Genomic DNA, 57,671 nt, shown 5'->3' on the forward strand with positions numbered 1-57,671 from the left:
ATCAATAAATGCAATACTGGTAAGGAACTCGAGCTTCTGATAAAAGAATCAATAGAAACATATAATAATGATAGGCCACACTTGAGTCTTCAAATGAAAACGCCTAACTTTATTCATGAAAAAACCTGTGAAGAAAACTCCACAGGTCTATCTAAATTTTTTATTTAAAAACTGTCAACCTATTTTAGGACGACACAGATTTTTGTCCCGCTATAGGAACATTGTAATTCCGGCGGCTAACATGCTCATGTGACCTTTTGGATTGGTGAAACCTGCATCTTTTTCCTGAAGATCCTCATCTTCCAGGCCTTTCAGCATATTATTCAGGCCATACTGATATTGAACCCAAAACTTTACAGATTCGAATCCGCCACTTGCGCCAACTGCAAAATTCACATTAAAAGTTGAGATCTTTTCAATATCAATAGCATTGATGTTGTAATTGGCCAGATACCATAGCTCCTTGTCCTGCCTGGCGTCAAGTTTCCCATTCACCTGTACCACTGGTCCCGTCTCCACACTTAGATAATGTTCGTAAAGTTTATAGCTGGCAAAGAAGTTACCCTGCACTCCTATCATGTTATATTCTATAGCCTGGCTGGGTGATGTCAATTCAAGCTTCTCCCTGCCTTCAATATCCAGTTTAAAATCATAAAAATTGATACCATAGACAAACTGAAAATCATTGTAAAAGGATGCCCTCGTGGTAAAACCCGCCATCCAACTGAGCTTTGGAGTCACAGGAAGATCATTTGTGACAATATTAAAATAGTTGGCACCAGCCTGTAAACCAGGACGGTTGTATTCTCCGTCCCACATACGCCGTTGCGCTTCTGCGGTAAATGAAAAGATTGCGATAAGAGCGAAGAGAAAGATTTTCTTCAAATCCATAAATCCGAATTTAAGAATAATGGCTAAATGTAGGGGTTTAATTTTATATCTTTCGTTAAAATTAAACTTCACAAAATGATCTCCACAATTTTAACTGCTCTTTTAATAGTCTTTGCCTTAGTAGTCCTTTTTTCTGGGATTTTTACAGTAAAACAACAAACTGCTGCAATTTTAGAACGCTTCGGAAAGTTCCAGCGAATTAGCAACAGCGGACTCCATTTTAAAGTTCCGGTAATAGATCAGATCGCCGGGAGGATCAACCTTAAGGTTCAGCAACTGGACGTACTTGTTGAAACGAAGACCAAAGATGATGTTTTCGTAAAATTAAAGATCTCTGTTCAGTTCCAGGTTATTGCGGCACGAGTCTATGACGCCTTTTACAAATTGGAAAACTCACATGACCAGATAACTTCTTACGTCTTTGACGTGGTACGTGCAGAGGTTCCAAAAATGAAACTGGATGATGTATTTGAAAGAAAAGATGATATAGCAATTGCGGTAAAAAGAGAATTGAATGAAGCTATGGAAGAATACGGCTATGACATCATTAAAACTCTGGTGACAGATATAGATCCCGATATACAGGTGAAAGCCGCGATGAACAGGATCAATGCTTCTGAAAGAGAAAAAGTGGCGGCAGAATATGAGGCTGAAGCCGAAAGGATCAAGATCGTCGCAAAAGCCCGTGCAGAAGCCGAAAGTAAACGTCTACAAGGTCAGGGAATTGCCGACCAGCGCCGTGAAATTGCACGTGGGTTAGAAGAAAGTGTGGATGTGCTTAACAATGTAGGCATCAACTCCCAGGAAGCTTCTGCTTTAATTGTGGTTACTCAACATTATGACACCCTTCAATCTCTTGGAGAAGAGACCCAGAGTAACCTCATCCTTTTACCTAATTCCCCACAAACCGGAAGTGATATGCTCAATAATATGATCGCATCCTTTACAGCTTCCAATCAAATTGGGGAAGCCATGAAAAAGGAAAATGCACTAAGAGAGCAAAAAAGAAAGGAAAAATTAGAAAAAAAGAAAAGAGAAACTAGGCAGGAACTGCCAGAAAAAGACGAAAATGAGGATAACCCGGAAGTTTAATTACTTCCACCTGTCCCCAATAAAACCTAATACCGAAGTAGTGCCTTTAAGAATAAGAGCATTCTTAAAAATGCTACCCGCAGCACTTTTGAAGATCCTTTTTGGAGAAAGACTTTCTTTGGCGAGATTATAGCTTAGCACCACCTTTTCCTTATCAATCTCCTTCTGGAGCTTGAGGAGCTTGAGGTCTCTTTCAATTTCGTCAAAGTTCTTATATTCTCTCATTTATTCTTAATAATGATTTCGTCTGTTTCGAAGTCTTTTTGCGGCGTGAATTCCGGATGAGCAGGTTTTGAATCGTTTTCAGGCTCTTCAAAGAACTTTTTTGAAGCAGGTGGTAGCAAAGCACTTGTGAGGACCTTACTGCCAAAGAAAACGAAGAATAAAGCTAAAAGAAGATATATTCCAGCTACGATAAAGAATCCGCTGCTTGGAGCTTCCAGCCAATCGCTAATTGCAACAGCGACTGCTATAGAAATGAACAATAGAGCAAATAAACCAAAAAAAGCTATTGCCACTCCTTTAATCGTGGCAGTAGCTCCTTTCATGGTTTTGTTAAACAAATCCAGTTTATAGTACTCCGCACTGCTTTGAGCGAAGCTTTTGATGTTTTCGTTTAACTCCTGTAAATTATCTGATATTCTTTCGAATGCCATACGTTTATGCTACAGCATTATCTGAGGCACTTCCGGAAGCACCTTTCTTATTTTTTTTTGAGGCTACGCTATCGTCAATATCGTCATTTTTGGAAGATTTGCTCTTTCCAGTACCATTACTTCCACTAGCTACTCTGCTGTCATCGCGATCTTTCTGAAACCGCGCATTCTGACGTTTAAGTTCCTCAAGTTTTGATTCGAGGCTGCTTAAGATATCATCAGCTTTATAACTTGCAGAAGATAAAGTTTCTTCCAGTCTCTGTTCGAAATCAGATTTGGCCTGCCTTGCTTTTTGACTAAGGTTTGAAGAGGTTTCCTTGTAACGCCTGTTGAGATCATCCTGAGTTCTTCTGGCGTTTTCACCCAGTTTTCTCCTGGTTTCCTCCCCACTCTCAGGTGCATATAACATTCCCAGGCCTGCACCTATTGCTGCCCCGGTTAGTAATGCTAAAAATGTACTTCCTGATTTTGCCATGATTTATCGATTGTTAAGATTAATACTACAACCAAATATAGCTCAATGCCGCCTGTGGGGCTGTTAATAACCGGTTAATATCCAAAATCCAATGCTAAAATATTCTTAATTGGAAAAAACCGTGCACCACTCTAATTCTTGCCGGCCCAGGAATCTCTCAGGCTCACTGTACGATTGAATACAAGACGCTCTTCTGTACTTTCTTTATCAACGTTAAAATATCCTAATCTTTGGAATTGGAATTGATCCATGGGCCTGGCATCCTTTAACCCAGGTTCTATAAAAGCATTGATCACTTTTAAAGAATCTGGATTCAGGAATTCCAGAAAATCCTTTTCCTTATCGGCATCTGGAGATTCTACGCTAAAAAGTCGGTCATAAAGCCTTACCTCTGCCTCAACAGCATGTTTAGCTGAAACCCAGTGCAAGGTTCCTTTCACCTTGCGCATAGATTCTTCGGTTCCGCTTCCACTACGGCTTTTGGGATCGTAGGTACAGTGGATCTCTTTTATATTTCCCTGCTCATCCTTTATCACCTCTTCTGCCTTGATGATATAAGCATTTTTAAGCCTTACTTCCTTACCTAAAGTTAACCTGAAAAATTTCCTGTTTGCCTCTTCCTTGAAATCTTCCTGTTCAATGTACAGTTCTCTTGAAAAAGGAATTTCTCTTGACCCTGCATTTTCATCTTCAGGATTGTTTTCTGCTTCCAGCCACTCTTCCCCGTCTTCAGGGTAATTGGTGATTACCAGCTTTACAGGATCCAGCACTGCCATCACCCGAGGGGCGGTCTTATTCAGGTCTTCTCTTATACAGAATTCCAGAAGCGATACATCAATGATATTTTCTCTTTTGGCGATCCCTATAGTTTCCGCAAATTTCCGAATGGATTCCGGAGTATAACCTCTTCTTCTCAAGCCCGAAATTGTGGGCATTCTTGGATCATCCCAGGAATTCACAATCCCTTTTTCAACAAGATGTAAAAGCTTCCTTTTACTCACAATGGTATGGCTAAGATTACGGCGTGCAAATTCCCTTTGTTTAGGCCTGAAATCTTCTTCTGAACTTATTTTTTCAAGGAACCAGTTGTACAATTCCCGGTGTGGCAAAAACTCAAGGGTACAGAACGAATGAGATACAGATTCTATATAATCACTTTGCCCGTGAGCCCAGTCATACAGGGGATAGATCATCCAGTCATTGCCCGTGCGGTGATGCTTGCGGTGCAAGGTTCTGTACATAACTGGATCACGCATGAGCATATTTTTGGAGGCCATATCAATTTTAGCTCGCAACACATGTTCTCCCTCCTGGGTCTCCCCATCTTTCATCTTTCTGAAAAGTTTTAGATTTTCTTCTACGGAACGATCGCGGAATGGACTGTTGGTTCCAGGTTGGGTAGGTGTTCCTTTCTGTTCTGCAATAGCTGCTGAAGGCTGACTGTCAACATATGCATCTCCAGATTCTATGAGCATTACTGCCCAGTCGTATAACTGCTGAAAATAATCTGAGGCATAACATTCCTTGGCCCATTTGAAGCCCAGCCATTCCACATCTCGTTTAATAGCATCAACATACTCCTGCTCCTCCTTTATGGGATTGGTATCGTCAAACCTTAGATTTACTGGTGCCTGGTACTTCTCTCCCAGCCCGAAATTTAGACAAATGGAAGAGGCGTGTCCAATATGTAAATAACCGTTAGGTTCTGGAGGAAACCGGAACTGCAGCTCTTCTTTTTTATAGTCATTCTTGAGATCGTCTTCAATAATTTGCTCAATAAAATTGAGGGATCTTTTTTCTTCAGCCATAATATAAAATTGAAGTGGCAAAATTACAGAAAATAAACATCATTTCCGCCGCTGTACCTATGTCTTCTGAATTGTTCCTATCTTCGCAAAAAATCTGGTTTTGGGAAGTATTAGACTCAGAAATATTAAAATCTTTGCCTATCACGGCTGCCTGGAAGAGGAAGGGCAAATTGGCAGTGACTATCGGGTTGACCTTAAGGTAAAGGGAGACCTTTCTTTATCTGCAAAGACCGATGCGCTTAAAGACACCATTGACTACGTACATCTCAATAAGATCGTCAAGGAAGAAATGGCGATTCGCTCTAAGCTTCTGGAAACCGTAGCCGAAAGAATTCTGAATCGGGTGATGGAGGAGCTGTTAATAGTGCAGAAAGTGACGGTAGATGTTTCTAAGATCAATCCTCCAATTGGTGGAAATGTTGCTATGGTAAGTGTGAGAAGAAGCAAAAGCAGGTAAAATTTTGTTAATTCTCCCAGAGAGGCAAAAGCATGGCCTCAAAAAGAGAAATTTTATTACATTTGCCTTCCGTAAGAATAACGGCATCGTGGCCGAGTGGCTAGGCAGAGCTCTGCAAAAGCTTGTACAGCGGTTCGAATCCGCTCGATGCCTCTCAAAAAGCTCCTTTTTTAAAGGGGCTTTTTTATTTTAAGAACTTTTAGTTCTATTTCAATTTACTTCAGCTAATAAAAACCATATTGATCCTCTCTGGGAATAGAGAAAACCTTTCACGAAGAGATGTCAAAAAAGGCATTTTTGACAGGAATAATTTACTGAATTATTTACTGGAATGATTGAATTTAGACACCGGTGCTTTCAGGCGTGATATTATCGATCTGCTCCTGAATCTGGTTCATTTCCTGCGGCACCAGGCCTTGTGCAATAAGAAAGATTCCGAAGATGACAAGAATAATACTTATTGCCCGTTTCACGTTGTATATACGGCTTGGCGTGAGCTTTTGATTCAGTTTTTTGGCGGCCAGGATCTTGAATATATCAATGATGAAGTAGGTGCCTAGAACAGTGCTGAAAAAGACGATCATCCTGTTGGTTTCCATTTCCATTTGCGGACCAAAAACAATGATCAAACCCAGCCAGAAACCCAATACTCCAATATTGATAAAATTCAGCAAAAACCCCTTTGCTGCAAGGCCCAGGTAATCTCTTTTATTCAGCTTCTGAATCTCGGGAACTTCTTCGTGTTGCAGCACCTTTTTATTCTGGATAAACTGAATAATTCCGTAGGTAACCAGGAGTCCGCCGCCAAAAACAAACAAGGCAGGATCATCCTTAATGCGGTTGAGGAGCTTAGTTGTACTTAAATAAGCGATCAAAAGGAAAATGATATCGGCAAAGATAACGCCCATATCAAAAGAAATTGCTGCTCTAAATCCTTTTATAGCAGCAGTTTCGAGAAGTACGAAAAATACAGGCCCTAATAAAAAAGCAAGAAAAAATCCTAAGGGAATTGCAGCCAGTATATCCTGAAACATCCAGATATTTTAAAAACACAAAGATAGAATTTTACTTTACTTAGAAAATTCTACCTCCAAGGCTGGTTTTAGTATCTACCTCCTTGGGCCTTCCAAAGATCTCCACAGTACCGCCTAAACTTGCAGATGCCTTTACATATTCACTTGCATACACCTCGCCTTTACCGGCAGTACCAGCACTAATTTCTGTATCTTTTGTTTGAAGATCCCTTCCATAGAAGTGACCTCCAGTGTTGATTTCCACCTCCTGCTCAGTAGCTTTCCCGGAGAGTTTTAATTTTCCACCGGTAACTGCTTTAGAGACGATCTTACGGCCTTTTACATGTGCCCCAATATTCGCACCTTCCTGAACTCTAAAAGTGAGCTCTTCTCCTTCCAAATCACCCGTTACTTCAACAACTGAACCTTCATTGGCATCAATGATCTCAATAGACCTTCCAAAAATGGTAATTTTCGTGTTGTCTTTTGACCAGAGATTATTCAACTTTAGCCTTACTTCGAGCCTGTTGCCGTTAATCTCATACTTCACTTCTTCCTTACTATGGCCCGTGATCTCGATCCTGTTCGTACCGGAAGGTATCAACTGTACCTCAAGCCCGTTAAAAACCTTAACCTCGGTGAAATTTCCAAGGTCTTCCTTAACATCCTGCGCCATGGCAGAGACTGAAAAGAGAAATAAAATTACCTGTAAACAGAATTTAAGTTTCATTTTCTACATCTTCTTTTGTTCCTACTAAGTTAAAATCGAGATGCCTCTTTACAAGATCGGCATTCTTTACAGTCACATAAACTTCGTCACCCAACTGGTAAATTTTATTGGTCTTGCGGCCAATGATCGCATATTGCTCAGGATCAAAATCAAAATGATCTTCCCTGATATCCCTAAGTCTCACCATACCTTCACACTTGTTGGCAATAATTTCCACATATATCCCCCATTCGGTCACTCCGGAAATAACGCCTAAAAACTCCTCATCATTGTGATCTTGCATAAATTTAATCTGCATGTATTTTATGGAATCTCTTTCGGCGTTTGTTGCGAGACTTTCCATATTACTGCTGTGCTGGCACTTAGCTTCGTATTCTTCTTCGGCTGCCGATTTTTCGTTGTCCAGGTATTGCTGAAGTAAACGGTGAGCCATGACATCGGGATACCTCCTAATGGGTGATGTAAAATGAGAATAATGGCTAAAAGCCAATCCGTAGTGTCCTATGTTTTCGGTGCTGTAATAGGCTTTACTCATCGTTCGAATGGTAAGCGTATCTATAAGGTTCTGCTCCTTTTTCCCCTGAACATTCTCCAGAAGACTGTTCAAAGATTTACTGATCTGTTTCTGATCCTTCAGATTTAATTTATGACCAAATTTGCTCACCAGAGACTGAAGTGCCGCCAGTTTATCATCATCTGGCTCATCGTGACATCTGTACACGAAGGTCTTTTTTGGCTTTTGTTTTCCAATGAATTCTGCAACCTTTTTATTGGCCAGGAGCATAAATTCCTCAATAAGCTTGTTAGCTTCTTTGGAAGTTTTAAAGAAGACCCCAATAGGATCGTTTTTTTCGTCCAATTCGAATTTGACCTCCACCTTATCAAAAGAAATGGCACCTTCACCCATTCTTTTTTTCCGCATCACTTCGGCGATCTCATTCATCTTAAGTACTGCAGAAACGATCTTGTCATCTACAAGATAAGATTCTCCGGTAAGAGATATCTCTGCCGGAATGTCGCCACCAGTAGTTTCAATAATGTACTGCGCCTCCTCATAAGCAAAACGTGCATCAGAATAGGTTACCGTTCTTCCAAACCACTGCTCTTTCACTTCCCCTTTGGCCGTCATTTCAAAAACAGCCGAAAAGGTATACTTCTCTTCATTGGGTCTCAAAGAACACGCGTTGTTTGAAAGAATTTCGGGAAGCATTGGTACTACCCTGTCAACGAGGTAGACAGAGGTGGCACGATTATATGCTTCTTCATCGAGTATCGTACCAGGTTTTACGTAGTGAGAAACATCGGCAATATGGATTCCTATTTCGAAATTTCCATTCTCCAGTTCCTTAAAACTCAAGGCATCATCAAAATCCTTAGCGTCTTTTGGATCTATAGTAAAAGTAAGGGTCTCCCGCATATCTCTGCGGTTCTTGATCTCTTCTTCCTGAATGCTAGTATCTATGCCCTGGGCAAAGTTCTCAACTTCTGCAGGAAATTCATGTGGTAAACCGTATTGTGCAAGGATCGAATGAATTTCAGTCTGATGTTCACCAGGTCTACCCAGAACCTGTACAACTTTTCCAAAAGGAGAATCAGCCTTTTCTGGCCACTCTTCCATTTCGACGACTACTTTATCACCATCTTTTGCCTCTCCAATCTTGTTTTTCTGAACAAAGATATCGGTGTACATCTTTCCATCGGGAATGGCTACAAATCCGAAATTCTCCTGTAGCTGAAGCACGCCCACGAATCGCGTTTTCTTGCGTTCCAGGATCTTGGTTATTTCTCCTTCAGATTTCTTATTGCGGCGGCTTTTATAAATATAAATTTCAACCTTATCTCCGTCAAAAGCCTTATTAATATTTCCAGAGGGTATAAAAACATCCTCCTCAAGTTCTTCGACCACAACATAACCACTTCCTTTAGCAGTCATGTCGAGAATGCCGTGGAAGTAATCAACCCCTGCATTAAGTCTGAACTTTCCTCTTTCTACTTCTTCAATTTTTTTCTTAGCAGCAAGTTGAGCAAGCGTTCTAATGATCTTATTCCTGCTGGAGGGATCATCCACTCCCATTTTTGCTGCAATCTGCTTGTAATTGAAAATAGCTCCTGCCTCTTTCCTCATAATTCCCAATACATGTTGGGTCACACTTTCAAGGCCAGGAGATTTTCCTTTATTCTTTTTGTTTCTGCTCATTTGATATATTAAGCGCTAAAATTAAGTCTTATTATTAACATCCACTTGAATTTAAACCAATTTCCCTCTTCTCCAATTGTTTTATAGGCAAAATTTAAAATAATGGCAACATTGTTTTAACATAAAATTATAATTACTCTTAAAATTATACTAAATTTGTTCTATAGCTTCCTTAAAGGAAACTCCGGAATTATGAGTAAATCCACAAAAATTACACTCATTTTTATACTGATCTTCTTAGTTGGAGTCCTCAGTTTTGTCACTTCCATCAACTACTCTCTGAATAACCCCAGGAACCTCCCTTCCTCAGACGATATAGATATTTCCTCTTAGCAGAAAAGTAATATCTTTAATAGTAACATAATACTATGAAAGATTTTATAACCCTTGCCGTTTTCACTTATCCTCACGAATACTCGGTACTGAAGCTTTTGCTGGAACAGGAACGTATACGATTCTTTTTCCAGAATGAGACCATGGTTGGGGTTTTCCCTTTCTATTCAAATGCCCTGGGAGGTATTAAACTAAAAGTACATGAGCTGGATAAGGAAAGAGCTCAGCATATCATAGATACCTTTAATGACTTCTCCTCTCCATTAAAGATCGTTTAGTTGTCAACAGTTATATTAAATACTTCTTTTTCTTTCTTTTTTAAAAAATTAAAATGTTGATGTATTATAGGCTGTTGATATGTAGCATAACTTTTTGAACTTTTACTTGCTTTGAAAAGTGAAATCATTCAGAGAACATTTTATGAACAGGATATCCTTGTTTTAAAGCCCTGATTTCTAAAAGAATTTTACTTTTTCTTAACAACTGTTCATAACGAAATGTGAAAGCTCGTTCTTGACAACTTAACATTTTTTTAATGTTTAGAACCTGCTTTTTGTTGCTTAAAACTTCCCAGAAAAAAGGAGAGCTAAAATTTTCATATCTCGCAGTTTCTTTGGTATTGCTAATTCCCGGGACATTACCAAATTTCCTTTTGATTTTTTCGCCTGCTTTTATGAACAAAATTTCTACTTTTATAAAAGCTTAAAAATAAAGGTGTTGTAACATTTAATTAACAATTGGATAAATAGCAGTTGATAAAGGGAATTTTTACCTTTGTATACGCTTTAAAACTACACTTATGAAAATATCAATTGGAAATGACCACGCTGGTACAGGTTATAAAAACGCTGTTTCAGAATTCCTGAAATCCAGAAACATCGAAGTTATTAATCACGGTACAGATAGTGACGCAAGTGTAGATTATCCAGATTTTGTTCATCCCGTCGCCAAAGATGTGGAAGAGAAGAAAGTTGATTTTGGAATCATCATCTGCGGTAGCGGAAATGGAGCTAATATGACTGCCAACAAGCACCAGGCCGTAAGATCGGCATTATGCTGGACAAAGGAGATCGCGGCTTTAGCAAGGGAACACAATGATGCAAATATTCTAAGCATTCCCGCACGATTCACTTCAAAGGAACAGGCTGTAGAAATGGTAGCCATCTTTCTGGACACGGAATTTGCGGGAGGCCGACACAGCCGCCGGGTTGAAAAGATCGCCTGCAGCTAGATATGGAGATAATTGTAAAGAATTTTAAGGAGCTTGATATCCATGAACTATATGAAATTCTACGACTGCGAGCCGAAGTATTTGTTGTAGAACAGGATTGTGTTTACCAGGACATTGATGGAAAGGATCAGAAAGCGCTTCATGTTTTGGGCTTCGAAAATAGCAAGCTGGTCGCGTATACCCGTCTCTTTCCTCCCGGAGTATATTTTGAGGAAGCGGCCATAGGAAGAGTTGTGGTACACGAAAATAGCCGGAAAAAAAATTATGGACATCAAATTCTTGAAGCATCCATAAAAGCCATAAAAGAACACTATCAAACCACATCAATCAAGCTTTCTGCCCAAACCTACCTCATCAGGTTCTATGAAAGCCATGGCTTTGAACAAATAGGAGAAGGATATTTAGAAGATGGCATTCCCCATATAGCAATGCTAAGATTTTAAGCTTTTAATATTTTCTTATAAGCCTGCTGGTCATTAAGGATTTCCTTTGCTTTTATGATCTCAGGATTTTTCTTCACGTAGTATTCGTATAATCCTTCTTTGTAAAAATATCTTTTGATGATCTCTTCAGATAGCAGGCTTCTTATTTCTGACTTCTTTGTAATGAGTGCCTGTTTTTTAGCATCTGAAATTCTCTTCTGAATATTCTTTATTTCTCCTGAAAGCTCCTGTTGATAACCTTCTTCTTCTGCCGCTGTCACTACCTCTTCCATGGCTTTTTCTGTAGAAGTTTTAAATTCAAAATTCCTGGTTTCCAGGTATTTTAAAAAATTGGAATAATCTTCATCTGTAAAATCAAAGGCTTCAGGAGTTTTCAACTCATGTGAATAATAGTACTGAGTAGCAAAGTCAAAAATGGCATTTTCCTGAAGGATTGCATTTGTAATATCACTAAATTCAGAAGTTTCTAACTTAATATCTGGTAAAATTCCGCCGCCATCGTAAACATTTCTGCCATTTCTGGTTTTAAATTCGTTGTAATCTTTTGAGGCAATTCTGCGGGCATTGCCTTCCTTATCACGTTCCCTGTAATCTAAGGCCTGTATACATCGGCCACTGGGAGTATAATAGCGGGAAATGGTCACCTTTAACTGCGTGCCGTACGTAAGCTCCTTAGGACGTTGTACAAGGCCTTTTCCAAAGCTGCGGGCACCAATGATCACGGCACGATCAAGATCCTGTAAAGCGCCTGCAACGATCTCACTCGCAGATGCACTGCGGCCATTTACCAGTACTACCAGCGGAATTTCTGTGTCAACAGGTTTTCTCGTTGTCGAAAATGCCTGATTGTATTTCTCTACTGCCGATTTTGTGCTGGTGATCAATTCATTTTCGGGAACAAAAATATTGGTGACATTTATAGCTTCCGAAAGCAGACCTCCCGGATTGCCACGAAGGTCTAAAATTACCTTTTCTGCACCCTCACTTTTGAGTTCTTTTAAAGCCTTAATAGTTTCTGCAGAAGCATTACGGTTAAATTGTGAAAGTACAATATATGCTGTTTTGTCTTCCAGTAATTTGTAATAAGGAACGGCTTTTATTTCCACTGCCCCACGCGTAAGGGTGGTAGTTTTTAGTTCTCCCCTGCGTTTATAACTTAGCTCCACCTTTGTATTTGGCGCCCCCTTGAGCAGTTCTCCCGCATCTTCTTCAAAATTGGCAACCTCAATATTTCCAATCTTGATGATCTCATCTCCTGCTTTGAGTCCCGCCTTATCTGCAGGATAATCCTTATAGGGTTCTAAAATGACAATTTTATCGGCCTTTATCCCCACAGTAGCACCTATCCCGGTGTATTCACTGGCATTATCGATGCGGGCGGCCTGTACCTCCTGTTCATTCCAGTAATGTGTATAAGGATCAAGATCTTCCAGCATGGCATTGATTGCAGTATCCATGAGCTCTGCTGGATTCGTCTCATCAACATAATTCATATTGAGTTCTTTGAAAAGTGTGGTAAAGATCTCCAGCTGTTTGGCTATTTCAAAGAAATCAGATTTAAAGCCAAGGCTTGTAAAGAACAGCACAGGAATGGCTGCCAAAAATGCTATTTTAGAGTATGTCTTTTTCATTGTCCTTCCCTTTTTCTTGCTGCACAAATTTTTTGAGGAGTTCTTCCGTAGCCTGGAAAATTGTGGAATAATCCATCATTTCCCTGCCAGTGTAAATGATCATTATAGCGTATGAAGCAGCTAATTTATTGGTAACAAGATACTTATTTTTTCTATAGGCCTCTCTCATCAGCCGTTTTAATTTCATCCTGTCAACCGCTTTTTTAAAAGATCTTTTTGGAACAGAGACGGCTATCCTGTTCTTTTCATCTGTTGCTTTTCCCTTCGGAAGATAAACCAGTCGTAAAGGATATTTTTTGACTGACGTTCCTTCTGAAAATAGCTGGTCAATAAGCAGTTTACTTTTAAGTTTTTCTTTTTTTCCGAAGCTTTGATCCATGCAGTAAAATTATTGATAATTCTTTAGCGGAAGTCATTTTTTAAATCGGTTATGATCTGGTCCTGAATAATAAAAAAACCCCTTCCAGAGAAGGGGCTTTAAAATGACATTTTTGGAACCTATTCTTTTTCCTGTTTTGGAAAGACATTATTATCCATATTAGCATCTGCCATCATTCCGCTGGGATCAATAGCTATATTACTTACCTGTGCCTTTGGTTTGTTAAGCGTGAAGGAATAGGTTGGATAGGCCCAGGCCCAGTCTTCCTTAGTCTGCTCTTCGGTAAAACCTGGCTTGTGCTGTCTCATCATTTGCAGAGGGATGTAGATCTCTTCTGAAGTACCATCTGTATAGGTAACAGAAAGCTCAATTGGCATTGGCATCTCCCCTATTCTTTGCAGTACTACACGAGTTTTATCTCCTTCTTCTTCAACAGCCTGTATACCGTAATCTATTTTATTCGTGGTTCTGGTCCAGTCAGTAAGATACCAGTCCAGTTCTGCCCCAGATACTTTTTCGGCAACGCGAATAAAGTCATTAGGTGTAGGATGCTTGAATTTCCATTCGTCATAATACCTCTTAAGCGTTTTCTTCAGGTTTTCTTCTCCAATGACGTACCCTAACTGGGACAGGAATACTGATCCTTTTGAATAGGCTGAAGCTCCATATGCAGCATTGAAAGTGTACCTGTCGGCATGAGTGGTTTGTGGTTGTTCAACTCCTGAATTCGCGAGTCTCATATAGCTGCGGTAAGAGCCGGTAAAAGGATTTTCTTCATTCATGTCCATGACCTCGTTCATCGCCAAATCTGAAATATAGCTGGTGAAGCCTTCATCCATCCATTCATGCTTACTCTCGTTGGTAGCTAAAAGATGCTGAAACCAGGCGTGAGCAAGTTCGTGGGCAGTTACTCCTACTAAGCTTCCAAAGTTCCTTTCTCCGGTGATCAAAGTGAGCATGGCATATTCCATTCCGCCATCACCGCCTTGAATTACGCTGTACTGTGGCCATGGATACGGACCAATATTTTCGTTAAAGAAAAGAAGTAATTCTTCGGTTTTAGGCTGAAGATTCTTCCAATTCTCCTTGATCTCTGGTTTGTTTTTATACAAAAAGTGCAGCACGGTACCATCACTGGCAGTACGCTTGTCGTGAATATATTCAGGATCTGCTGCCCAGGCAAAGTCCAGCACATCTTCGGCTACAAAATGCCAGGTGAGTTTATCGCCTTTCTTACGCTTTACTTGCACCCCTTCATCTTCATAACCGTGACCAATTTCGTTTGGATTCTGTAGAACTCCCGAGGCTCCAAGTACATAATTTTTGTCGATAGCTATCTTTACATCATAATCGCCCCATACGCCATGCCATTCCCGGCCTATATATGGATCGGCATGCCAGCCTTCAAAATCGTATTCAGCCATTTTTGGAAACCACTGGGTCATGGAAAGCGCAACACCTTCACTGCTGTTTCTTCCAGATCTTCGAATTTGCTCAGGGACCTGTCCTGCAAATTTCATCGAAAAATTCACTTTTTGACCAGGTAGGATGGGGGTATCAAGCTCTACCTCCAGCACTGTTCCCACCTCTTCAAATTGAAGGGGTTTTCCGTTTTTGGTAAGTGTATTTACCTTCAGGAATCCTTGTTGTGCAGGCGTAAGTTTTGAGATCCTGTCACCAACCCGGGGGTCTGCATCGGCAATGGTACGGGAGCGAACATCCATCTCACTTCCGGGTTGAAAAGCATTAAAAAAGAGGTGATAAAATACCCTTTTTAAGGTATCTGGTGAATTGTTTGTGTATTCCAGTTCCTGCTCACCGGTGTACTGGAAGTTTTTCACATTCATGTCAACGTTCATCTTGTAATTTGCCTCCTGCTGCCAGTAGGAAGTATTGTTCTGAGCGTTAACTCCAAGGCATGCTAAAAATGCCAGTGCTATTATTCCTTTCTTCATATTTATTAATTTGAAATTTTATCTGCCATAATTAAGGCGTTGTAAAGATTTGCCATTTTTCCCGATGTAGATAGTTCAGAGAATCTTTTAGTGTTAGAAGGTTCACCGCCAATAATCACAGTTGCGTTAGTGGATAAACCGCTTTCCATGATCACTCGTTTCACTTCATAATCAGAAAGTTTTGGGAAGTAAGACCTAATCATTGCTGCAATCCCTGCTACAGCAGGTGCTGCCATAGATGTTCCCTGCAGGTATTCATACTCGTTATTTGGTGTAGTTGACCAGATCTTGGTACCTGGAGCAAAGACATCAACATTTGTTTTTCCGAAGTTCGAAAATCCTGCGATCAAACCTGATCCATATTTATAATTCAAAGCACCAACAGTCAAGAAATTTTCTGATATTTCCTGTGGGTTCTTTGGATCCTGATCATTAGGATATACCGCATTCTGGTCAAGGTTGATCCCCTCGTTTCCGGCAGCATTTACTATAAGCACGTCATTCTTATCGGCGTACTTAATAGCATCTCTTACCCACTCTGGATGTGTAGAGAAATACTTTCCGAAGCTGGTGTTGATAATGCTCGCGCCATTATCTACTGCATAGCGAATGGCAAGGGCGATGTCCTTGTCATACTCATCCCCATCGGGTACTGCTCTTAGCACCATGATCTCTACATTGTTGGCGACACCGTCAATTCCGGTATTATTATTTCTTTCCGCAGCAATGATCCCGGCAACGTGGGTACCGTGTTTCAGATCTTCCTTATCTGGGGTTGGGCCCATAACATTGTTGTTTCCATAGTTGGTATCGGTAATATCGTCCACGTCGTCACCAACAACAGCCCGGCCATCAAGATCAAGATTGAAATGTGTAGCAAGTCTTCCGTCAAAATAGGAAATAGCTTCCTGCAACTGTGTAATTGCTTCAGGAATTGTTCCTTCCACATTGCTCATTACCTGAATAAGAAAACCTTTGTACTGCTGCATTTCTTCGGTAGTTGCCTGCATTTCGCGAAGCTCATCCACCGTATAGTTCTCTTTTCCCAGTTGTTTTGAAACTGCTTCATGAGATACTTTTAACTGCTGAACAATGCCCTCATATTGGTTCTTAAGGCCCATAGCCTCGTTGTACTCTTTGTCATACTCGGCCTTAGCTCTTTGATAAAGTTCAAATTCCTGCTGATCTTCGGGCTTAACAGCTCCGGCGGGTACTCCATTGAATTTTGGTCTTAGTTTTTTAAGGATTCGGGTGTATTCCAGATTCTCTTTTACGGCATCGCCCAAAAAGTTCCAGCCATGCATATCATCTACATACCCATTTTTATCGTCATCAATCCCATTATTAGGTCTTTCATTGGGATTGGTCCAGATCACTCCGTCCAGATCTTCGTGTTCTATATCTACACCACTGTCTATAACAGCTACAATGACCTTTTTACCTTTATTGTTTTTAATGATCTCATTGTAGGCTTTTTTCACGCTCATTCCAGGAATGGTATCGCTAATAAGATCGGCCCCGCCCCAGCCCTGAAGCTGCACATCTGTAAGTTCTGAGACCTTTAATGGGATTTCATCAATATTCTCAATTGGGGTTGAAACTATCGCAGGGGCAGAACTACCACAGCCTGCCATTGCAGCTGCCAGACCGGCAACCAGCAAGGGTCTGTAAATTGGTATTTTCATATTTTTTCTAGTTAAAAAGTTCATCGAATTTATATATTTCATTTAATCGTATTCCTTTCTCTGTTTCCTTGACACTAATCACTTTGTTGTGAGCATCGTGTTCCAGGAATAACAGGTAATCTTCACGGGCAGCTCTTTCCAGAAATGCTTGTTTTTCGGGCAAGGTCAATAAGGGGCGGGTATCATATCCCATAACAAAAGGCAAAGGCAAATGGCCGGCAGTCGGTAGCAGGTCTGCCATAAAAACCAAAGTACGACCCTGATATTTAATATGCGGGATCATCTGCTTGTCTGTATGGCCATCTACAAAAAGAATTCCGAAATCGAGCTCAGACGACTCCTGGAAAGCTCCTCCCTGTCTTTTGATGAAATTCAGTTGTCCGCTTTCCTGCATCGGCAGGATATTTTCTTTTAAAAAGGAGGCTTTTTCCCGGGCATTAGGTTTGGTTGCCCATTCCCAGTGTTCTTCATTGCTCCAGAACCTGGCATTTTTAAAGGCAGGCTCATATCCGGTACGGTCCTTATTCCATTTGACGCTTCCTCCACAATGATCAAAGTGAAGATGCGTCATAAAAACATCGGTAATGTCATCTCGGGTAAAGCCATATTTCTGAAGAGATCTATCGAGATTATCATTTCCCCACAAATAGTAATAGCCAAAGAATTTTTCACTTTGCTTATCGCCCATACCCGTATCTACGAGAATGAGACGCTCCCCATCCTCAATAAGCAGGCAGGTAGCAGCTATATCTATCATGTTGTTCTCGTCTGCCGGATTGGTTTTATTCCATAGAGACTTCGGGACTACGCCAAACATAGCGCCTCCATCCAGTTTAAAATTTCCGGCTTCAATAGGATATAATTTCATTTACGATAAAATGCTTTGTTATACTTTCGGATTAATTCACCGTAAATATATTATTTTTTCACCGGGGCTAATGGTGTCGTGAAAATGGAATGGCCTTTTGCGCCCTTCGGGATTCACGATCAAAAGTGGAAGAATCTCTTTTTCATCCTGCTTTTGTTGTTTAATCCACTGCCTTGTCGACATTTCCTCTTCGATTTCCTCTTCGACTTCCTGCACCTGCCGCTGACTGATCTTATAGCTCCAGGGTTCCAGTTTGGTCTTGGTTGCGAACATTGATGAGGCATCAATTCTATCCAACATATCTACTCCCGCGCCCGATTCCTTCGGATCCATAAGCACGATCTTCTTCGGAATATAAAAGGAATTATTGGCCAGTTGTGCAGCTAATAAATTGATCTCGCTGTTTGCTGTTAACGCCAGGAAACTACCCTTGTCAATAGCGCCGGCCTGCTCCATAGTTTCTTCCTTGAGTATATTTCCCATAACACAATCTAGTCCTTCTCGTTTTGCAATTTCAACCATGTCCCTGTTAGCATCAACAATAGTGACCTCATCCTGTTCCTGCAAATGTTTAGCGAGGTAAATTCCCAATGGATTTGCCCCCAGAATAAGAAATCCTTTCCGAGATTCCTGGTGAATAAGTTCGCCTCTTTTTTTGAGCCATTTTGTGGTCCAGGTGAGAAAAACAGGAACTGTCAAAGTCGTGAAAATGGCCATAAACACAAGAATGGAAAAGATCTCTGGTGAAATGATCCCCATCTCCAGGCCTATTCCTGCAATGATGATCTCCACAGCTCCTCTTCCGTTCATTCCCGTGCCTACTGTTATTCCTTCGCGCCAACCGTAACCGCTGGGAAGGTAAAACAACGCTGTTCCCCCTATTTTCCCTACCATGGCTACCAATGTCACTGCAATTAACATCAGTAAATCGGTCTGGAAAATGTCTAAGGTGACGTTAAAACCCGCCGAAACAAAGAAAATTGGCGCAAGAAAACCTATGGAAACATCATGGAATATATCATTGATCTCCTTTGAGATCTGTCGGTTGAAAACTCCATCCCTGATGAACAATCCCGCCATAAAGGCACCAAGAATACTGTGCAGCCCTGCCAGTTCTGCGAGTTCAGCAAAACCAAAGACAATAATCAGAATGAGAGTGAAGTGAAGGGTGCGATCTTTGATCTTTGCCCGGCTTAGCGCTTTTCCCAGCAGCGGGAGAAGGTAGATACCAGCCAAGGCAGTGAGTATAAAAAAGAGAATGGCTTTTCCTGCTACCCATATAATACCAAGGGTGTCAATATTCCCGGCATCTACAAAGCTCATCATTCCTGCAAAGATGATAAGCGCCAGCGTATCGGATATTAAAGCCCCTGCCATCAAGACATAGGCGATCCTAGTATTGAGCAATTTAAGGTCTACGAGGATCCTGCTCTTTGTTGCCAAAGATGTAACCCCTACAGCTATAGCCACGAAAACAGCAGCCATTTGGGTGCCGCCAAAATAAATGATGGTATAATAACCAAGCGCAAAAGGCACAATAAAGCCTCCAATTGCTGCCAGTAGTCCGGGCCACGACGCTTTTCCGAGATCCCGGAAATTTATTTCCATCCCTATGTAGACCATCAGCAGGATGATGCCTACTTCAGCGAGAACACTGATCATTTCTGAAGTCTCCAGCACTCCCAGTAAGGCAGGCCCAAGAATGATCCCTATAACAAGTTCTCCTAAAATGGCAGGATAACCCATTCTTTTTGCCGCAGCACCTCCTACCCAGGCTCCGGCCAGTATAATGAGTAAGTTGAGAATGTTGAATTCTTCCATAACAGAGGGTTTAATGCAATGCAGACCAAGTGAATATTTGCTTGTGAACCGCTACTTTTTTAAAGGGGGAAAGAAAATAGAGAATTTTTATAAAAGAAGACGTGTCTCGATTTTCATATTTTCCTAAAAATCCCTTAAAAATAACATTTTTGGGAAGTATTTAGTTTTTTAGGTCGCAATATCTACTATTTTTAATTTTTATTAACACAACATTTAATGAATGAATTTCTCGAGATCGTAAAGCATGAATTTGAGCTGCCACTAAGTAATCCGGTGTTGGTATTCTCTCTCATTCTTTTGATCATCCTTATTTCTCCTGTTGTGTTGAAACGGCTGAATATTCCGGGAATAATCATTCTTATCCTTTCCGGAATTCTCATAGGTCCTTTTGGAACCGGAATTTTAGAACAGAATTCGGCAGTAGACCTCTTCTCCACGATAGGTCTTCTTTACATCATGTTCATAGCGGGTCTGGAACTGGATATGAACCAGTTCAAGGCCAATAGGAACAAGAGTTTTCTGTTTGGGTTCTTCACATTTATTATTCCCCTGGGAATTGGATTTCCGGTTTGTTATTATCTGCTCAACTATGATTTCAATGCCAGCTTTTTAACGGCCAGTATGTTTGCAACTCACACCTTGCTCGCTTATCCCATTGTGAGTAAGCTCAAAGTATCCAAGAACGAGGCAGTAGCTATCACGGTGGGCGGAACTATACTTACAGATACAGCGGTGCTTATAGTTCTTGCTGTGATAATGGGAAATCATGAGGGCACTCTTGATGCTGCTTTTTGGCAGAGACTGGGAATTTCTCTAAGTGTGTTTGCAGCCATTTTGTTCCTGCTCGTCCCCAGGATTGCCAAATGGTTCTTTACAAAAATGGAAAACGAGAAGCATTCGCATTACATTTTTGTGCTTACTGTAGTCTTTATCGCTGCTTTTTTAGCTGAACTTGCAGGAGTAGAGCCCATAATCGGGGCCTTTCTTGCGGGGCTCGCCTTAAACAGGCTCATTCCCCATTCTTCGGCCTTGATGAATCGTATAGAATTCATTGGAAACGCCCTTTTTATCCCATTTTTCCTTATAAGTGTAGGTATGCTGGTAGACATAAGCGTGATCTTCAGCGGGCCCACAGCCTTGATCGTTGCCGGTACTTTGAGCGTGGTCGCAATTCTGGGAAAATGGCTGGCATCGTTTTTTACACAGGTAGTTTTTAAGTACACTGCAGCGCAACGCAAGGTAATTTTTGGACTAAGTAGTGGTCATGCCGCGGCAACGCTTGCCGTAATTATTGTGGGATTTAATGCCGGCATCATTGATGAAAACATCCTTAATGGTACCATTATTCTCATTCTTGTAACTTCTATTGTTGCAACTCTGGCCACGCAAATGGCTGCAACGAAACTGAAAGCTGAAATGGAAAAGAATATTTCCGCAGAAGTGAGGAAAACTGAAGCTTTTCAAAATGAAACCATTCTTCTGCCAATTGCTAACATCCTGAATTTCGATAAGCTGCTGGAGTTTGCCATTCTCATAAAGGATAAATCCTCACCCAATCCCATTTCCATCCTCTCTGTAGTACCTAATAATGCTGAGGCAGAGATCAACATTGCCCGGGCAACCAGTAAACTGGAAGATTTTGTTGCCCAGGCTTCGGCAGCAGAGGCTGAAGTGACCATACATACTACCATAGATCAAAATGTGGCCCAGGGGATCGCTCGAAAATCAAAGGAAATCATTGCCGATTTGATCATTTTTGGATGGCCATCAGACAAAGGTCTTATGGATAAGCTCATTGGGAAGAAAATGGAGCGCATCATTGCTGCCAATACTAAAACTTCATTTATCACACATTTTGGCAGGCCCCTGGCAACCCATAAAAGGATCTTTGTCATTGCTCCTGCTCTCGCCGAATTGGAACCCGGCTTCCTTCTTTGGCTTAAAAAGGTAGATATATTATCGAAAGAACTCAGCGTTCCGGTGGTGATGAACTGCACCGAAGCCACCCGAAAGGCTATTGCAGCTCGGTTAAAAGAACTTAAAACAGACACGCCGCTGCATTACAAGATCTTTTCTGAATGGAATGATTTCCTTATCCTGGGCAGGGATATGCAGGAGGAAGATATTGTGATCCTCATCTCGGCTCGAAAAGGGTCGAATTCCTATCAAAATGTCCTTTCTACAATTCCGGCGAAACTTGAAAAATACTTTTTTGACAAAAGCAGGATCATAGTTTATCCTTAAAAAAGGCAATTTCAAAGTTTCTTCCATTAGTTTTTACTATTTTATCCCACTTTTGAACAGCAGGAGAAGCTAATGTTCGAAAATTTGATTCTCTAAAACAAAATACAAATGGTTGAATTAGCCGGTCTGGTGATATTAGGAATTCTGGCCCAGTGGGTTGCATGGAAAACAAAAACTCCAGCAATTTTGCCTCTTATTTTAATAGGATTACTAGTGGGTCCTTTATCCACTTTATTTACAGACGATGGTTCCAAATGGCTGGAGCCAATCTGGAACGGGGAAGTCGGTATTTTTCCGGGGGAAAGTCTCTTTTATTTTGTTTCCCTTGCTATTGCCATTATCCTTTTCGAAGGAGGTTTGACGCTGCGCAAGAGTGAGATTGGGAATATCGGTCCGGTAATCATAAAACTTATAAGCGTGGGCGTGGTCGTGACCTTCTTTGGGGCAGGACTGGCAGCGCATTTTATCTATGGCTTTTCCTGGCAGATCTCCTTTCTGTTCTCCTCTCTTATCATTGTAACGGGTCCCACAGTAATTTCGCCAATTCTTAGAAATATCCCTTTAAAAAAACATGTTTCTTCCATTTTAAAATGGGAGGGAATTCTTATTGATCCTATAGGTGCATTGATCGCGGTATTGATGTATGAGTTCATTATGGTGGAAGGCGGTCAGGATTTCACGCGTACAGCCTTGACAGAATTCGGAAAGATCCTGCTGTTCGGGTTCACTTTCGGATTCACCTTTGCTCATATCCTGGCCCAGCTCATCAAACGCAATATCATTCCGCATTACCTGCTCAACGTGTTCACGCTGGCCACGGTATTGGGAGTCTTTGTCCTGGCCGATATTTTCGCCCATGAAAGCGGACTGCTTGCAGTGGTGGTAATGGGGATGGTCATGGGAAATCAAAACCTTCCAAACATCAAGGAGTTGCTTTATTTCAAGGAATCTCTAAGTGTACTGTTGATCTCCATCCTTTTCATTCTGCTGGCAGCAAACATAGAATACAGCGAATTAATGTTGATCTATAACTGGAAGGCCCTGTTATTGTTTGGAGTAGTGATGCTCATTGTGCGGCCGCTGGGAGTGTGGCTTAGTTCCATTAATTCCGGCCTTAGATGGAATGAGAAGATCTTTATAAGCTGGGTAGGGCCGCGGGGTATCGTTGCCGCTGGTATCGCCTCGCTCTTCGGATTGAAACTGGTGAGAGAAGGAGTGGAGGGTGCCGAATTCATAACGCCTCTGGTCTTTATGATCGTATTATTCTCTGTTCTGCTGAATGCTACCACAGCGAGAATCTTTGCGAGGCTGGTAGGAGTATTTATAAAAAATGCGGAAGGAATTCTCATTATTGGAGCCTCTTCCAGCTCGCGCTTAATAGCAAAATACCTTCACGATAACGGAAGGCATGTAGTGCTCGTAGATAATAATGCCGACAATGTCTACAAGGCCAAAGACCTTGGCCTGGAAGCGATCGAAGGCAGTGTATACCAGGATGACCTTCTCAACAATATTGAGCTCAATGATGTAGGGTACTTAATGGCCATGACCGGGAACAGCGATATTAATAAGACGGCAATCAATAAATTTCAGAAGCAGTTTGGGGAAAAAGGTGCGTTTCGGCTTATTTCTTCAGATGAAATGAACGATCCTGAAGTCAATCCTTCCGAAGGTTTATTTTCCCATACAGATGATTATATCAAGCTTACTGAAGTAGCCCGGAAGTTTGCCGATATTCATGAGACCAGGTTGAACAGCAAGGAACATTACCAGGGTCTCCTGGAGATCTCTAAGAGTGATGCTGAAATCATTCCGCTGTTTGTAAAGTCACCAGATGGCAATCTTCGCATCATCCCTTCTCACAGCGCTGAAGTGCAGATCTCTGAAGGTTCTAAGCTGGTGTATCTTGGAAAAAAGATCACGAAGGAGATCAATAGAGAAGAGACCAAAGAAAGTTACAATGAAGCTGTAGACGACCTGGAAACTGAAAGAGAAAAGCAAAACCACTAATAAATTTGAGGGCATTCACCCGAAGTGTGGCTGCTCCAAAAATTTACCAAAAAAGAAAGTGCTTCAAAAATGACATTTTTGAAGCACTTTCTTTTTTGACCTTCAGGTCTAGTCGTTGAGCTTAAGAACTGCCATGAAAGCTTCCTGCGGAATCTCCACATTTCCTACCTGGCGCATTCTTTTCTTTCCTTTTTTCTGCTTTTCAAGAAGTTTTCTCTTTCTAGAAATATCTCCACCATAACATTTGGCTGTTACGTCCTTTCGCAGTGCCTTAACGGTTTCACGTGCGATGATCTTCGCGCCAATAGCTGCCTGGATCGGAATATCAAACTGTTGTCTCGGGATGAGTTCTTTCAGCTTCTCACACATTTTCTTTCCAATGTCGTAGGCGTTATCTACGTGTAACAAGGCAGAAAGTGCATCTACTACGTTTCCATTCAGCAGCACGTCTACTTTTACAAGCTTTGAAGCGCGCATTCCAATAGGAGAATAATCAAAGGAAGCGTAGCCTTTGGAAACTGTTTTTAAACGGTCGTAGAAATCGAATACGATCTCGGCGAGTGGCATATCAAAAGACAGCTCCACCCTGTCTGTAGTGAGGTAGGTTTGATTTGTGATCTGGCCACGTTTTTCTATACAAAGTGACATTACCGGCCCTACAAAATCAGATTTCGTAATAATGGTAGCCTTGATAAAAGGTTCCTCCACCCGGTCAAGGCTCGAAGGCTCTGGCAAGTCGGTAGGGTTATTAACAAGGATCACTTGATCTCTGTTCTTATGCGTATAAGCGTGGTAAGACACGTTAGGTACCGTGGTGATCACGGTCATATCAAACTCGCGCTCCAAACGCTCCTGAATGATCTCTAAATGCAGCATACCCAGGAATCCACATCGGAAACCAAAGCCCAGTGCCGCCGAACTTTCTGGGACGAAGACCAGGGAAGCATCATTTAGCTGCAGTTTCTCCATGGAGGCTCGCAGATCTTCATAGTCTTCGGTATCTACAGGATAGATCCCTGCAAAAACCATGGGTTTTACGTCTTCAAATCCTGGAACAGCCTCGGTAGTTGGATGTTTTGCATCGGTAATGGTATCTCCAACTTTTACTTCTTTTGCTTCTTTTATTCCGGTGATGAGGTATCCCACATCTCCGGTTTTGATCTCCTCTCTTGGAAACTGCTTTAATCTCAGCGTTCCAACTTCATCGGCAAAATAATTTTTATTGGTAGCCACAAATTTGATATTCTGGCCTTTTTTGATGGAACCGTTAATGACCCGGAAATAAGTTTCCACCCCTCGGAAGGGATTATATACAGAATCAAAGATCAATGCTCTTAAAGGAGCATCAACCTTACCTGATGGTGGCGGAATACGTTCAATGATGGCCGCAAGGATTTCTTCAATTCCCAGACCGGTCTTTGCACTCGCCGGAATTACATCTGAAGCATCGCATCCCAGCAGGTCCACGATGTCATCTGTTACTTCTTCTGGATTTGCACTTGGCAGGTCCACTTTGTTGAGTACCGGAATGATCTCAAGGTCATTTTCCAGAGCGAGATACAGATTGGAAATGGTCTGTGCCTGTATACTCTGGGCTGCATCAACAACCAGAAGAGCACCTTCACAGGCTGCAATAGATCGTGAAACTTCGTAAGAGAAATCCACGTGCCCGGGAGTATCAATTAAATTCAGAATATATTGCTCTCCCTTATAGGTATAGTCCATTTGTATAGCGTGGCTTTTAATGGTAATACCTCTTTCCCGCTCCAAATCCATACTGTCCAGGAGTTGTTCCTGCTTCTCACGGTCGGTCACAGATCCTGTGGCGTCGAGCAGCCTGTCGGCAAGCGTACTCTTTCCGTGGTCAATATGGGCAATGATGCAAAAATTCCGAATGTTCTTCATGTGTCAGTTTCAGGCTTAAATTTCCTTCTCAATTAAAGGATACAAATATAGTCTTTTTTAATGCCCTCTAAAGAAAACTTCATTTTGTGAAAAAGGTGTCAAAAATGGCTTTTAATCGCTCTTCTTCAGGAACTTCCATAAAGTAAATAAAGCTGAAATTATTCTTTTCCTCTTTAAGCTTTATTTAGGAATTGTATATCTTGGTGGCTTAATCTTTAACCTTAATCCTCCCCCCGGGTATATGGAAAAATCTGCTTCTACCACAGGATCTGGAACCAACAGGTCCATCATTATTATTGGCGCTCTCTTTTTTATCTTCGGTTTCGTCACCTGGCTCAACTCGGTATTGATCCCTTATCTCAAGATCGCCTGCGAACTGAATAATTTTCAGTCTTATTTTGTGGTAACGGCATTTTACATCTCCTACCTGGTGATGGCATTACCATCTGCCTGGGTACTGCAAAAGACCGGCTACAAAAAAGGAATGTCCCTTGGGCTTTTCGTCATGGCTGTGGGCGCTTTGATTTTTATTCCTGCTGCCAACGCCCGTACGTACGAGTTGTTCCTGCTGGGCCTTTTTGTGCAGGGAACAGGTCTTGCGCTCTTGCAAACTGCCGCCAATTCTTATGTGGTGGTGTTAGGCCCTGTAGAAAGTGCTGCAAAAAGAATAAGTATTATGGGGATTTGTAACAAAGTTGCCGGTGTACTTGCACCCATTGTTCTGGGCGCCATTCTTTTCACTTCGGGAGATAATTTATTAGAGACTGTAGATGCTTTAGGTGGCGCAGAAAAAGCTGCTGCTCTTGATGAACTGGCACAACGGGTGATCAATCCATACCTGGTGATGATGGGAATCTTAATTCTTCTAGGTATATGGGTGTATTTTTCTTCCTTGCCGGAGGTCGATGCCGATGCCGAAGATGAAGAACTGGCAAAGACCAATCTTTCCAAAAAGAGCATTTTTCAGTTCCCCCATGTTTTTCTTGGCACTCTCGCGTTGTTCCTGTACGTAGGAGTAGAGGTGATCGCGGGAGACACTATTATCAACTATGCAAATGAATCTCATGGCATTCCGCTGGATGAGGCGAAATTCTTCGCCAGCTTCACATTAGGTGCCATGATCGTGGGATATATCATCGGTATCTTTACCATTCCGAAGTTTATTAGTCAGGAGAATGCCCTGAAGATCTCTGCTATTCTCGGGATCATCTTTGGAGTGGTCGCTATTTTTGCTGACGGATTTACATCGGTCATGGCCATTGCCTTACTGGGTATAGCCAACGCTTTGGTGTGGCCGGCAATATGGCCTATGGCCCTTGCAGGACTTGGCCGCTTTACCAAAATAGGCTCTTCCTTTCTCATCATGGCTATTGCAGGTGGCGCGGTAATTCCGCCTGTTTACGGTTTACTGGCAGATTCCTGGGATCCTCAACAGGCCTACTGGATCCTTATTCCATGTTACCTTTATATCCTGTTTTTTGCGACCAAAGGCTACAAGATCAAATCTTTTTAAAAACCTATGAATAACAGAACTACAGAACAAGCTTCTCTCTACGATCACCTGGAAAAGATGAGTACGGGCGAGCTGCTGAAAAATATAAATAACGAAGACAAAAAAGTACCTCTCGCGGTTGAAAAAGCCCTTCCGCAGATCGAAATAGTGGTAGACAAGGTTGTAGAGAAGATCTCAAAGCACAACGGTCGGCTCTTCTACATTGGTGCTGGTACCAGCGGCCGGCTGGGTGTACTGGATGCGTCTGAATGTCCGCCCACATTTGGTGTTTCTCACAACCTGGTGATAGGTCTAATTGCCGGGGGCGACAAAGCCCTGAGGAAAGCAGTTGAAAACGCCGAAGATGATACTGAACAGGCATGGAAAGACCTGCAGGAATTCAGCATCTCCAAAAATGATGTTTTAGTGGGCATTGCTGCTTCAGGAACAACGCCTTATGTTATAGGCGGGATCAAGGCAGCGCGCGAGAACGGATTGATCACGGGCTGCATTACCAACAACGCGGGTTCACCTTTGAGCGAAGCTTCAGAATTTCCTATCGAGGTAGTCGTTGGGCCAGAATTTGTCACCGGCAGTACCCGCATGAAATCGGGAACGGCTCAAAAACTAGTGCTCAACATGTTGTCCACAGCGGTGATGATAAAACTTGGCCGCATAAAAGGCAATAAAATGGTCGATATGCAGCTTTCCAACAAGAAGCTTGTAGGCAGAGGAGAGCTTATGTTAATGGAAGAACTTAAGATCTCTCAACATATGGCTTCTACCTTGCTCGAGGAGTATAAGAGCGTGCGCAAGGTGCTGGAAATATTTAAGAATAAACCTGAAAAATAACATTTTACAAACACTAATTTTACCGGCTCAAGGTTATATAACCTGGATAACTTAACCTGTATTTAAAAAGATCTATGCTGAAGAAAAAGCTATTCCTAACCGGACTTCTTGCCGTTTTTCTGAATTTAAGCGGATGCACCACCTCCAAACCTGTTGTTGCCACAAAGAAAAAACCGCGAACAGAGAAACCTGTTGAAAAAACCGTAGAGCCAACCCCAGAAGTTTCACCTGAAGAAATAGCCGAAGAAATTCCTGCTACGCCCGAAGCTGCAAAAGAACTTCCAAAGGAGAAGGCTTTCAGGAAATCTCCATTTGTGATGCGGGAATTCCGCGCGGCATGGATCGCAACCGTAGCCAACATCAACTGGCCCAGTAAATCTGGCTTGTCAACGGCCGAGCAGCAACGGGAAGCCATTGCGCTGCTCGACTTTTTAAAGGAGCACAACTATAATGCGGTGATCTTTCAGGTGAGGCCACAGGCCGATGCGCTGTATAAAAGTGAGCTTGAGCCATGGTCATTTTTCCTTTCGGGAGTTCAGGGACAAGCGCCAAATCCTTATTATGATCCATTACAATTCTGGCTGGATGCGGCTCACGATCGAGGTCTGGAGCTGCATGTTTGGCTAAACCCTTATCGCGCCCATCATTCAACTGGTGGGAAAGTGACCGAAGCCTCTGCAGTGAAAAAATATCCCGAGCTTATGGTAGAGCTCAAGAACGGGATGTGGTGGATGGATCCTGCCAAAAAAGCTACTCAGGACCATACCTCGGCAGTGGTAATGGATATTGTGAAGCGTTACGACATTGACGGCGTGCATTTCGATGATTATTTCTATCCCTATGCTTCCTATAACAAAGGGGAAGATTTTCCCGATGCTGCAAATTATGCTGCCTATCAGAGAACAGGCGGAAAACTTTCCCGGGCCGACTGGCGCAGGGATAACGTTAACCGGTTTGTAGAGCGTATTTACAAAGAGATCAAAGCTGAAAAACCTGAAGTCAAGTTCGGAATAAGTCCCTTCGGAATATACCGTCCCGGGTATCCTCGTTCCATTACCGGAATGGACCAGTACAGCGAGCTTTATGCAGATGCTAGATTATGGCTTAATGAAGGCTGGGTAGACTATTATTCGCCACAGCTATACTGGAAAATAAGTCAGACGGCACAGAGTTTTCCGGTGTTGCTGGGATGGTGGGAGCAGGAAAATCATAAGAACAGGCACTTGTGGCCCGGCATCAATATAGATTTCGGAGGAGATGATCCCAATATTATAGAAACTGTGAGCCAGATCATGATCACCAGGGGTATGCTTCCGGAAAGCAAAGGAACCATTCACTGGAGCATTGCGCCATTACTAAAATACCGGAATCTTTCCGCAGCTATAAAAGAGAACGCTTATAAAAAGCAGGCGCTCATCCCCGAATCGCCCTGGTTGAGCAATAATGTTCCCGCTACGCCCCGGGTGGCTTTTACTGCAGCAGGTAACGAGGTTAAGATTGAATGGGAAACAGCCTCAGAAAAAGACATTTTTCAATGGGTAGTACATTACATGTACAATGGCGTGTGGAATTACAAGATCTTCAGCAAAAATGAGCGCAGCCTAGTCCTGCCAAAACAGGTGAACGGGCACCCGCTCACGCATATTGGCGTGACGGCGGTAGACAGAACAGGAAATCAAAGCGAATTTGCCGAAAAGCAAGTTATTTATAATTTACCATAGATCTCTGTTGAAAATCTGTATTTTCCAGAGTAAAGAATGACAATAAAAAATATCCGAAAATGACATTGTTGAACCGTAATATTTTAGCCCTTTCCTTTCTTGGAATCTTGACCGCTTGTAACCATTCAGAAAAAGAACCTGCTCCCGAAGAAAATTCAGCAGCAGCTTATATTGAACAGGTGCAGGGGGAATATGTGCCCGATCGCAGGGTGGAGCGTTTTGATGTAGAAAGCGAGGCCTATGACGGGAAATTCGTGCTGCGCGGGGAAACCACAAATCCCAAGGCCCTTGCGAGCCTTAAGCAACGGCTGGATTCGGCAAACATCACCTATGTAGACAGCGTACAGGTTTATCCCTTTAAGGATCTTCATGGGAAGACCAATGCTCTGGTAAGGATCTCTGTAGCTAACTTGCGGTCTGACCCAAAACATTCGGCAGAGCTGGCAACACAGGCCACTTTGGGAACTCCGCTTCAAGTTTTGAAGAAGGAAGGGGAGTGGTACCTGGTGCAAACGCCAGATAAATATTTGTCCTGGGTGGATCACGGCGGAATAAGTTTATATTCTGATGAGGAGCTGGCCGAATGGAAGGCTTCAGAAAAACTCATTTTCACAGCAGCTTTTGGACAGGTGTATTCAAATGCTTCTGAAGGTTCGGAAGTGGTATCAGATGCGGTGGCAGGAAATATCTTCGAATTAAGAGGTGTCAAAAATGGCTTTTTTGAGGTGGAATATCCCGATGCGCGTATCGGGTATATCAAAACTTCAGCAGCCAAAAAATATAATGCCTGGCTTTCCGGCCTTGAAGCTTCCGAAGAAAATCTCGTGCAGACGTCCCGAAAGTTCATGGGTCTCCCATATCTGTGGGGTGGCACCTCGGCCAAAGGAGTAGATTGCAGCGGTTACACGAAGACCATCTTTTTCATGAATGGCGTAGTGATTCCGCGGGATGCTTCCCAGCAGGTACATACAGGAAGTCTTGTAGATTCTACCGGAAATTTCGAAAACCTGCGCAAAGGAGACCTGCTGTTCTTCGGCACTCCGGCGACAGATACGACCAAAGAAAGAGTGGTACATGTGGGGATGTGGATAGGAAACAATGAGTTCATTCACTCCTCTGGACGCGTGCACCTTAGTAGCATGGATTCTACCGCAACAAATTTTGATGAATTCAACCGGAATCGTTATTTGAGAACGAAAAGACTGCTTGGGCAGGAGGAAGATCCCAACCTGCTATTGCTGAAGAAAAAGGATTTGTTCACCAACATTTCTGCTGTCGAATAAACTGAATTGCCTCCCATGAAAAAGTCCCGGATTTTAAGCTTTTTGACACTGCTGATTTTCTCTGTTCAGGGAAGTTTGGCCCAGACCGTGACCCCCGAATTTCTGCAATATCGCAACAGTAAATGGGTTGATTCTGTAATGAACACCCTTAATCTCGAGGAGAAAATAGGTCAGTTGATCATGGTGGCAGCCTGGTCAAATAAGGGCGAAAAGCATAAAAAAGAGATCCTGAAACTGGTAGAAGAGCAAAAAATTGGCGGCCTTATCTTCTTTCAGGGAGACGCAGCATCACAAGTCAATTTAATGAACGACTATCAGGAGGTGTCAAAAGTGCCATTATTGGGAGCTATTGATGCAGAATGGGGCCTGGGAATGAGACTGGATAATACTATTAGCTATCCTTTTCAAATGGCGCTTGGAGCGATCCAGGATGAGGAGCTTATCTATGACCTGGGAAAAGAAGTGGCCCGACAAATAAAGTTGAGCGGACTTCATGTTAACTTTGCGCCTGTTGTTGATGTCAACAACAACGCGGCCAATCCCGTGATCAACTTTAGAAGTTTTGGCGAAGATAAGCAAAATGTCGCCGTTAAATCTATAGCCTATATGAAAGGCATGCAGGATCATATGGTGTTCACCACTGCAAAACACTTTCCCGGGCACGGCGATACAGACACAGATTCTCATTACGCCCTGCCGCAGATCAACCATCCCGTTGAGCGGCTGGATTCCCTGGAACTCTATCCTTTCAAACGGCTCATTGAAGCCGGCGTGGGAGGGGTGATGGTGGCGCATCTCAATATCCCGGCGCTGGATGCCTCGGGGGTGCCTTCTACTTTATCAAGAGCTATTATCACCGATCTTCTCAAGGAGCGAATGAATTTCAATGGTCTTATCGTAACCGATGCCATGAACATGAAAGGCGTCACTAACGGAAATCTGCCGGGGGTGGTAGACAAGGACGCGATCCTCGCCGGAAATGACCTGCTTGAATTTACTGAAGATGTACCAAAGGCAATTTCGGAGATCAAAAATGCTGTAGCCTTGAAGTTGATCTCTCAAGCTGAAATCGATGAAAAGGTGAGAAAGATCCTGGCTGTTAAACAATGGGTAGGGCTTAATAATTATGCGCCAATAAAGAAAAAGCAGGTAGAGAAAAATATAAATTCCCCTCACGCGGCCCAGCTTTATGAGCAACTGGTAGAAGCCTCCCTTACGGTACTCAAAAATGACAATAATGTTTTGCCTTTAAAGGAGCTCGAAGTATTAAAGATCGCATCTGTCGCTGTTGGAGCAAAAAAGAAGACGGTTTTTCAAAAGTCCCTTTCGCTTTATACCGAGGTAGAGCACTTCCAGTTACCTGCCGACGCCGATTCTTCAGCTATAAAGCAGCTACAGGAAGATCTTAAAAAATACAACCTCGTTATTGCAGGGATCCATGACGATAGCAAATTTCCACGCAATACCATGAAATTCTCTGATGCCGTTGCGGATTTTATTGCGGATGTTTCCGCAGCTCCAAATAGTATCATCAGCTTTTTCAAGAATCCATATGTGATCGACAAGCTGGAAGGGGTGGAGCATGCCTCGGCTTTGTTGCTCACTTACCAGGATTCAGAAATGACCCAACGAAAGGCTGCAGAGCTCATTTTTGGAGGGATAGGCGCTCATGGAAGGCTGCCGGTGAGCATTGGAGAAAAGTTCAGGGCAGGGGAAGGACTGGATGTGAATGGAGGTATTCGTCTTAGTTATTCTGTGCCCGAGGCTGTGGGAATGAATTCTGAAGTTTTAGAAAGAGGCATAGATTCCCTGATGCAGCAGGCGATGCAGATGAAAGCCACACCCGGCGGACAAGTCCTGGTAGCAAAGGATCAAAAAATAGTCTTTTTTAAGGCTTATGGAGCACATGTCTATCACGATACAACAGTTGTTGAGCGAACAGATCTATATGACCTGGCTTCAGTAACCAAGATCGCTGCGACCATGCCTGCTTTAATGAAGTTATACGACGAGGAGAAATTTCGTCTTGACCAGACCCTGGCAGATCACCTGAAGGATTTCAGAAGGTCAAATAAGGAGGATATTCCTTATCGCGACATACTTACACACCAGGCGGGTTTCCAGCCCTGGATCCCGTTCTGGAAGGAGATGTACCGAAACAACGGAAGTTTGAAATGGTGGACCATACAACAGGATTCTTCTGCGCGCTATCCGGTAAAGATCGCAGAAAACATGTACCTGCACCGCAACTACCACAAGAAAATTAGGAAAGCGATCAAGCGATCTGAGCTGCGTGGGAAAAAGGAGTATGTCTATTCCGATTTCTTTTTCATTCTTGCTCCCTGGATCGTGGAAAATATTACCGACCAGGATTTTGAAAAATATCTGCAACGGGAATTTTATGAACCGCTGGGAGCCACAACCCTCGTCTTTAATCCTTCGCAATCATTTTCTCCCGCCGATATAGTGCCTACAGAAAATGATTTTTTTTTCAGAAATAAATTGATCCACGGCAGTGTACATGATGAAGGTGCCATTTTGCTGGGAGGAATTTCGGGTCATGCTGGACTTTTTTCTAATGCTAACGACCTGGCTAAACTTATGCAAATGTACCTCAACGGGGGAACCTATGGAGGCAGGCGCTATTTGACGCAGGAAACGATGAAGGAATTCACCCGCACTCAATTTCCTGAGAATGGCAACAGGCGGGCCTTGGGTTTTGATAAACCCAACCTGGTATTCAAAGGTGTAAGTAATAATACAGCCAAAGGAGCTACTGCGACCAGTTTTGGCCATACCGGCTTCACCGGCACCATGGTATGGATGGATCCGGAACATAAATTGCTCTACATTTTTCTTTCTAATCGAGTTTCTCCAAGCCGCGAAAACAACCGACTTTCAAGCCTCAACACTCGCACACAGGTACAGCAGGTGCTGTATGACGCGCTCTTGCTTCCTGCCGAGGAATAACGATAAAGCATCTGCAGCAGCAGAGGTTAAAATCTTTTGTTATCAGGTCATAAATGCTATATTTGTTTGATTTAGTTATTCTTATCAAGCACTAACCAACCATTTTGCATGACCAAATTATACAGCCCCCCACTGTTCCTGTTGTTCTTTTTTTGTTCTTTTTCAGGTTTTAGCCAGCACTCGATCCAGGGAAAAGTAGTGGATTCCGGAAAGCAGCCTGTTGCCTTTGCAAACCTCATTTTGTTGAACGCCCAGGATTCTACGAGCGTGTACAGAGGTGCAGTTTCTTCGGAAGAGGGCGAATTCAAATTCACAGATATTGAGGAAAATGAATATCTCCTGAAGGTGAGTTTTGTAGGATTTCAGGATAGACTTCAAAAGGTCCAGGTCTCTGGAGATAAAAAATTAGGTAACCTTGTCTTAAAGGAAGATACCGCCACCCTTGACGAAGTTTCCATTAATTATAAAAATCCTTCTGTAAAACGTGAAATAGACCGCCTGGTATTTAGTGTTGAAAACACGACCCTCTCTACGGGAAGTTCCTGGGATATTTTAAAAAAGACGCCTGGAGTAATTCTTTCGGGTGAGAACCTTACAGTAAGAAACCAGGGGGTACAGGTATATATCAATGACCGGAAGGTGCAGTTGACGGCTTCAGAACTACAGACGCTACTGGAGAATTATTCCGCAGAAAACATCAAGTCTGTTGAGGTGATCACCACGCCACCGGCTCGTTATGATGCCGAAGGAGGAGCGGTGCTTAACATTGTTACCTCCAAAAGCATCGCCCCCGGGTATAAAGGAAATATTAATGCTGCCTGGACGCAGGCGATTTTTCCGAAGTACCAGATTGGAACCAGTCATTATTACAAAACCGAGAAGCTTAATCTCTTTGGAAATTATGCCTATTCTCCACGGAAGGAATTTAAGGAGGATGTGAGTTACATCAATTTTATGAATAATTCGGGCGAAGTTTTTAGTCGGTGGAATTCAGATTTTGAACGCACCACAAGATCTGAAGGACATAATGCAAATGTAATGCTCGATTATGAACTTGACGACCGGAATGTGCTGAGCTTCACCAGTGGCCTCACGTACTCTCCAGACAAGAGTTCCAGGAACCGGGCTGAAACCAGGGTAGATAACGGCCCGGCGGTAGATGGGCTTTCAAATATCCAGACCGCGAGCCAGCTCGAAGAAGATCTCTACAACCTGGCCTTTGACCTGGAATACAGGCACCAGCTAAAATCTGAAGGGCAATTTTCAGCAAAAGCGCATCTTACCCAATTCTCACAGCAAAAGCGACAGGATGTGAATACCCTTATCATGATGGCTTTTGGAGAAACTTCAGAAAATGATTTTTTCACTCATGCAGATCAGGATATCAGCATTTTCACAGGCCAGGCAGATTATGAAAGGCCACTGGGCAGCATTAATTTTGAGACGGGACTCAAGGCTTCAGTAATAGATTCTGAAAGCAGGATCGACAATTTTGGAGATTATCCGGGGGGAGAGGAAGGAACGCTGCAATGGGATAATTTTCTCTATGATGAGAGGATCTACGCCGCTTACTTCAGCCTTGCAAAAGATTGGACCAAATGGAGTGCAAAGGCAGGCTTAAGAGGAGAGTATACAGATCGTGCAGGAGATTCCCGCTCCATGGAGCAGGTAGATGAAAGAAATTACCTGGAGCTCTTTCCAACATTTTACCTGCAGCACAATATTAATGATAACCACAGCCTTACATTTGATTACAGCCGTAGAATCCAGCGACCACGTTATGAAAGCCTGAACCCTTTTAGATATTACCTGAATGAGTTCGACTATAACGCCGGAAATCCTGATCTTGAGGCGGCTATTATTAACAGCTACTCACTTAGCTATGCCCTCAAAAATGCCTATTTCATTGATCTTTTTTATACCGATAGTGGGAATACGCCCGAGACGCTGAGCTTTCAGGATAACCAGGAGATGCTCATAAGAAGAGTGAGTCTCAATTTGGAAGAAAGCTCAAGCTATGGAATTCAGTTTAGCCATGGGAGGTCCTTGTTCAACTGGTGGTACACCTATGTTTATTTTAATGCCTTTAATGAAAAAAGAACTTTTCGCGGCATTGAAAGTGGAAATGTTCCCGTGGATATTGAGATCGACGGATTTTTTGGAAGTCTTTACAACAACTTCATCATCTCCAAAGATGGTACTTTTACAGGAGAGCTCACCTTTACTCATGTTTCAAAATATCTAAGTGGCTCATACATCATGGACCCATTTACCACCTTGTCTATTGGGTTTAGAAAGACCTTGTGGAACAACAGGGCAGAGCTTAGCGTTAACTTCGAAGATGTGCTGGATGAAACGAACACATGGCTGAGGTCGGAATATCTCAACCAGGATAACGGATTTTTTGCACAGCCCGAATCTCAATACGTGCGACTCGGGTTCAAATATAACTTCGGTAATTTTAGATTAAACGATAACCAGAGGGCCATTGAAGCGGCAGAAAGAGACAGACTATAACCAAATTACAAGCTCCAAATTCCGGAATAGATCCACGATCTTCCCTTAGTGAAAGGTCCTTCTGGAAATTCGTTTTAAAGGAGATCTCTTCTGAAAATCAAAACTCAAGTAAATTTTTGATTGCAATACCGTCTATTCACTAAAGACTACCAACTAAATAAATTTCATTATTTTTGCAGCCTGAAAAACAGATGCTTTGGCGAAAATAGGAAACATAGATGTAGGAGAATTTCCATTGTTGTTAGCACCAATGGAAGATGTGAGTGATCCGCCGTTTCGAGCTTTGTGCAAGGAGCAGGGAGCCGATGTGGTGTATACCGAATTCATTTCTTCAGAAGGATTGATACGTGACGCCGCAAAAAGCGTCATGAAGCTCGATATTTACGAAAAAGAAAGGCCGGTTGGGATCCAGATCTTTGGTGCCAATCTCGATTCCATGCTTCAATCTGTAGAGATCGTTGAGAAATCGGGTCCCGATATTATTGACATCAACTTTGGTTGCCCCGTGAAAAAGGTAGTTTCCAAAGGTGCCGGTGCAGGTATATTAAAGGATATTCCTCTCATGGTCTCTCTTACCGAGGCCATGGTGAAACACACCAAACTTCCCATTACTGTTAAGACCCGCCTGGGCTGGGACCAGGATTCCATTAAAATTGTTGAGGTTGCGGAAAGGCTTCAGGATGTTGGCGCGAGTGCTATTTCCATTCACGGCCGTACAAGAGTGCAGATGTATAAGGGAGAAGCCGACTGGAGGCCAATATCAGAGGTGAAGAACAATCCAAGAATGCACATTCCTATCTTCGGGAATGGAGACGTTGACAGCCCGGAGCGTGCAATGGAGATGAGAGATAAGTATGGCCTTGATGGGGCGATGATTGGACGTGCCAGTATAGGTTATCCCTGGTTCTTTCGTGAGGTAAAGCATTTCTTTAGAACAGGAGAGCATGCGGCACCACCTACTTTAGAAGAGCGTATAGATGCAGCCAGGCGCCACCTGCAAATGTCTATAGACTGGAAAGGGGAGAAGCTGGGAGTCTTTGAAACCCGCCGTCATTACACCAATTATTTTAAAGGAATTCCGCATTTTAAGGAGTACCGGCAAAAGATGGTGACCAGTGATGATGCGGCCGATGTTTTTGCTGCCTTTGACGAGGTGGAAAGAGATTTTGCAGGATACGAATTCGCTTAAGCAGGATAAAATTCCGCTGCCAGAGGCCGAAAATCATTCATAGATTTTTTTCAGAAATAAACAGGTTAGAATTCCGCATTTTTGAGACCTCAGCTTTTCCAAAGTTGACACTTAAAATAGTAGCGTTGCAGGAATACAACTATTTCTTACTGAGGAACTGCTGCCTAAACTAGCGCTTTTTTACTACGGCTGGCGGCGATCCAGGAGGCGATCATGCCCAGAGAAGTAATGGTGATCATGACCACCACAATATTTTTCCAGGTGATAGCAACAGGGTAAGGCAGACTGGGGGTGATCATTACCAACTCATATTCCATTTGAAGGTATACTACCGCTATTGAGGAAAGCAGGCCAATGCTTCCGCCAAGCAGCGTCATAAAAACGCCCTGGGTAAAAAATATGTTCTTGATCTGGTTCGGGCTTGCACCCATGCTGTGCAGCGTTTTGATGTTCTCTCTTTTATCGAGTATCACCATGATTATTGATCCAACGACGTTGAAGAGCGCAATGATCAACACCAGAGTAAATATGAGGTATACAGCGAGATTTTCGGTATTGAGCATCTTATAAAGTGCATCATTAAGTTGCGCCCGGTTCTTGATCTCTACCGGCTCCTGCAGGCTGGCCTCGATTTCAGACTTAATTGCTTCAGGATCTGAACCAGGAAGAAGCTTTATTTCAATACCGGTAACTTCCTGCGAACCAAGATTAAGCAGGTCTCGGGTGAATTGGAGGGAGGCAAACACATATTTATCGTCCAACTCCTCATTTATACTGTAGATGCCCGAAACCACCACTCTTTCAGAATTAAAGGCTCGGGTAGGATCCAGAACCTGTCCTGTTCCCGGCCTCGGAACCAGGATTTCCAGGAGGCTCATATAATCAAAGATGCCAAGATTGAGCTCTCTTGAAATATTTGCTCCAATGACTACCTGTGACTCTCCCGGGTGAAACCAGGTGCCGCGAATAAGAGCGCTGTCCAGTTGATTCACCTTCAGGAAGTCATCGTCAACGCCTTTAATAAATGTGGTCTTGTTCTTTGACCTGAAAGTGAGAAAGACCCGTTCTTCAATTACCTCTGAAAAAGAGGAAATTCCACCGATATTTCTAAGGCGCTCCTTTTCTTCCGAAGAGAAGCTGAAGGTTTTTCCGCTTGCTGGCATAACCTTTAGGTCGGGGTCGTATTTGTTTGAAAAAGAAAGGCTGAAACCCTTGAGGCCCGTAAAGCCCGAAAGCACTATAAAAAGCGCAAATGCCCCCGCAAAAACTCCTACAGCCGCAATGATGGTTATAATGTTTATAGCGTTGTTACTGCTCCTGGAGAACAAGTACCTGCGGGCTATGTAAAAGGGGAATTTCAAGGACTATGATTTTTTCCTTCGAGACAACAGGTCGGGCTGATCAATTGGGTTTTCGTCCCCCTTGATTGATTTTTCGATGTTCTCGATATAGTCCAGGGAATCATCAATAAAGAATTCCAAATTCGGCATTCTTCGCAGCTGGTGTTTAGTGCGCTGGGCTACCTCATGTTTAATTTGTGGCTTGAGCTGATTGAGCTCTTCCAGGATCTCCTTGGAATTCTTTGCCGGGAAAATGCTGAGGTAAGCCTTAGCCTGAGAAAGATCTGTAGTTACTTTAACCTTAGAAACAGAGATCAAAATTCCTGTTTTACCTGCATCTCTCAAATGGGACTGGAGAATATCGGCCAAATCCCGCTGTATCACTCCGCCTATTTTTTTCTGTCTGTTTGTTTCCATGCTACAAAAGTAGAACATTTACGGCTCAATTCTTAAAATCTACGTTAATAGCTTTGGGTTTTGCTTCCAAAGTCAGCCTACTTTTTATCTTTAGGTCTGGAAATACAGCAGGAAGGCTTCCTGCTTTGGATTCATTGGTTTAGAAAAAAATTGAATTACTTAGAAATGAAGAAAATAGAACACATAGGGATTGCAGTTAAGGATTTGGCGGCGGCTAATGAGATCTACGCTAAACTGCTGCAAACCGAAAGCTATAAAACTGGAAAAGTAAAAAGTGAGGGTGTAGAGACCTCTTTCTTTAAGGTGGGAGAGAGCAAGATCGAATTACTTGCAGCAACCTCGGGCGATAGTCCTATTGCTAAATTCCTAGAAAAGCGGGGGGAAGGTGTGCATCATATTGCCTACGAAGTCGATGATATAAAAGCTGAGATGAAGCGGTTAAAGGAGGAAGGCTTTGAACTAATTTCAAAGCGTCCAAAAAAAGGTGCAGACAATAAACTTGTCGCTTTTCTGCATCCCAAATCGGCTGCGGGTGTTCTTGTTGAATTGTGCGAGGAGATCAGGGACGAAGAGCAATCTTTGCCTATTGGAGATGAGGTGTGGGAAGATTTATAGGCGGGAGAAAAATATATATTTGAAATGTTTGTTAAGTAAGGTGCAAAGTTTTAAATTTGCGCCCTCTTAAGCTCATTGAGCCGGTCCTATAGCTCAGTTGGTTAGAGCACCTGACTCATAATCAGGTGGTCCCTGGTTCGAGCCCAGGTGGGACCACAGAATTTCATCCTCGCCAATGGCGGGGATTTTTTGTTTTTACACCTGGGCGAGAAGCCTGTCCCGAGCGTAGCCTTTTTATGCGGAGTCGAGGGAAGCCCAGGTGGGACCACAGAAAGTAGCCGTAATACTACTGAAAATTAGTAGTTTACCGCTTTTTTGTTTTTTAATTTGTACGGTGATTGTATGGTTAGTTGGAGGCTTGTGGGAAAAACAAATAATAATTGTAGAAAAATTAGAACATAAAGGAACAGGTTCTATTTGCAATATTTAAAAATCTCCAAAAGGTACTGCTCTGCTTTGTGCGCTTCAGCTGCTTGCACTTTGTAAGTCGTATACCGTGCATAACGGGAACGATCATCAAGCCATTTATATTTTATGCTGATTTGCTGATCTGCTTTGTCTTCTATAAGTTTTGCCCTTGCCATGTGTCTACCTTTAAGATTATAGGCTTTCCTAACATGAGCAATGTTAGTACACTTAATTTCCTTAATTTCAGTGGGGAGAAATTTATCTTCTAAGAGATGTATAGAGGAATAGAAGGCAGTAGTGACTACCCAGTCATAGTAGATTTTGTTTTTTAAGAGGTCTTGGCAAAGATCTTTGTTTCTTTCACCATGGACGAATTGACTACTCTTCATTCTTGTTGAAATCCTCAGAATATTCGAAGCCATCTGCTTTAAGGGCTTCAACATCTATTTCAGCTGCTCCCATAATTCCCATATCTAAGGCGCAATCAAATAGATCATTGAAAATTCTTTTCATTTCAAAAACTTTGGAGTAGGCCTGAGTTACAAAATCATCATTAATAAGAAGATCATTATCAACAGCGATAACGACTTGGGGGTTGTCATGAAAAATATTAATATAAAATGAGTCTACTGCATGTCCTTTTTGCTTGATGAAGCTTATGACCCGATTTGTGAGGATATAAACCTGATTAGCCTTTTGAGTTAGCTCCTCTACTCTGCTCTTAATCAATTTATTTACAAATTCCTTTTTACCAGATTTTTCACCAGCAGAAAATCCTTCATTAAAAGCTTCAGCAACAACATCAACATGATAATAGTTGTTCGCAGCAGTGCTTCTGACGTCATCTTTATGATTCCTCAAATAAGACTGAAAAAGTTCTGTTCCAGTTTTGTTCATTTGCGAAATAGACATAATTGTTGAGTTTAACCTGTTAGTTTAAAAGGGGGTGCAAAATTAAGAAATATATTCTCAATTGTTGAGACATAACTGAATTAAGAGTTTTAAAATTACACTATTTTTCCGAATGACCAACTTTTGCTTTCCTTTTTATAACACTTTTAACCCGCTCTCAGAGCTTAACGTAAAATATTTGTGGCAAAATTTTCGCCAAATTTTTTTTTGCATACCCGCTTAGGAAAATTAATATCCTCTTTTACCCCAGGGAGAGAGGGGATATATTGAGATTGATTTCAGAAAAGCTGTTTCGGAATTGTGATTTTTTGGCGGAAGAGAAGAAGATGTTCTTTTGCTATCTGTATGGATTCATAATATTCCCTGTTTGCCTATTGACGTCCCCCCGTGCAGCTTCAACCTACCCCGTTGAATTTTCAGGTATTTTCTCAGTCTTTAGAGCTTCCTCTATTAAAGAGATTTTGTGTTCAATAAGGGCTATTGCATCTTTCGGTTTGGCTTCTCCATCAGTAAATCCATGAATGTCATGATGACAGCGGGAGCAATAGGTTATATCTATATTGTTGGCCTTACCGCATTCACATACCCAGACCTCCTTTTCTTTAGGAGAAAGTAGTTGTTTTTTAGTACTGTGAGTCCCTCTTTCGGGGAAAGCCGAATTAATCAGTTGACATAATTCCTCATAAGCCTTAACGTCCTCTTCGCTGTAGTAAGGCCGATCGCAAGTACTCAGGATCATTCCCCTTTTCCTAACAGCTAAATTGTCATCTTCAAGTAGATCTTTATTTCGTCCAAAGTCGAGAAGTAATTGCTCTTTGATTAGATTATGTAGATACTTCTCAACTTCCCCAGCTGTATCTTTATCCTTTAAAGTATTATAAACAACGTTCACCTGATCTTCAGGGGCTAAATTGCTTAAAAAGGTAGTTGTATTATTTTTGAATGTTTCTACTGTTTCTGATGTATAACTATCCAAATGGGTGAGGAGCGTTGTGAGTTTACTGATGATTGTAGGGAAAAATTCTTTCACCTTGTTTTGAATAATGAACTCCCAAACATCTTGAGTAAAATCTAATTTGTTATCCCTGGCTTTTTCCTCCAACACTTTCAACTGCCGTAGAAATCTTATTTGATCATTATCTACTCTATCCGAAAGATTCGAAAAATTTTCTTTTGATAAATTGGACTGGGTATTTTCACTGGCCTTGATAATTACCGCAGTTCCTATAGCCGTAATCATAAACATTGATTTTCCGCCACCAGAAACTTCGTCAATATCAATCTTTAAACCCACTACACCGTTTGCTCCTATACGCTTTGCCTCTTGTTTGATTCGCTCTATAGCTTCAGAATAGATGGAAGACAATTGCTTTTTATAACTCCCTGAGCGTCCTCCGAAGATATCAGACATTCAAGCGAAGAAGTCACTAAATAAATTTGTTCCAGCGACCACATGTGCTGTAACGGGTTGTAAATGTCTTACAATTTTACCCTCGGATGGACTATCTGTTGTGATGACCAATACTTCTTTCTTAGAAATCATTAGTATTCTTTTTTAGGATTTTTCAGAAAGCTGTAGGGTAACTTCTGATGATTTTTAAAACTACAAAAAAGTAAGAAAAATGGAATCTTTCCTTCTATTCAAATAATTCATTTTAATCTTTAAGAATGGCTGTTCCCTATGATACTTGACCTCAAATTCTTTTAATACAGCATTTAACCTCTTAAATTGATCTTTGAATTCCATTGTAGTGGAAAAAGTCTGTGTAAAGCTCTGAAACACACTTAGAGCAGTTCCAAACCTGACACTTAAACTTTACCTCATCCTTTTGTCTGCCGTGCTGCTATCCAGAAAAATAATGCCCAAAATTCCCAGCAACAACCGAGGTTTATTAATTAATTTCCTGCTTGCAGCAGCTTTTTTTGAAAATTCTCAACTGTTTTTAGAGAGCGAATAATAAATTATTATAACTTTGAAACGCAAAGTACTTTTCTATGAAGACAGAACAAGAGTATATAAAAGATCTTAGTGAGATACGTGCCATGATGGAGCGAACAAGCAAGTTTATGTCGCTTTCTGGTTTGTCGGGCATCATGGCCGGGGTTTATGCTTTGGTTGGCGCCTATGTGGTTTACAGGTTGTCTTATTCTACAGAAGAGGGACTGGAAAACACTCTTAATGGCAAAATACTTTTTGGTGATGCTGCCGAGATACTGCTCCTGGCCCTTGCGGTTCTGGTGCTTGCACTTGGAACTGCTGTGCTGCTCTCCTGGCAAAAGTCCAGGAAGAGTGGAGAGAAACTTTGGAACTCGGCGGCGAGGAGACTCGCTTTTAATATGGCCATTCCATTGCTGGCGGGAGGGATTATTATGTTCATCTTTTTCTTTAGGGGGCTCGAAGAATTTATAGCTCCGGTGACTCTCGTATTTTATGGAATGGCACTTTTCAATGCGAGTAAATTTACCTTTGCTGAATTGCGTTCCCTGGCGCTCCTGGAGATCGTACTCGGCTTGATCTCCTTTTATTTTACAGATTACGGTCTATTGCTTTGGGCTCTTGGCTTTGGCCTCTTGCATATTCTTTACGGAATTTACATGCACCTGAAGTACGAGAAATGAAAAAGTTCATAGAGGGCTTACATAAGGCTTTTGAAAGCAGAGTGCGCTTAGGCATCATGTCGGCTCTTGCTGTCAATGACATGCTCGACTTTACATCCCTCAAGGAATATCTCGATGTGACCGATGGAAACCTTGCCAGTCATCTCAAAGCCTTGGAAAAAGAAGGCTTTATTGGTGTGAAAAAAACATTTGTAGAACGCAAACCCAATACCAGGTATTCGATGACCAGAGTGGGAAAGACAGCTTTTGAGGCTCATTTGGAGGCACTTGAGGCTCTTATAAGATCACAGAAGTAGAAAATATTTTTTTATTCATTTACTTTGAAATGCAAAGTACTTTATAAAACTTCAGCAATGACACTTTCAGAAAAGCTCGATAAGATACATTTAGAAGCCCGAAAGAACAGGTGGCTGCGGGTATTTAGCATTTTTAACAGGTGTGTCCTTGCCCTTGGCTTTTTTCCTTCGGGTTTTGTGAAAGTCAGCGGGGAGCGATTTACCGCCCTTGCAACTACACACCCTATGGGAAGTTACCTTGAAGCTTTTTTCCACACGGGCTTCTATTATCCTTTTGTAGGAGTGATGCAAATCTTAGCGGCCTTCCTGTTGCTGATTCCCAGAACAACTACGCTTGGAGCTTTGATCTATTTCCCAATCATTCTCAATATTTGCCTGCTGTCTATTGCTGTAAGATTTGAAGGTTCCTTACTTACTTCCCCGCTTATGTTGCTCGCATGTCTGTACCTGCTTTGCTGGGACTGGCATAAATTGAAATTCATATTTTTCCCCTCGGCGCCAAAAACATTGCTTCCTTCAAGGCAGGACATGTCCAGTAGATTTCCGGTCAAGTTCTTTTTTGGTTCTGCCATCACTGTGATCGCAGTCGTCGCCATGGTCGTCCTAATGAACATTCATCTCTTTATGCCGCAACTTGAAATCTCTGAATGCAAGCAGCAATGTTCAGATGAAGAAGATCCGCAGGCCTGTCTAAACCTGTGTGACTGTATTCATACTACCAGAACCTACAACTTCTGCATGGAGGAATATGACAATAGTAGCGCTAAGAACATTCATTCTCAATCATAATTAAAAAATAATCAACTCTTAAAATCATCAGTCATGAAAGAACAAATTTCCCACTATCTCAACGACCCCGTACAACTGGAAAAGTTGTATCGCACCAACAAAAGCAGCTTTAAAAAGAATTTTAATATGCTTTACCCGTCTATACAGGGGAGTTCCCTTGCCGATTTCTGGAATACCAGGCTCAACTATGAAGCAGATGAAATAAACTGGGGTTCGAAAAAGGACTTTTTATTCGTTCTTTCCATCGCATTCCTTGCGGGGCTAATTGCCAAACTGCCGCACATTTTTTCTATAAGTGAAGAGTTCTTCTATCCCCGGAATATTGGTTTTATCGTTTTCCCTATTCTGGCAAGTTATTTTGCGTGGAAACATAAGTTAGCCTTAAAGAAGGTCATCCTTCTTGCGGTTACTACCATCGCGGCTGCCGTTTTCATCAACGTTCTACCTCATTTTCCTGAAAGCGATACTTTGATCCTGTCATGCATTCATTTGCTTATTGTTCTATGGACTGTGCTGGGATTTGCTTATACAGCAGGGGAATTTAAAGCCTATAACAAACGCCTCCAATTCCTGAAATATAATGGTGATCTTCTGGTCTTATCGGGTTTGATCTGTATAGCCGGCGGACTCATGACAGCAATTACCATTGGTCTCTTTACCCTGATCGATGTTTATATAGAAGCTTTTTACTTCGGCTACGTGGTGATCTTTGGCCTTCCTGCAGTTCCGGTCCTCGCGACTTATCTTATTGAGAAGAATCCGCACCTGGTAGGAAAGATCTCTCCTGTCATTGCCCGTATATTTAGTCCGCTGGTGCTGGTAATGCTTATTAGCTATCTCGCTGCAATGATCTTCTCCGGAAAAGATCCATATAATGACCGGGAGTTTTTGCTCATATTCAATGTCCTTCTGGTTGGAGTAATGGCCATTATCTTCTTCTCGGTTGCAGGGGCTTCAGAATCAAAAAAGAGCAAACCTGAAGTTGTGATCCTCATCCTGCTTTCAATTGTTACCATAATTGTTAATGGCATAGCGCTTTCAGCCATTCTTTTCAGAATTTCTGAATGGGGAATTACTCCAAATCGGCTTGCGGTGCTGGGCGCCAATCTGCTTATTCTTGTGAATCTTGTTATGGTAACCGCAAAATTGCTGAAGGTGACTTCCAAAAAAGCCGCACTTGAGGATGTGGGAGAGACGATCACCAGGTATTTGCCCGTTTATGTAATATGGGCAGTGATCGTCACCTTTAGTTTTCCTTTAATCTTTGGAGTGCAATGATCTTGAAAGTTTAAAATTTGAAGAAATGATAATGAAATCAAACTCGATAGTAACTCGTTTTTCTCCGCTCTTCACCTTCCTTAACTGGGGGTTCGGGCTGGCGGTGATCGCAGCTGGCTTTATCAATACCTTCTGGGGAAATGATCCCGGCTTCGGAATTTTTCTGCTCCTGCTTTCGGTTTTTTATTTTCCTCCTTTCCTGAAGATGCTCAGACAGAAATGGAATATTAAAATTCACCTGATCCTGAAGATCCTTCTCAGCATCTTTATTATCATGGCTGTTTTGGGAGTGGGGGAATTATTTTATAAGATCGAATTAATGCGAAGCAGTTTTTAAAAAAGATCTCTCAAAAATGTCATTTTTGAGCAGGTAGAGAAAATGATCTTTATAAGGAAAGTGCGCAACTTTAGAAAATGGAATATTTTGTAGATAAGGATTCAATAGTGCGGCAAATATGGGGAAAAGCCGACAGCATTCTCTTTATTTTTGCGGGAGCTGCGGCAGAATTCGCTTTGAATAAAGCGGTCGACTGGCTGTACTTTACGGGAAGGTTGCCCGAAGATCCCCTGGGAAGACTTTTTTCCACCGTCGCTTATGCCCGCACTATTGTTTTTGCTGAAAAGGAAGCAGCGCACCGGGCCATAGATCAAATTACCGCTATACATATGGCGGTGGAAGAGAAACGAGGCGCCAAAATTCCCGACTGGGCCTACCGGGACGTGCTTTTTATGCTGATCGATTACTCTATCAGATCCTTTGAACTGCTGGAACGAAAACTTTCAGCAGCAGAAAAGGAAGAGGTTTTCAGGGTTTTTGAAAGAGTAGGAAGCAGGATGCAACTTCCGGGCCTGCCAAAGAGTTTCGATGAATGGGAGATTATGCGGAAAGAACATATAGAGCATGATCTTGCTGCAGGAGATTATACCCGGGATCTTTACCGACGGTACAAGCTGCACCTGGGAATATTGCGCTATAAATTGCTCCTGGAAGTGCAGAAACTCTTAGTGCCCAATAAGGTGAAATTTCTGCTGAATTTTCGGAGGAATTCTACGCTTGGTCCGCTGCTGAAGTTGTACAAATGGAGCAGGAAAATAAAGCTGGACTGGATTTTCAAAGCGCTCCTGCTGCCATCAAACTATATGTCGGAGATCAATGCTCTGGACCAGGTGTAGCACTCAGCATTATCTATTAAATAGAAATAAACATGAACCTGACCTTTAACAGAGCCTATTTCTTTACTGCTTTTATTCTTCTTTTGCTGGAAATCTTTATCGCCCTTTATGTTCGGGATTCTTTCTTCAGGCCCTATGGTGGAGATTTCTTTGCCTTAGTTCTCCTTTATTGCCTGCTCAAAAGCTTCTGGAAAATACCTTTCAAAAATGCCATTTTTGGAGCCCTTCTTTTTCTCATCTTTATTGAGTGGCTTCAGTATGTCAAGGTTCTTGAATTCCTGCAAATACATAAAAACAGGTTTCTGGCTACGGTCTTAGGTAATTATTTTGAATGGCTGGATATAGCCATTTATTGCCTGGCAGCCTTAAGTATCTATGGATTTGAGCGGCTAAGGCACCGGGAGACTTCCGAAGTTAAAACACCTGGTTCTTTATAAATAATAAGGGTCTGGAACTTTAAATCTGCCTTAAGTTGAGCCTTTTCGTGTTATTTCTATGCTAAATAGTGTTTCAATTATGAAAAGCTTGACATTTTTCATTTAGTGTTTTTTTATCTTCAGAAGAAATTCAGTTGAATCACCCCAAAACTAGAGGATTATGCACCACACTATATGTTATGTAAGTACGGCTACACGAGAATTTTCTGGTTCAGAGATCAATGAACTTCTTGCTCTTTGGAAAGAGAAAAACGAGGAGCAGGATATTAAGGGCATCCTCCTTTATTCTGAAGGGCATTTTTTTCAGGTCCTGGAAGGGGAAAGGTCAGCGGTGCTTGCCTTGTTTAGTGAGATCAATAATGATAAAAGACATTCGGGAATTATCCAGGTACTGGGTAAGGACATTGAACGCGGTTCTCTTGATGGTTATCGCACAGAACATCTCTCTTCACCCAATTTTTCGCGGCCCGATCTCATAAGGAATTACTGCGAGAGCGTGGAAGGCATGGACAGCCATACCCAGGGACAAATAAAGACTGTTCTTAATTCCTTCTTAGATACTCGGGTGCTGTAGATCCTTCACTTCTTCTGCATCGCTAATAAAAAACCCCCTTTACGCAAAGTAAAAGGGGCTCTTTAATTTGACGGAAATCAACCGTACTTATGGCTTAACAGCCTGTAATTCTACTTCTTCACCTTGTTTGTCAATAAGTTTGACTTCATCAAATCCCATTTCCTTGAACTGGTCGAATTGTGTAGCAGCATCCCCAACAACAAGATAAGCCATTTTGGACTCATCAAGATATTTCTGAGCCAGTTCTTGGTGTTGTTCAAGCGTCATGTTACGAATGATCTGTTCTTCTTTTTCAATATAATCTACCGGTAGATCATAAGCGCTCATTTCCTGCAGCATTCCAAGTAACGAACCCTGAGTCTCAAACCTGCGGGCATTAGACTTTATGAGTGCGTTTTTCGTGAATTCCAGATCGTCCTGAGAGATCCCGTCTTTGTATTCGGCAATCTCATCCCTGAAGATCCCCACAGATTCTCCCGTAGTATTGGTTCGAACACTTGAAGACGCGGTAAAGGTCCCCGGAATTTTTGATCCGCTAAATCCAGATCGGGCGCCGTAGGTATATCCTTTTTCTTCTCTAAGAATAAGATTCACATTTCCTGAGAACGAACCTCCAAGCTTGTAATTCATCACCTCTGCCGGAAAGAATTCCTTACTGGTGCGCGGCAGTGCGATGTATCCAATATTGATCACCGATTGCTTAGCGCCGGGAACATCTACAAAATATAGAGATGCTTTATCCCTGTTAGTTACAATTTCGAACTCCGGAATTTTAACCTCTTTCGCCATCCAGTTCTTCTCTATACCTTCCAGAGCAGAGAGTGCCTGTGCCTGTGTAACATCTCCCACTACGTGGAACCGGCTCACACTAGGAGAAAAGTTCTTTTGATAAAACTTTTTAAGATCCTCCATACTTATCGCCTCTACAGAAGCTTCTGTGCCTAAAGTAGGATGCGCAAATGGATGATTCTCTCCATACAACAACTTGTTGTAGACGTTGTTTGCGATCACATTTGGATTTGCCTCGTTCCTTTTGATGCTGTTAATGGTACTTGTCTTAACTCGGGCAAATTCCTCCTCATCCCACCGCGGTTGTAACAGGATTTCCTGAACCAGGTCCATAGTCTTTTTAAAATTGCGTTTCAGGGTATTTCCACGAATGACTATTGACTCATTCGTAGTGTACATGTTGATGTTAGCTCCCAGCATATCGATAGCTTCTTCCAACTCGGCAGGAGTTTTGTTTGCGGTGCCTTCCATCAACATATCACTCATGAGGTTGGCAACACCATTCTTGGAAAGATCGTCCAGAAGATGACCTCCCTCAATAACAAGACTGAAATTAACCAGCGGTAGTTCTGTTTGCTCAATTCCATATACTTCCAGTTGATTCTCCAGGTTGACATTCCAGGACGAAGGAACATTTAGGGAAGGAGTTTCTCCCACTTCTGGTTGCGTGGAACGGTCGATCTTTGACGGAGTCTTTTGAACTGGCTGAGTAGCTTCAGCAACTTCTGTCTGCACATTTTCAGTGATCTTTTCCTCTACTACCTCAGCTTTTTCTGAATTCTCTGTAATGAGTTCAAGCTGTCCTTTTGGTACAAAGCTCGTCATGACATAGGGCTTATTCTTGATGTATTCGTTGTAGACCCTCATCACATCTTCTTTGGTGACCTTCTTGATATTCTCGATATCTTTTTCAATATAACCGGGATCGCCGGTAAAAACATCGTACTGTGCGAGCTGGAAAGATTTACCTAAAACGCTGCTGATTCCATTGTAGAAATCTGTCTCAAGACCGGCTTTGATTCTCTCAATATCCTTTTCGGTTACTCCTTCTTTTTCAAACCTTGCAAAAGCTTCTTTGATTCCTGCTTCCACCTGGTCAAGATCAACCCCGGAATTTGCGGTTACCATAATTCGGAATTTCCCGGCAATTTGATCGGCGCTGTTAAAGGCTCTTGGCTGGGACGCCAGTTCCTTTTCTTTTACAAGTACCTCATACAGGGGAGCTTCTTTTCCGTCGGAAAGTATTTCGCCTAAAAAATCGAGGGCATATGCATCTTTTGTGTATTGTTCTACAGCAGGCCATACCATGTTTAACTGTGGTGCGGTTGCAAAATTATCTTCATGAAAGAGCCTTTTTGACTCTTGTAACTGTACATTCTGCACTTCAAGTGGTGCTACTTCCTGTCGTTTCTTGATCTCTCCAAAGTATTTCTCTACCAGAGCTTTTGCTTCGTCCTTTTCAAAATCTCCGGCAATAACCAGCGTAGCGTTATTGGGCCCGTAGAACTTATCATAAAATTCCTTCACATCATCTACAGTAGCATTTTGAAGGTCTTCAAGCTCACCTATGACCTGCCAGCTGTATGGATGACCATCGGGGAAAAGATTTTTATCTATAACCCAGCCTGTATGGCCATAAGGATTATTATCTACGCGTTGCCGCTTTTCATTCTGAACTACTTCCTGCTGGTTTGCAAAAGCAGATGCTGTAACCGTGTTGATGAAATAACCCATGCGATCGGACTCCAGCCACATGACCATCTCCAAAGCATTTTTGGGTACTACTTCGTAATAAATCGTTCCATCCTGCCAGGTTCCTCCATTAAGGGTTCCTCCCACATCCTGTATCTTCTTAAAAAACTGGTCTTGAGGAACATTTTCTGATTCCTGGAACAACATATGTTCAAAGAGATGGGCAAAACCGGTACGGCCTTTCTTTTCCCTGTTTGAACCCACTCCATACTGAATAGCGACAGATACAATAGGATCTGACTTATCCTGGTGGAGCACGACATTAAGACCATTATCCAGCTCATATTTTTCAAATTCAATAGACAATCCCTGTTCCTGGATGGCCTCTGCCTCGTTTCCTCTGAGTTTTTCACAGGAATAGGTGGTAATTAGCAGCGGCATAACCAAAGCCGCTGTGAGGAACCTCATTTTTCTCATATTATTCGTTTTAGTTAATTGATTGATAAATATAATAATAATGGTTTAGGAGTGTAAATTATTTTCAATCAGCAGGCTAGACCTTAGATGAGGTACTAACGCGGCAGTTGATTTCCTAAAGGCGTTTATTTATATTCTCTTATCAGGTTGATCCATTCCATACTTTTTAAGCTGCCAATCAAAATAGGATCTATGGAATCGAGGAGTGGAGAGTCTTTTGGGAAAGTGTAGCTGTAATAGTCCTTTTTGAGGGATTTTTCGAGCACTTCCAATTCATCCTCCAGATTTTTCTGTTCAATAATGTAGTTAAGAATAGGCTGATCGTAGACCAGAACCTCGGTCTTGTTCTCGAGCAGAGCTTCAATACCTGCTTCAGCATTTAAGACCGCTTCTGAAGAGATCTTGTACTGGTCGAGCAACTCCTGTGCACTGGAACTCTGTACAGTTGTTACTCCAAATTTCTCCAGATCCTGAATGTCTGATATTTCATCCTGCATATTCTGAACAGTTAGAGAAGAGGCGATTCCCGCAGTTAGGGTGGAGATCATGATAATAGCCATGAACATCCAGATAAGACCTATAAACCTGCCTCCAAAGGTACGCGGAGATTTATCACCATAACCTACTGTTGTCATTGTTACGGCACTCCACCAGAATCCCTGGAGAATACCTCTGCCCCCGCTGCCAAATTCTTCCGGATTCTTTTTACGTTCAAAAAGCCACACTAGAAATCCAAAAATGAAAATTACACCTACCAGAATGAGGATGGCCGAGAGGAAGTTCCAACTAAAAATGTTTGAAATGTAGGTCCAGAAGGCCGAACCACTTTTACGGGCCATCCCGGTATAGGAAATAAAATAAGGCTGCGTAAAATCCATGCGCTCCATTCTTTGATCTGTAACGGTGATTGGGTTGATACTAAAATCTACCTCGCCATGCTCAACAGCGCTCAATAATTGCTCAAGACTGGGATAGCTTTTAAAGCTGAAGTCTGAATCCAGGCTTCTGTTGACAAGACGCCACGAATCAATACTGAGACCAGAAAATTGGTTGCCTTCCTTTACAACAAATGGCGGTGCTTCTGTAAGACCTATAACAAGTTTTGTGGGTTTAGGCAGGGAATCCTGAGCTATAGAAAACGGGCTAACCAGAATAAGGAGAATCAAAAAAATGCTTAATCGTATCATGAATATATCTATTTCAGCAGGCAATTTATTAAATTCATAGCTGGAAGTGCAATTTGCTTACTGCAGCGGGAACATTTAGGTCGTAGAAAATCCTTTTCCTCTTATATTTTTCTGTCAGCTTTAAATGCAAGGGTTTATTTTATATTTTTGAAGATTAGAGAAATAGGTTTTAAGCTGCTTTAACTTCTTAGATTCTTATATTGCTCCAAATATCAAGGAATGTTGTTGGCTATGGGTAAAGGTTTTAAATACTGGATATTAATATTCGCTATTGCAGGTTTTACCTTTGCTGTTTATAGCCAGGGGCCTAAGCAGGGTCCGCCGGAACCTCAGACCTCTGCAAACCAGAGTAACGGAAACGGACGGGGACCGTGTGGCCGACTTCCCAATCCTGACAACCCGGGTAGAGGGCCTGGAATTCCACCTCCTGTTGGGCTTTGCCTGCCTATCAATGATTATCTCCTGCCTCTCTTTCTCAGCGGAATACTGTTTGGAGGTTACATGATGTGGCGGATTGAAAAAAGGGTGGAAAACTCTTAGATTCTGTCCCTAAAAATCGATCAAAGGTGTTAAAAATTCGATAAAGAGCACAAAGACTATGGATAGATAAAAATATCGTTCTATTTTTCCGACATGGAAAGAGAAGTCCGATATCTTATTCTATTGGCTGCTTTACTGGGAAATTTCCATTTGGCGATCGCACAGGAGCTCTCTACTCCACCCCCAGAACCAATGATGACTACAGAAGGCCCCTCAAGAACTGGTTGTGGTGAAGGAGGTACTTCGCCGCCGCCGCCGGTAGGCTTGTGTCTTCCAATAAATGATTACCTGTTGCCCTTATTTGCTTCGGGCGTTCTGCTCGGAGGGATTTCTCTGCTTAAATTGAACAGAAAGGAAGCGCCTAAGAGTTCAGTGTTGTGAGTCGCTTCACGTATTTTCCTATAACATCAAATTCCAGGTTCACGCTCATACCTTTTTGAAGGCTGTTAAAATTTGTGTTTTCAAAAGTATAAGGGATAATTGCGACGCTGAAGCTGTTCTTTTCAGAATTTACAACCGTTAGACTTACACCGTTTATAGTTATTGATCCTTTTTCAATAGTGACATTATTCAATATGGGATCATACTCAAATGAAAATTCCCAGCTCCCGCTCTTTTCAATCACAGCTGTGCATATAGCCGTCTGGTCAACATGACCCTGCACAATATGGCCATCCAGCCTGTCGCCAATCTTCATGCCGCGCTCCAGGTTGACCTTATCTCCTTGTCTTAGTTCCTTAAGATTTGTTTTTTCCAGTGTTTCCTGAATGGCAGTTACGGTATATTCAAAATTATCGATTTTCACAACAGTCAGGCACACGCCATTATGCGCTACACTTTGATCGATCTTAAGCTGGGGAGTCATTGCTGCACTTATTGTGATGTGCAGATTTTCTTCACGTTTTTCTAAAGCCGAAACTACTCCCAGCTCTTCAATGATACCTGTAAACATTCCTTATTTATTAATTACCTTTGTGGGTATAAAATTAGAATAAATACAGGGAACCTTTATGAAATCAGCCGATAAAATAAGAGTGGGAATTAGTATAGGAGATCTCAATGGAATTGGGAGTGAGATCGTGCTGAAGACCTTCGAGGATGCCCGTATGCTGGAGCTGTGTACTCCTGTGGTATTTGCCTCGGCCAAAACCATCACTTTTATAAAGAAAAAGCTGGATCTTGACATTAGCTTTCAGGGGGTTGAGGAAGCCTCTCAGGCTTTAGATAATAAGCTGAATGTTGTCAACGTATGGAAAGAGAATGTGGAGATCCACTTCGGAAAAGAATCTCCCGAAGCTGGGAAGTATGCATTTCTATCCTTGCAGGCTGCTACAGAGGCATTGAAGAATGGTGACATAGACCTTCTGGTGACCGCACCTATAAATAAGCACAACATTCAGAGCGAAGAGTTTAAATTTCCGGGTCACACAGATTACCTGGCAAAGGAGCTTAATGGGGAAAGCCTTATGCTCATGATCACAGACAGCTTAAAAGTTGGGTTGCTCACAGATCATGTGGCAGTTAAAGATGTTGCTGCGTCGATCACACCAGGTTTGGTAGAGAAAAAGATCAATATTATCTACAAGACCCTACAACAGGATTTTAAGATCTCTCAACCCAAAATTGCAGTGCTGGGCATTAATCCGCATAGCGGGGACAATGGAGTAATAGGAAATGAGGACGAGGAGGTGATGAAACCTACCCTCGAAAAAATGAGAAATTCGGGCAAGCTGGTATTTGGTCCATATCCTGCAGATAGCTTCTTCGGAAGTGGAAATTACAGGAATTTTGATGCCATTATTGCAGCTTATCATGACCAGGGACTAATTCCCTTTAAAACTTTGTCTTTTGGTACAGGAGTAAACTTTACTGCGGGATTGAATAAGGTAAGAACTTCACCAGATCATGGCACTGCCTATGAGATCGCAGGAAAAAATGAGGCCGATTTTCAGTCTTTTAAAGAGGCTGTTTTTAAGGGGATTGATATCTTCAGAAATCGCCAGGAATATGAGGAGCTTACAGAAAATGTTCTGAAAAAACAGAGCAAAAAGATATAAACAAAAATTTGTTTATAAAGAATAGTCAATTCATTAATTTTTATATCTTTGCACCCGCCTTATCCTGAGGGGTAGGCACTTGAAACTGATGATGAAATGAGGAAACTAAAGGAGTTTACGATCCCTTTTGTGGGTCTTAAACAGGGCAAACACCAGTTCGAGTACAACATTGACAATAAGTTCTTTGAACATTTTGACTATGATGAATTTAACAGCGCCAACATTCATGTGGACCTCGAGTTAGAGAAAAAGTCTACGATGATGGAGCTAAGTTTTAAAGCATCGGGAACAGTTAATGTATTCTGCGACCTTACCAATGAACCCTACGATCAGCCTATTGATTCTGAGCTGATGTTAGTGATCAAATTTGGACAGGAATACAACGACGAAAACGAGGATCTACTTATTCTGCCGCATGGAGAATATGAGGTCAATATCCAGCAGTACGTATATGAAATGCTGGTACTCGCAGTTCCGTCAAAAAGAGTTCATCCGGGCGTTCTTGACGGCACGCTTAAGTCAGATGTACTTGAAAAGCTGGACGAGTTAAGTCCGCGGGAAAAGGAAATAAAGGCAGAGGAAGATATAGATCCTCGCTGGAACAAATTAAAAAATTTATTAAACGATAAATAATACGCAGCCATGGCACATCCTAAGAGAAAGACCTCAAAAACGAGGAGAGATAAAAGAAGAACGCATTACAAAGCTTCTGTACCACAAATTGCAACAGATCCTACAACAGGAGAAGCGCATTTGTATCACAGAGCTCACTGGCATGAAGGTAAACTATATTACCGTGGTCAGGTTTTGATCGACAACACTGAAGAAGTAGAAGCTTAATCTTAAAAGAGCTTTGAACATCATACAAAACTCTCACATTGTGAGAGTTTTTTGTTTTAAGTTGATAAAGTGCTAAAAACACCTTAATTTGCACCGCTGTATTTTGAAGATTTAGTAATTTACTGTTTTTCAGGATGCTAGGCTTCATGCAGAGGCATTAAATGCTATTTTATGAATAAAAGAACAGCAGCGATTACAGCTGTAGGCGCATATGTACCAGAATTTGTACTGTCCAACAAGCTCCTTGAGACCATGGTGGATACAAATGATGAATGGATCACTTCAAGAACCGGAATTAAAGAGCGCCGCATCCTTAAGGACAATGATAAAGGAACTTCTTACCTGGCCATAAAAGCCGCACAGAATCTTATCGACAAATCGGGGATAGATCCTGCAGAGATTGACCTTCTTATCATGGCTACTGCTACGCCCGATCTTCCGGTAGCAGCTACAGGAGTTTATGTGGCATCAGAAATAGGCGCGGTAAATGCATTTTCTTACGATCTACAGGCGGCATGTTCAAGCTTCCTTTACGGAATGTCTACTGCAGCGGCCTATATTGAGTCTGGAAGATATAAAAAGGTCCTTGTGATTGGAGCCGATAAGATGTCCTCAATAATAGATTATACAGACAGGACGACCTGCATTATTTTTGGAGATGGTGCTGGTGCAGCACTTTTTGAACCTAATGAAGAAGGATTGGGACTGCAGGATGAAATTCTTAAAAGCGATGGCGCCGGAAGAGATTTCCTAAAGATCTCTGCCGGAGGTTCCCTTATACCCCCAACGGCACAAACCGTTGCCGATAAACAGCATTACGTTTTCCAGGATGGAAAAACCGTATTTAAATTTGCTGTTACCAACATGGCCGATGTAAGTGCGAAGATCATGGAGCGCAATAACCTCACAAATGAAGATGTTGACTGGCTGGTGCCCCATCAGGCCAATCGTCGAATTATCGATGCTACTTCGGGGCGTATGGGACTGGATGACTCCAAAGTACTTATGAACATTCAGCGGTATGGTAATACAACTTCCGCTACCTTGCCATTATTATTGAGTGACTTTGAAAAACAATTTAAAAAAGGAGATAATCTTATTTTTGCCTCATTTGGAGGAGGGTTCACCTGGGGCTCTGTCTATCTAAAATGGGCTTACAATTCTTAAAAACACCCAACATTTAATATTATGGATTTAAAAGAAATTCAGAATCTGATCAAGTTCGTGGCCAAATCTGGAGCCAGTGAAGTAAAGCTGGAAATGGATGATGTAAAGATCACCATCAAAACCGGATCTGACGAAAGAGAAACCACGATCCTGCAACAAGTGCCAATGCAGGCGGCACCTCAAATGCAGCAACCAGTACAGCAGCAACAGGCTCCT

Annotated in this window: 54 protein-coding genes and 2 tRNA genes (1 of these 56 running past the window's edge); 32 read left to right on the forward strand and 24 right to left on the reverse strand. The window is 42.1% G+C overall.

The features are described 5' to 3' along the window. Positions 1–168, forward strand: a 168-nt coding sequence (locus HC175_RS12740; RefSeq protein WP_168138890.1) for an integrase core domain-containing protein, incomplete at its 5' end; no start/stop codon positions are given. 42 nt (positions 169–210) lie between these two features. Here the strand turns inward: HC175_RS12740 and HC175_RS12745 are convergent. Continuing rightward, entirely contained in the window at positions 211–891 is a 681-nt protein-coding gene (locus HC175_RS12745) for a hypothetical protein (RefSeq protein WP_168138891.1), read from the reverse strand. 75 nt (positions 892–966) lie between these two features. On the opposite strand from HC175_RS12745, the gene HC175_RS12750 reads away from it, so the two are divergent. After that, on the forward strand, positions 967–1,983 hold the full coding sequence (locus HC175_RS12750) for an SPFH domain-containing protein (RefSeq protein WP_168138892.1): 1,017 nt from the start codon (positions 967–969) through the stop codon (positions 1,981–1,983). Here the strand turns inward: HC175_RS12750 and HC175_RS12755 are convergent, their stop codons facing one another. The 4 genes from HC175_RS12755 to HC175_RS12770 all read right to left on the reverse strand — a co-directional run bounded on the left by HC175_RS12755 (position 1,984) and on the right by HC175_RS12770 (position 4,922). After that, positions 1,984–2,208 (reverse strand): DUF6327 family protein, encoded by a 225-nt coding sequence (locus HC175_RS12755; protein WP_168138893.1) that lies wholly within the window; start codon positions 2,206–2,208, stop codon positions 1,984–1,986. Continuing rightward, the gene (locus tag HC175_RS12760) at positions 2,205–2,639 is read right to left on the reverse strand and encodes a phage holin family protein (protein WP_168138894.1); all 435 of its coding nucleotides are present in this window, start codon (positions 2,637–2,639) and stop codon (positions 2,205–2,207) included. Before HC175_RS12760 ends, HC175_RS12755 begins: the two co-directional genes overlap by 4 nt. 4 nt (positions 2,640–2,643) lie before the next feature. Continuing rightward, the gene (locus tag HC175_RS12765; RefSeq protein ID WP_168138895.1) at positions 2,644–3,114 is read right to left on the reverse strand and encodes a YtxH domain-containing protein; all 471 of its coding nucleotides are present in this window, start codon (positions 3,112–3,114) and stop codon (positions 2,644–2,646) included. A gap of 131 nt (positions 3,115–3,245) precedes the next feature. Continuing rightward, entirely contained in the window at positions 3,246–4,922 is a 1,677-nt protein-coding gene (locus HC175_RS12770; RefSeq protein WP_168138896.1) for a glutamine--tRNA ligase/YqeY domain fusion protein, read from the reverse strand. 100 nt (positions 4,923–5,022) lie between these two features. On the opposite strand from HC175_RS12770, the gene folB reads away from it, so the two are divergent. Both folB and HC175_RS12780 read left to right on the forward strand, forming a co-directional pair. Then, positions 5,023–5,379 (forward strand): dihydroneopterin aldolase, encoded by a 357-nt coding sequence (gene folB, locus HC175_RS12775; protein ID WP_168138897.1) that lies wholly within the window; start codon positions 5,023–5,025, stop codon positions 5,377–5,379. A gap of 82 nt (positions 5,380–5,461) precedes the next feature. After that, positions 5,462–5,532, forward strand: a tRNA-Cys gene (locus HC175_RS12780). Between the two features lie 188 nt (positions 5,533–5,720). On the opposite strand, the gene HC175_RS12785 is transcribed toward HC175_RS12780, so the two are convergent. From HC175_RS12785 to rnr, 3 genes are read right to left on the reverse strand one after another with little or no spacing between them, the layout of a single operon-like run. Continuing rightward, a complete protein-coding gene (locus HC175_RS12785) occupies positions 5,721–6,413 on the reverse strand; it encodes a LysE family translocator (RefSeq protein ID WP_168138898.1) in 693 nt (230 codons plus the stop codon). 40 nt (positions 6,414–6,453) lie between these two features. Then, the gene (locus HC175_RS12790; protein WP_168138899.1) at positions 6,454–7,122 is read right to left on the reverse strand and encodes a head GIN domain-containing protein; all 669 of its coding nucleotides are present in this window, start codon (positions 7,120–7,122) and stop codon (positions 6,454–6,456) included. Next, complete coding sequence (gene rnr / locus HC175_RS12795; protein WP_168138900.1) at positions 7,112–9,319, reverse strand: ribonuclease R; 2,208 nt, start codon at positions 9,317–9,319, stop codon at positions 7,112–7,114. The genes HC175_RS12790 and rnr overlap by 11 nt, the downstream gene beginning before the upstream one ends. A 368-nt stretch (positions 9,320–9,687) precedes the next feature. Between rnr and HC175_RS12800 the strand changes: the two genes are divergently transcribed. Further along, on the forward strand, positions 9,688–9,930 hold the full coding sequence (locus tag HC175_RS12800) for a DUF2007 domain-containing protein (RefSeq protein WP_168138901.1): 243 nt from the start codon (positions 9,688–9,690) through the stop codon (positions 9,928–9,930). 124 nt (positions 9,931–10,054) lie between these two features. Here HC175_RS12800 and HC175_RS12805 read toward each other — a convergent pair whose 3' ends face one another. Further along, positions 10,055–10,333, reverse strand: a complete 279-nt coding sequence (locus tag HC175_RS12805; RefSeq protein ID WP_168138902.1) for a hypothetical protein — start codon at positions 10,331–10,333, stop codon at positions 10,055–10,057. Between the two features lie 118 nt (positions 10,334–10,451). Here HC175_RS12805 and rpiB point away from each other — a divergent pair, with 118 nt between their 5' ends. Then, positions 10,452–10,883 carry a ribose 5-phosphate isomerase B gene (rpiB, locus tag HC175_RS12810; RefSeq protein ID WP_168138903.1) on the forward strand — a complete coding sequence of 144 codons (432 nt, stop codon included), beginning with the start codon at positions 10,452–10,454 and terminating at the stop codon, positions 10,881–10,883. Between the two features lie 2 nt (positions 10,884–10,885). Next, a complete protein-coding gene (locus HC175_RS12815) occupies positions 10,886–11,326 on the forward strand; it encodes a GNAT family N-acetyltransferase (RefSeq protein WP_168138904.1) in 441 nt (146 codons plus the stop codon). On the opposite strand, the gene HC175_RS12820 is transcribed toward HC175_RS12815, so the two are convergent. The 6 genes from HC175_RS12820 to HC175_RS12845 all read right to left on the reverse strand — a co-directional run bounded on the left by HC175_RS12820 (position 11,323) and on the right by HC175_RS12845 (position 19,665). Next, positions 11,323–12,957 (reverse strand): S41 family peptidase, encoded by a 1,635-nt coding sequence (locus HC175_RS12820; RefSeq protein ID WP_168138905.1) that lies wholly within the window; start codon positions 12,955–12,957, stop codon positions 11,323–11,325. The genes HC175_RS12815 and HC175_RS12820 overlap by 4 nt on opposite strands. Then, entirely contained in the window at positions 12,938–13,336 is a 399-nt protein-coding gene (rnpA, locus tag HC175_RS12825) for a ribonuclease P protein component (protein ID WP_168138906.1), read from the reverse strand. The genes HC175_RS12820 and rnpA overlap by 20 nt, the downstream gene beginning before the upstream one ends. 119 nt (positions 13,337–13,455) lie before the next feature. Further along, positions 13,456–15,291: a M1 family metallopeptidase gene (locus tag HC175_RS12830; protein ID WP_168138907.1), complete on the reverse strand. Its 1,836-nt coding sequence runs from the start codon at positions 15,289–15,291 to the stop codon at positions 13,456–13,458. A 5-nt stretch (positions 15,292–15,296) separates the two neighbouring features. Continuing rightward, positions 15,297–16,976, reverse strand: a complete 1,680-nt coding sequence (locus tag HC175_RS12835) for a S8 family peptidase (RefSeq protein WP_168138908.1) — start codon at positions 16,974–16,976, stop codon at positions 15,297–15,299. 7 nt (positions 16,977–16,983) lie between these two features. Then, entirely contained in the window at positions 16,984–17,844 is an 861-nt protein-coding gene (locus HC175_RS12840; RefSeq protein WP_168138909.1) for an MBL fold metallo-hydrolase, read from the reverse strand. Positions 17,845–17,880: 36 nt separating this feature from the next. Continuing rightward, positions 17,881–19,665: a cation:proton antiporter gene (locus HC175_RS12845; protein WP_168138910.1), complete on the reverse strand. Its 1,785-nt coding sequence runs from the start codon at positions 19,663–19,665 to the stop codon at positions 17,881–17,883. Positions 19,666–19,881: 216 nt separating this feature from the next. On the opposite strand from HC175_RS12845, the gene HC175_RS12850 reads away from it, so the two are divergent. Further along, complete coding sequence (locus HC175_RS12850; RefSeq protein ID WP_168138911.1) at positions 19,882–21,909, forward strand: cation:proton antiporter; 2,028 nt, start codon at positions 19,882–19,884, stop codon at positions 21,907–21,909. Positions 21,910–22,017: 108 nt separating this feature from the next. Beyond that, complete coding sequence (locus HC175_RS12855) at positions 22,018–23,919, forward strand: cation:proton antiporter (RefSeq protein WP_168138912.1); 1,902 nt, start codon at positions 22,018–22,020, stop codon at positions 23,917–23,919. Between the two features lie 108 nt (positions 23,920–24,027). Here the strand turns inward: HC175_RS12855 and lepA are convergent, their stop codons facing one another. Beyond that, entirely contained in the window at positions 24,028–25,824 is a 1,797-nt protein-coding gene (gene lepA, locus HC175_RS12860) for a translation elongation factor 4 (RefSeq protein ID WP_168138913.1), read from the reverse strand. 241 nt (positions 25,825–26,065) lie between these two features. Between lepA and HC175_RS12865 the strand changes: the two genes are divergently transcribed. From HC175_RS12865 to dusB, 7 genes are all read left to right on the forward strand, one after another. Next, entirely contained in the window at positions 26,066–27,337 is a 1,272-nt protein-coding gene (locus tag HC175_RS12865) for a sugar MFS transporter (RefSeq protein WP_168138914.1), read from the forward strand. A gap of 6 nt (positions 27,338–27,343) precedes the next feature. Next, a complete protein-coding gene (gene murQ, locus HC175_RS12870; protein ID WP_168138915.1) occupies positions 27,344–28,168 on the forward strand; it encodes an N-acetylmuramic acid 6-phosphate etherase in 825 nt (274 codons plus the stop codon). A gap of 74 nt (positions 28,169–28,242) precedes the next feature. After that, complete coding sequence (locus HC175_RS12875) at positions 28,243–29,889, forward strand: glycoside hydrolase family 10-like protein (RefSeq protein ID WP_168138916.1); 1,647 nt, start codon at positions 28,243–28,245, stop codon at positions 29,887–29,889. Positions 29,890–29,948: 59 nt separating this feature from the next. Beyond that, entirely contained in the window at positions 29,949–31,172 is a 1,224-nt protein-coding gene (locus HC175_RS12880) for a C40 family peptidase (RefSeq protein ID WP_168138917.1), read from the forward strand. A gap of 15 nt (positions 31,173–31,187) precedes the next feature. Continuing rightward, on the forward strand, positions 31,188–34,142 hold the full coding sequence (locus tag HC175_RS12885) for a serine hydrolase domain-containing protein (protein ID WP_168138918.1): 2,955 nt from the start codon (positions 31,188–31,190) through the stop codon (positions 34,140–34,142). Between the two features lie 108 nt (positions 34,143–34,250). Continuing rightward, positions 34,251–36,659: an outer membrane beta-barrel protein gene (locus HC175_RS12890; RefSeq protein WP_168138919.1), complete on the forward strand. Its 2,409-nt coding sequence runs from the start codon at positions 34,251–34,253 to the stop codon at positions 36,657–36,659. Between the two features lie 196 nt (positions 36,660–36,855). Continuing rightward, the gene (gene dusB, locus HC175_RS12895) at positions 36,856–37,848 is read left to right on the forward strand and encodes a tRNA dihydrouridine synthase DusB (RefSeq protein ID WP_168138920.1); all 993 of its coding nucleotides are present in this window, start codon (positions 36,856–36,858) and stop codon (positions 37,846–37,848) included. Between the two features lie 164 nt (positions 37,849–38,012). Here the strand turns inward: dusB and HC175_RS12900 are convergent, their stop codons facing one another. Together HC175_RS12900 and rbfA are read right to left on the reverse strand one after the other, a co-directional pair. Further along, a complete protein-coding gene (locus HC175_RS12900) occupies positions 38,013–39,209 on the reverse strand; it encodes an ABC transporter permease (RefSeq protein ID WP_168138921.1) in 1,197 nt (398 codons plus the stop codon). Between the two features lie 3 nt (positions 39,210–39,212). After that, complete coding sequence (rbfA, locus tag HC175_RS12905; protein ID WP_168138922.1) at positions 39,213–39,605, reverse strand: 30S ribosome-binding factor RbfA; 393 nt, start codon at positions 39,603–39,605, stop codon at positions 39,213–39,215. Between the two features lie 165 nt (positions 39,606–39,770). Here rbfA and mce point away from each other — a divergent pair, with 165 nt between their 5' ends. Further along, entirely contained in the window at positions 39,771–40,220 is a 450-nt protein-coding gene (gene mce / locus HC175_RS12910; protein ID WP_168138923.1) for a methylmalonyl-CoA epimerase, read from the forward strand. A gap of 82 nt (positions 40,221–40,302) precedes the next feature. Continuing rightward, positions 40,303–40,376 (forward strand) — tRNA-Ile (locus tag HC175_RS12915). Between the two features lie 257 nt (positions 40,377–40,633). Here HC175_RS12915 and HC175_RS12920 read toward each other — a convergent pair. The 3 genes from HC175_RS12920 to HC175_RS12930 all read right to left on the reverse strand — a co-directional run bounded on the left by HC175_RS12920 (position 40,634) and on the right by HC175_RS12930 (position 42,951). After that, positions 40,634–41,017, reverse strand: coding sequence for a hypothetical protein (locus HC175_RS12920; RefSeq protein ID WP_168138924.1), 384 nt, complete (start codon positions 41,015–41,017; stop codon positions 40,634–40,636). Beyond that, positions 41,007–41,540 (reverse strand): hypothetical protein, encoded by a 534-nt coding sequence (locus HC175_RS12925; protein ID WP_168138925.1) that lies wholly within the window; start codon positions 41,538–41,540, stop codon positions 41,007–41,009. Before HC175_RS12925 ends, HC175_RS12920 begins: the two co-directional genes overlap by 11 nt. 400 nt (positions 41,541–41,940) lie before the next feature. Then, entirely contained in the window at positions 41,941–42,951 is a 1,011-nt protein-coding gene (locus tag HC175_RS12930; RefSeq protein WP_168138926.1) for a YbjQ family protein, read from the reverse strand. A gap of 584 nt (positions 42,952–43,535) precedes the next feature. Here HC175_RS12930 and HC175_RS12935 point away from each other — a divergent pair. The 8 genes from HC175_RS12935 to HC175_RS12970 all read left to right on the forward strand — a co-directional run bounded on the left by HC175_RS12935 (position 43,536) and on the right by HC175_RS12970 (position 48,706). After that, on the forward strand, positions 43,536–44,159 hold the full coding sequence (locus HC175_RS12935; RefSeq protein WP_168138927.1) for a hypothetical protein: 624 nt from the start codon (positions 43,536–43,538) through the stop codon (positions 44,157–44,159). Beyond that, positions 44,156–44,455: a winged helix-turn-helix domain-containing protein gene (locus tag HC175_RS12940; protein WP_168138928.1), complete on the forward strand. Its 300-nt coding sequence runs from the start codon at positions 44,156–44,158 to the stop codon at positions 44,453–44,455. Before HC175_RS12935 ends, HC175_RS12940 begins: the two co-directional genes overlap by 4 nt. 57 nt (positions 44,456–44,512) lie before the next feature. Then, positions 44,513–45,244, forward strand: a complete 732-nt coding sequence (locus HC175_RS12945; RefSeq protein ID WP_168138929.1) for a DoxX family protein — start codon at positions 44,513–44,515, stop codon at positions 45,242–45,244. Between the two features lie 33 nt (positions 45,245–45,277). Beyond that, on the forward strand, positions 45,278–46,522 hold the full coding sequence (locus HC175_RS12950) for a hypothetical protein (protein WP_168138930.1): 1,245 nt from the start codon (positions 45,278–45,280) through the stop codon (positions 46,520–46,522). Positions 46,523–46,553: 31 nt separating this feature from the next. Next, complete coding sequence (locus HC175_RS12955) at positions 46,554–46,859, forward strand: hypothetical protein (RefSeq protein ID WP_168138931.1); 306 nt, start codon at positions 46,554–46,556, stop codon at positions 46,857–46,859. Between the two features lie 77 nt (positions 46,860–46,936). Continuing rightward, positions 46,937–47,695: an oxygenase MpaB family protein gene (locus tag HC175_RS12960; protein ID WP_168138932.1), complete on the forward strand. Its 759-nt coding sequence runs from the start codon at positions 46,937–46,939 to the stop codon at positions 47,693–47,695. Positions 47,696–47,727: 32 nt separating this feature from the next. After that, on the forward strand, positions 47,728–48,132 hold the full coding sequence (locus tag HC175_RS12965; RefSeq protein ID WP_168138933.1) for a ribosomal maturation YjgA family protein: 405 nt from the start codon (positions 47,728–47,730) through the stop codon (positions 48,130–48,132). A 160-nt stretch (positions 48,133–48,292) separates the two neighbouring features. Then, complete coding sequence (locus HC175_RS12970) at positions 48,293–48,706, forward strand: BLUF domain-containing protein (RefSeq protein ID WP_168138934.1); 414 nt, start codon at positions 48,293–48,295, stop codon at positions 48,704–48,706. An 87-nt stretch (positions 48,707–48,793) separates the two neighbouring features. On the opposite strand, the gene HC175_RS12975 is transcribed toward HC175_RS12970, so the two are convergent. Together HC175_RS12975 and HC175_RS12980 are read right to left on the reverse strand one after the other, a co-directional pair. Then, complete coding sequence (locus HC175_RS12975) at positions 48,794–51,655, reverse strand: M16 family metallopeptidase (protein ID WP_438865938.1); 2,862 nt, start codon at positions 51,653–51,655, stop codon at positions 48,794–48,796. 134 nt (positions 51,656–51,789) lie between these two features. Beyond that, a complete protein-coding gene (locus HC175_RS12980) occupies positions 51,790–52,851 on the reverse strand; it encodes a transporter substrate-binding domain-containing protein (RefSeq protein WP_168138936.1) in 1,062 nt (353 codons plus the stop codon). Positions 52,852–53,484: 633 nt separating this feature from the next. Between HC175_RS12980 and HC175_RS12985 the strand changes: the two genes are divergently transcribed. Next, a complete protein-coding gene (locus tag HC175_RS12985) occupies positions 53,485–53,772 on the forward strand; it encodes a hypothetical protein (RefSeq protein WP_168138937.1) in 288 nt (95 codons plus the stop codon). Here HC175_RS12985 and HC175_RS12990 read toward each other — a convergent pair. Next, the gene (locus HC175_RS12990) at positions 53,753–54,343 is read right to left on the reverse strand and encodes a riboflavin synthase (RefSeq protein ID WP_168138938.1); all 591 of its coding nucleotides are present in this window, start codon (positions 54,341–54,343) and stop codon (positions 53,753–53,755) included. The genes HC175_RS12985 and HC175_RS12990 overlap by 20 nt on opposite strands. Before the next feature lie 58 nt (positions 54,344–54,401). On the opposite strand from HC175_RS12990, the gene pdxA reads away from it, so the two are divergent. The 5 genes from pdxA to accB all read left to right on the forward strand — a co-directional run. Beyond that, the gene (gene pdxA, locus HC175_RS12995) at positions 54,402–55,448 is read left to right on the forward strand and encodes a 4-hydroxythreonine-4-phosphate dehydrogenase PdxA (RefSeq protein WP_168138939.1); all 1,047 of its coding nucleotides are present in this window, start codon (positions 54,402–54,404) and stop codon (positions 55,446–55,448) included. Positions 55,449–55,544: 96 nt separating this feature from the next. Beyond that, positions 55,545–56,081: a YceD family protein gene (locus tag HC175_RS13000; RefSeq protein WP_168138940.1), complete on the forward strand. Its 537-nt coding sequence runs from the start codon at positions 55,545–55,547 to the stop codon at positions 56,079–56,081. A gap of 9 nt (positions 56,082–56,090) precedes the next feature. Next, the gene (rpmF, locus tag HC175_RS13005; protein ID WP_006988996.1) at positions 56,091–56,288 is read left to right on the forward strand and encodes a 50S ribosomal protein L32; all 198 of its coding nucleotides are present in this window, start codon (positions 56,091–56,093) and stop codon (positions 56,286–56,288) included. Between the two features lie 171 nt (positions 56,289–56,459). Then, a complete protein-coding gene (locus HC175_RS13010) occupies positions 56,460–57,455 on the forward strand; it encodes a beta-ketoacyl-ACP synthase III (protein ID WP_168138941.1) in 996 nt (331 codons plus the stop codon). Positions 57,456–57,476: 21 nt separating this feature from the next. Next, a protein-coding gene (gene accB, locus HC175_RS13015; RefSeq protein ID WP_168138942.1) for an acetyl-CoA carboxylase biotin carboxyl carrier protein crosses the window boundary here: on the forward strand, positions 57,477–57,671 show its start. 306 nt of this gene lie beyond the right edge of the window; the window shows 195 of its 501 coding nt (coding positions 1–195); the start codon lies at positions 57,477–57,479; its stop codon lies beyond the right edge, outside the window.

It is taken from the genome of Salinimicrobium oceani, from assembly GCF_012037645.1.

Coding starts and splice junctions, on each gene's coding strand:
- rpmF (WP_006988996.1), top strand. CDS start 56,091: ATGGCACATCCTAAGAGAAAGACCTCAAAAACGAGGAGAGATAAAAGA.
- HC175_RS12975 (WP_438865938.1), bottom strand. CDS start 51,655: ATGAGGTTCCTCACAGCGGCTTTGGTTATGCCGCTGCTAATTACCACC.
- HC175_RS12830 (WP_168138907.1), bottom strand. CDS start 15,291: ATGAAGAAAGGAATAATAGCACTGGCATTTTTAGCATGCCTTGGAGTT.
- HC175_RS12770 (WP_168138896.1), bottom strand. CDS start 4,922: ATGGCTGAAGAAAAAAGATCCCTCAATTTTATTGAGCAAATTATTGAA.
- murQ (WP_168138915.1), top strand. CDS start 27,344: ATGAATAACAGAACTACAGAACAAGCTTCTCTCTACGATCACCTGGAA.
- HC175_RS12890 (WP_168138919.1), top strand. CDS start 34,251: ATGACCAAATTATACAGCCCCCCACTGTTCCTGTTGTTCTTTTTTTGT.
- HC175_RS12840 (WP_168138909.1), bottom strand. CDS start 17,844: ATGAAATTATATCCTATTGAAGCCGGAAATTTTAAACTGGATGGAGGC.
- HC175_RS12945 (WP_168138929.1), top strand. CDS start 44,513: ATGACACTTTCAGAAAAGCTCGATAAGATACATTTAGAAGCCCGAAAG.
- HC175_RS12820 (WP_168138905.1), bottom strand. CDS start 12,957: ATGAAAAAGACATACTCTAAAATAGCATTTTTGGCAGCCATTCCTGTG.
- HC175_RS12855 (WP_168138912.1), top strand. CDS start 22,018: ATGGTTGAATTAGCCGGTCTGGTGATATTAGGAATTCTGGCCCAGTGG.
- HC175_RS12790 (WP_168138899.1), bottom strand. CDS start 7,122: ATGAAACTTAAATTCTGTTTACAGGTAATTTTATTTCTCTTTTCAGTC.
- HC175_RS12985 (WP_168138937.1), top strand. CDS start 53,485: ATGGAAAGAGAAGTCCGATATCTTATTCTATTGGCTGCTTTACTGGGA.
- HC175_RS12925 (WP_168138925.1), bottom strand. CDS start 41,540: ATGTCTATTTCGCAAATGAACAAAACTGGAACAGAACTTTTTCAGTCT.
- rpiB (WP_168138903.1), top strand. CDS start 10,452: ATGAAAATATCAATTGGAAATGACCACGCTGGTACAGGTTATAAAAAC.
- HC175_RS12880 (WP_168138917.1), top strand. CDS start 29,949: ATGACATTGTTGAACCGTAATATTTTAGCCCTTTCCTTTCTTGGAATC.
- HC175_RS13000 (WP_168138940.1), top strand. CDS start 55,545: ATGAGGAAACTAAAGGAGTTTACGATCCCTTTTGTGGGTCTTAAACAG.
- HC175_RS12970 (WP_168138934.1), top strand. CDS start 48,293: ATGCACCACACTATATGTTATGTAAGTACGGCTACACGAGAATTTTCT.
- HC175_RS12980 (WP_168138936.1), bottom strand. CDS start 52,851: ATGATACGATTAAGCATTTTTTTGATTCTCCTTATTCTGGTTAGCCCG.
- HC175_RS12940 (WP_168138928.1), top strand. CDS start 44,156: ATGAAAAAGTTCATAGAGGGCTTACATAAGGCTTTTGAAAGCAGAGTG.
- HC175_RS12765 (WP_168138895.1), bottom strand. CDS start 3,114: ATGGCAAAATCAGGAAGTACATTTTTAGCATTACTAACCGGGGCAGCA.
- HC175_RS12835 (WP_168138908.1), bottom strand. CDS start 16,976: ATGAAAATACCAATTTACAGACCCTTGCTGGTTGCCGGTCTGGCAGCT.
- HC175_RS12760 (WP_168138894.1), bottom strand. CDS start 2,639: ATGGCATTCGAAAGAATATCAGATAATTTACAGGAGTTAAACGAAAAC.
- HC175_RS12875 (WP_168138916.1), top strand. CDS start 28,243: ATGCTGAAGAAAAAGCTATTCCTAACCGGACTTCTTGCCGTTTTTCTG.
- HC175_RS12800 (WP_168138901.1), top strand. CDS start 9,688: ATGAAAGATTTTATAACCCTTGCCGTTTTCACTTATCCTCACGAATAC.
- HC175_RS12785 (WP_168138898.1), bottom strand. CDS start 6,413: ATGTTTCAGGATATACTGGCTGCAATTCCCTTAGGATTTTTTCTTGCT.
- HC175_RS12755 (WP_168138893.1), bottom strand. CDS start 2,208: ATGAGAGAATATAAGAACTTTGACGAAATTGAAAGAGACCTCAAGCTC.
- HC175_RS12745 (WP_168138891.1), bottom strand. CDS start 891: ATGGATTTGAAGAAAATCTTTCTCTTCGCTCTTATCGCAATCTTTTCA.
- HC175_RS12990 (WP_168138938.1), bottom strand. CDS start 54,343: ATGTTTACAGGTATCATTGAAGAGCTGGGAGTAGTTTCGGCTTTAGAA.
- HC175_RS12815 (WP_168138904.1), top strand. CDS start 10,886: ATGGAGATAATTGTAAAGAATTTTAAGGAGCTTGATATCCATGAACTA.
- rnr (WP_168138900.1), bottom strand. CDS start 9,319: ATGAGCAGAAACAAAAAGAATAAAGGAAAATCTCCTGGCCTTGAAAGT.
- HC175_RS12930 (WP_168138926.1), bottom strand. CDS start 42,951: ATGTCTGATATCTTCGGAGGACGCTCAGGGAGTTATAAAAAGCAATTG.
- HC175_RS12935 (WP_168138927.1), top strand. CDS start 43,536: ATGAAGACAGAACAAGAGTATATAAAAGATCTTAGTGAGATACGTGCC.
- HC175_RS13010 (WP_168138941.1), top strand. CDS start 56,460: ATGAATAAAAGAACAGCAGCGATTACAGCTGTAGGCGCATATGTACCA.
- HC175_RS12850 (WP_168138911.1), top strand. CDS start 19,882: ATGAATGAATTTCTCGAGATCGTAAAGCATGAATTTGAGCTGCCACTA.
- HC175_RS12750 (WP_168138892.1), top strand. CDS start 967: ATGATCTCCACAATTTTAACTGCTCTTTTAATAGTCTTTGCCTTAGTA.
- HC175_RS12965 (WP_168138933.1), top strand. CDS start 47,728: ATGAACCTGACCTTTAACAGAGCCTATTTCTTTACTGCTTTTATTCTT.
- HC175_RS12950 (WP_168138930.1), top strand. CDS start 45,278: ATGAAAGAACAAATTTCCCACTATCTCAACGACCCCGTACAACTGGAA.
- pdxA (WP_168138939.1), top strand. CDS start 54,402: ATGAAATCAGCCGATAAAATAAGAGTGGGAATTAGTATAGGAGATCTC.
- lepA (WP_168138913.1), bottom strand. CDS start 25,824: ATGAAGAACATTCGGAATTTTTGCATCATTGCCCATATTGACCACGGA.
- HC175_RS12960 (WP_168138932.1), top strand. CDS start 46,937: ATGGAATATTTTGTAGATAAGGATTCAATAGTGCGGCAAATATGGGGA.
- HC175_RS12885 (WP_168138918.1), top strand. CDS start 31,188: ATGAAAAAGTCCCGGATTTTAAGCTTTTTGACACTGCTGATTTTCTCT.
- HC175_RS12955 (WP_168138931.1), top strand. CDS start 46,554: ATGAAATCAAACTCGATAGTAACTCGTTTTTCTCCGCTCTTCACCTTC.
- rnpA (WP_168138906.1), bottom strand. CDS start 13,336: ATGGATCAAAGCTTCGGAAAAAAAGAAAAACTTAAAAGTAAACTGCTT.
- HC175_RS12845 (WP_168138910.1), bottom strand. CDS start 19,665: ATGGAAGAATTCAACATTCTCAACTTACTCATTATACTGGCCGGAGCC.
- HC175_RS12920 (WP_168138924.1), bottom strand. CDS start 41,017: ATGAAGAGTAGTCAATTCGTCCATGGTGAAAGAAACAAAGATCTTTGC.
- HC175_RS12865 (WP_168138914.1), top strand. CDS start 26,066: ATGGAAAAATCTGCTTCTACCACAGGATCTGGAACCAACAGGTCCATC.
- mce (WP_168138923.1), top strand. CDS start 39,771: ATGAAGAAAATAGAACACATAGGGATTGCAGTTAAGGATTTGGCGGCG.
- rbfA (WP_168138922.1), bottom strand. CDS start 39,605: ATGGAAACAAACAGACAGAAAAAAATAGGCGGAGTGATACAGCGGGAT.